Origin of the sequence: Terrimonas alba (assembly GCF_042434975.1) — a bacterium.
In the GTDB taxonomy this organism is placed as follows: Bacteria; Bacteroidota; Bacteroidia; order Chitinophagales; family Chitinophagaceae; genus Terrimonas_B; species Terrimonas_B alba.
Map to the genome: position 1 here is coordinate 490,982 of NZ_JBHMQM010000001.1, position 57,671 is coordinate 548,652.

Annotated in this window: 49 protein-coding genes (2 of these 49 running past the window's edge); 19 read left to right on the forward strand and 30 right to left on the reverse strand. The window is 41.2% G+C overall.

Annotation, left to right across the window (positions count from 1 at the left end; translation table 11 throughout):
- The 6 genes from rfbD to ACFEL9_RS02090 form a co-directional block, all read right to left on the reverse strand.
- Positions 1-438 carry the start of a dTDP-4-dehydrorhamnose reductase gene (gene rfbD, locus ACFEL9_RS02065; RefSeq protein ID WP_385885689.1) on the reverse strand. Its footprint begins 450 nt before the window's first position, so only the first 438 of its 888 coding nucleotides appear in the window; its start codon is at positions 436-438; its stop codon lies off the left edge, out of view.
- Positions 439-442: 4 nt separating this feature from the next.
- Entirely contained in the window at positions 443-1,003 is a 561-nt protein-coding gene (rfbC, locus tag ACFEL9_RS02070; RefSeq protein WP_385885691.1) for a dTDP-4-dehydrorhamnose 3,5-epimerase, read from the reverse strand.
- A gap of 1 nt (position 1,004) precedes the next feature.
- Positions 1,005-2,294: a nucleotide sugar dehydrogenase gene (locus ACFEL9_RS02075; RefSeq protein WP_385885693.1), complete on the reverse strand. Its 1,290-nt coding sequence runs from the start codon at positions 2,292-2,294 to the stop codon at positions 1,005-1,007.
- A gap of 67 nt (positions 2,295-2,361) precedes the next feature.
- Positions 2,362-3,375, reverse strand: a complete 1,014-nt coding sequence (locus ACFEL9_RS02080) for a UDP-glucuronic acid decarboxylase family protein (RefSeq protein ID WP_385885695.1) — start codon at positions 3,373-3,375, stop codon at positions 2,362-2,364.
- 57 nt (positions 3,376-3,432) lie between these two features.
- Positions 3,433-4,764, reverse strand: a complete 1,332-nt coding sequence (locus ACFEL9_RS02085; RefSeq protein WP_385885697.1) for a UDP-glucose dehydrogenase family protein — start codon at positions 4,762-4,764, stop codon at positions 3,433-3,435.
- Between the two features lie 31 nt (positions 4,765-4,795).
- Positions 4,796-5,938: a DegT/DnrJ/EryC1/StrS family aminotransferase gene (locus ACFEL9_RS02090; RefSeq protein ID WP_385885699.1), complete on the reverse strand. Its 1,143-nt coding sequence runs from the start codon at positions 5,936-5,938 to the stop codon at positions 4,796-4,798.
- Positions 5,939-6,130: 192 nt separating this feature from the next.
- Here ACFEL9_RS02090 and ACFEL9_RS02095 point away from each other — a divergent pair, with 192 nt between their 5' ends.
- Positions 6,131-7,408, forward strand: coding sequence for a 3-deoxy-D-manno-octulosonic acid transferase (locus tag ACFEL9_RS02095; RefSeq protein WP_385885701.1), 1,278 nt, complete (start codon positions 6,131-6,133; stop codon positions 7,406-7,408).
- Here ACFEL9_RS02095 and ACFEL9_RS02100 read toward each other — a convergent pair.
- A complete protein-coding gene (locus tag ACFEL9_RS02100) occupies positions 7,381-8,049 on the reverse strand; it encodes a DUF8457 domain-containing protein (protein ID WP_385885703.1) in 669 nt (222 codons plus the stop codon). The two genes, ACFEL9_RS02095 and ACFEL9_RS02100, sit on opposite strands and share 28 nt — an antisense overlap.
- Before the next feature lie 171 nt (positions 8,050-8,220).
- On the opposite strand from ACFEL9_RS02100, the gene ACFEL9_RS02105 reads away from it, so the two are divergent.
- Positions 8,221-8,793, forward strand: coding sequence for a thymidine kinase (locus ACFEL9_RS02105; RefSeq protein ID WP_385885705.1), 573 nt, complete (start codon positions 8,221-8,223; stop codon positions 8,791-8,793).
- Between the two features lie 55 nt (positions 8,794-8,848).
- Here the strand turns inward: ACFEL9_RS02105 and ACFEL9_RS02110 are convergent, their stop codons facing one another.
- The gene (locus ACFEL9_RS02110; RefSeq protein WP_385885706.1) at positions 8,849-9,946 is read right to left on the reverse strand and encodes a hypothetical protein; all 1,098 of its coding nucleotides are present in this window, start codon (positions 9,944-9,946) and stop codon (positions 8,849-8,851) included.
- A 170-nt stretch (positions 9,947-10,116) separates the two neighbouring features.
- Entirely contained in the window at positions 10,117-12,744 is a 2,628-nt protein-coding gene (gene clpB, locus ACFEL9_RS02115; RefSeq protein ID WP_385885708.1) for an ATP-dependent chaperone ClpB, read from the reverse strand.
- Positions 12,745-12,869: 125 nt separating this feature from the next.
- On the opposite strand from clpB, the gene ACFEL9_RS02120 reads away from it, so the two are divergent.
- On the forward strand, positions 12,870-13,922 hold the full coding sequence (locus ACFEL9_RS02120; protein WP_385885709.1) for a serine hydrolase domain-containing protein: 1,053 nt from the start codon (positions 12,870-12,872) through the stop codon (positions 13,920-13,922).
- A 40-nt stretch (positions 13,923-13,962) separates the two neighbouring features.
- Positions 13,963-14,307: a hypothetical protein gene (locus ACFEL9_RS02125; protein WP_385885711.1), complete on the forward strand. Its 345-nt coding sequence runs from the start codon at positions 13,963-13,965 to the stop codon at positions 14,305-14,307.
- On the opposite strand, the gene ACFEL9_RS02130 is transcribed toward ACFEL9_RS02125, so the two are convergent.
- Positions 14,308-16,233: a DUF3858 domain-containing protein gene (locus ACFEL9_RS02130; protein ID WP_385885713.1), complete on the reverse strand. Its 1,926-nt coding sequence runs from the start codon at positions 16,231-16,233 to the stop codon at positions 14,308-14,310.
- 2 nt (positions 16,234-16,235) lie between these two features.
- Entirely contained in the window at positions 16,236-18,242 is a 2,007-nt protein-coding gene (locus tag ACFEL9_RS02135; RefSeq protein WP_385885715.1) for a DUF3858 domain-containing protein, read from the reverse strand.
- Positions 18,243-18,361: 119 nt separating this feature from the next.
- Here ACFEL9_RS02135 and queG point away from each other — a divergent pair, with 119 nt between their 5' ends.
- Positions 18,362-19,300, forward strand: coding sequence for a tRNA epoxyqueuosine(34) reductase QueG (queG, locus tag ACFEL9_RS02140; protein WP_385885717.1), 939 nt, complete (start codon positions 18,362-18,364; stop codon positions 19,298-19,300).
- Between the two features lie 67 nt (positions 19,301-19,367).
- On the opposite strand, the gene ACFEL9_RS02145 is transcribed toward queG, so the two are convergent.
- From ACFEL9_RS02145 to sppA, 11 genes are all read right to left on the reverse strand, one after another.
- On the reverse strand, positions 19,368-20,675 hold the full coding sequence (locus ACFEL9_RS02145; protein WP_385885719.1) for a RagB/SusD family nutrient uptake outer membrane protein: 1,308 nt from the start codon (positions 20,673-20,675) through the stop codon (positions 19,368-19,370).
- A 19-nt stretch (positions 20,676-20,694) separates the two neighbouring features.
- On the reverse strand, positions 20,695-23,805 hold the full coding sequence (locus ACFEL9_RS02150) for a SusC/RagA family TonB-linked outer membrane protein (protein WP_385885721.1): 3,111 nt from the start codon (positions 23,803-23,805) through the stop codon (positions 20,695-20,697).
- Positions 23,806-23,897: 92 nt separating this feature from the next.
- Entirely contained in the window at positions 23,898-24,647 is a 750-nt protein-coding gene (locus ACFEL9_RS02155; protein ID WP_385885722.1) for a DeoR/GlpR family DNA-binding transcription regulator, read from the reverse strand.
- A gap of 387 nt (positions 24,648-25,034) precedes the next feature.
- On the reverse strand, positions 25,035-25,607 hold the full coding sequence (locus tag ACFEL9_RS02160) for a hypothetical protein (protein WP_385885724.1): 573 nt from the start codon (positions 25,605-25,607) through the stop codon (positions 25,035-25,037).
- 1 nt (position 25,608) lies between these two features.
- Positions 25,609-26,871, reverse strand: coding sequence for an LVIVD repeat-containing protein (locus ACFEL9_RS02165; RefSeq protein ID WP_385885726.1), 1,263 nt, complete (start codon positions 26,869-26,871; stop codon positions 25,609-25,611).
- A 53-nt stretch (positions 26,872-26,924) separates the two neighbouring features.
- Positions 26,925-28,448 (reverse strand): outer membrane beta-barrel protein, encoded by a 1,524-nt coding sequence (locus ACFEL9_RS02170; RefSeq protein ID WP_385885728.1) that lies wholly within the window; start codon positions 28,446-28,448, stop codon positions 26,925-26,927.
- Positions 28,435-28,995 (reverse strand): RNA polymerase sigma factor, encoded by a 561-nt coding sequence (locus tag ACFEL9_RS02175; protein ID WP_385885730.1) that lies wholly within the window; start codon positions 28,993-28,995, stop codon positions 28,435-28,437. Before ACFEL9_RS02175 ends, ACFEL9_RS02170 begins: the two co-directional genes overlap by 14 nt.
- A gap of 122 nt (positions 28,996-29,117) precedes the next feature.
- Positions 29,118-29,633 (reverse strand): DUF2911 domain-containing protein, encoded by a 516-nt coding sequence (locus tag ACFEL9_RS02180; RefSeq protein WP_385885731.1) that lies wholly within the window; start codon positions 29,631-29,633, stop codon positions 29,118-29,120.
- Between the two features lie 62 nt (positions 29,634-29,695).
- Positions 29,696-30,226, reverse strand: a complete 531-nt coding sequence (locus tag ACFEL9_RS02185) for an SRPBCC family protein (RefSeq protein ID WP_385885733.1) — start codon at positions 30,224-30,226, stop codon at positions 29,696-29,698.
- A gap of 113 nt (positions 30,227-30,339) precedes the next feature.
- Positions 30,340-31,443 carry an ABC transporter permease gene (locus ACFEL9_RS02190; RefSeq protein ID WP_385885734.1) on the reverse strand — a complete coding sequence of 368 codons (1,104 nt, stop codon included), beginning with the start codon at positions 31,441-31,443 and terminating at the stop codon, positions 30,340-30,342.
- A gap of 75 nt (positions 31,444-31,518) precedes the next feature.
- Entirely contained in the window at positions 31,519-33,267 is a 1,749-nt protein-coding gene (sppA, locus tag ACFEL9_RS02195) for a signal peptide peptidase SppA (RefSeq protein ID WP_385885736.1), read from the reverse strand.
- Between the two features lie 62 nt (positions 33,268-33,329).
- On the opposite strand from sppA, the gene folK reads away from it, so the two are divergent.
- From folK to ACFEL9_RS02210, 3 genes are all read left to right on the forward strand, one after another.
- On the forward strand, positions 33,330-33,815 hold the full coding sequence (gene folK / locus ACFEL9_RS02200) for a 2-amino-4-hydroxy-6-hydroxymethyldihydropteridine diphosphokinase (protein ID WP_385885738.1): 486 nt from the start codon (positions 33,330-33,332) through the stop codon (positions 33,813-33,815).
- A gap of 100 nt (positions 33,816-33,915) precedes the next feature.
- Positions 33,916-34,548: a deoxynucleoside kinase gene (locus tag ACFEL9_RS02205; RefSeq protein WP_385885739.1), complete on the forward strand. Its 633-nt coding sequence runs from the start codon at positions 33,916-33,918 to the stop codon at positions 34,546-34,548.
- Positions 34,549-34,602: 54 nt separating this feature from the next.
- The gene (locus ACFEL9_RS02210; protein ID WP_385885741.1) at positions 34,603-35,862 is read left to right on the forward strand and encodes an MFS transporter; all 1,260 of its coding nucleotides are present in this window, start codon (positions 34,603-34,605) and stop codon (positions 35,860-35,862) included.
- 9 nt (positions 35,863-35,871) lie between these two features.
- On the opposite strand, the gene ACFEL9_RS02215 is transcribed toward ACFEL9_RS02210, so the two are convergent.
- Complete coding sequence (locus ACFEL9_RS02215; protein WP_385885743.1) at positions 35,872-36,384, reverse strand: YkgJ family cysteine cluster protein; 513 nt, start codon at positions 36,382-36,384, stop codon at positions 35,872-35,874.
- A gap of 161 nt (positions 36,385-36,545) precedes the next feature.
- Here ACFEL9_RS02215 and gcvP point away from each other — a divergent pair, with 161 nt between their 5' ends.
- Entirely contained in the window at positions 36,546-39,431 is a 2,886-nt protein-coding gene (gene gcvP / locus ACFEL9_RS02220) for an aminomethyl-transferring glycine dehydrogenase (protein WP_385885744.1), read from the forward strand.
- A 67-nt stretch (positions 39,432-39,498) separates the two neighbouring features.
- Here the strand turns inward: gcvP and ACFEL9_RS02225 are convergent, their stop codons facing one another.
- From ACFEL9_RS02225 to ACFEL9_RS02240, 4 genes are all read right to left on the reverse strand, one after another.
- Positions 39,499-40,485, reverse strand: a complete 987-nt coding sequence (locus tag ACFEL9_RS02225) for a phosphatase PAP2 family protein (RefSeq protein ID WP_385885746.1) — start codon at positions 40,483-40,485, stop codon at positions 39,499-39,501.
- A gap of 68 nt (positions 40,486-40,553) precedes the next feature.
- Positions 40,554-41,057 carry a sigma-70 family RNA polymerase sigma factor gene (locus ACFEL9_RS02230; protein WP_385885748.1) on the reverse strand — a complete coding sequence of 168 codons (504 nt, stop codon included), beginning with the start codon at positions 41,055-41,057 and terminating at the stop codon, positions 40,554-40,556.
- Positions 41,058-41,118: 61 nt separating this feature from the next.
- The gene (locus ACFEL9_RS02235) at positions 41,119-42,138 is read right to left on the reverse strand and encodes a hypothetical protein (protein WP_385885750.1); all 1,020 of its coding nucleotides are present in this window, start codon (positions 42,136-42,138) and stop codon (positions 41,119-41,121) included.
- Between the two features lie 191 nt (positions 42,139-42,329).
- Positions 42,330-43,748 (reverse strand): sensor histidine kinase, encoded by a 1,419-nt coding sequence (locus tag ACFEL9_RS02240; RefSeq protein WP_385885752.1) that lies wholly within the window; start codon positions 43,746-43,748, stop codon positions 42,330-42,332.
- Between the two features lie 165 nt (positions 43,749-43,913).
- On the opposite strand from ACFEL9_RS02240, the gene ACFEL9_RS02245 reads away from it, so the two are divergent.
- From ACFEL9_RS02245 to ACFEL9_RS02260, 4 genes are all read left to right on the forward strand, one after another.
- A complete protein-coding gene (locus ACFEL9_RS02245; protein ID WP_385885754.1) occupies positions 43,914-44,867 on the forward strand; it encodes a CvpA family protein in 954 nt (317 codons plus the stop codon).
- Between the two features lie 794 nt (positions 44,868-45,661).
- The gene (locus ACFEL9_RS02250) at positions 45,662-46,174 is read left to right on the forward strand and encodes a hypothetical protein (RefSeq protein WP_385885756.1); all 513 of its coding nucleotides are present in this window, start codon (positions 45,662-45,664) and stop codon (positions 46,172-46,174) included.
- 241 nt (positions 46,175-46,415) lie between these two features.
- Positions 46,416-47,660 (forward strand): MFS transporter, encoded by a 1,245-nt coding sequence (locus ACFEL9_RS02255; RefSeq protein ID WP_385885758.1) that lies wholly within the window; start codon positions 46,416-46,418, stop codon positions 47,658-47,660.
- Between the two features lie 74 nt (positions 47,661-47,734).
- Positions 47,735-49,711, forward strand: coding sequence for a glycoside hydrolase family 97 protein (locus tag ACFEL9_RS02260; RefSeq protein ID WP_385885760.1), 1,977 nt, complete (start codon positions 47,735-47,737; stop codon positions 49,709-49,711).
- 5 nt (positions 49,712-49,716) lie between these two features.
- On the opposite strand, the gene ACFEL9_RS02265 is transcribed toward ACFEL9_RS02260, so the two are convergent.
- Both ACFEL9_RS02265 and ACFEL9_RS02270 read right to left on the reverse strand, forming a co-directional pair.
- Positions 49,717-50,211 carry a hypothetical protein gene (locus tag ACFEL9_RS02265; protein ID WP_385885761.1) on the reverse strand — a complete coding sequence of 165 codons (495 nt, stop codon included), beginning with the start codon at positions 50,209-50,211 and terminating at the stop codon, positions 49,717-49,719.
- A gap of 155 nt (positions 50,212-50,366) precedes the next feature.
- Entirely contained in the window at positions 50,367-51,815 is a 1,449-nt protein-coding gene (locus tag ACFEL9_RS02270; protein ID WP_385885763.1) for a DUF6600 domain-containing protein, read from the reverse strand.
- 187 nt (positions 51,816-52,002) lie between these two features.
- Here ACFEL9_RS02270 and ACFEL9_RS02275 point away from each other — a divergent pair, with 187 nt between their 5' ends.
- Positions 52,003-52,854 carry a dienelactone hydrolase family protein gene (locus ACFEL9_RS02275; protein WP_385885765.1) on the forward strand — a complete coding sequence of 284 codons (852 nt, stop codon included), beginning with the start codon at positions 52,003-52,005 and terminating at the stop codon, positions 52,852-52,854.
- A 26-nt stretch (positions 52,855-52,880) separates the two neighbouring features.
- Complete coding sequence (locus tag ACFEL9_RS02280) at positions 52,881-53,567, forward strand: J domain-containing protein (protein ID WP_385885767.1); 687 nt, start codon at positions 52,881-52,883, stop codon at positions 53,565-53,567.
- A gap of 4 nt (positions 53,568-53,571) precedes the next feature.
- On the opposite strand, the gene ACFEL9_RS02285 is transcribed toward ACFEL9_RS02280, so the two are convergent.
- Positions 53,572-54,132 (reverse strand): hypothetical protein, encoded by a 561-nt coding sequence (locus tag ACFEL9_RS02285; protein WP_385885769.1) that lies wholly within the window; start codon positions 54,130-54,132, stop codon positions 53,572-53,574.
- A gap of 120 nt (positions 54,133-54,252) precedes the next feature.
- Here ACFEL9_RS02285 and ACFEL9_RS02290 point away from each other — a divergent pair, with 120 nt between their 5' ends.
- The 4 genes from ACFEL9_RS02290 to ACFEL9_RS02305 form a co-directional block, all read left to right on the forward strand.
- Positions 54,253-56,148, forward strand: coding sequence for an ABC-F family ATP-binding cassette domain-containing protein (locus ACFEL9_RS02290; protein WP_385885770.1), 1,896 nt, complete (start codon positions 54,253-54,255; stop codon positions 56,146-56,148).
- A gap of 355 nt (positions 56,149-56,503) precedes the next feature.
- The gene (locus ACFEL9_RS02295; RefSeq protein ID WP_385885772.1) at positions 56,504-57,016 is read left to right on the forward strand and encodes an RNA polymerase sigma factor; all 513 of its coding nucleotides are present in this window, start codon (positions 56,504-56,506) and stop codon (positions 57,014-57,016) included.
- A 29-nt stretch (positions 57,017-57,045) separates the two neighbouring features.
- Complete coding sequence (locus tag ACFEL9_RS02300; protein WP_276500576.1) at positions 57,046-57,288, forward strand: hypothetical protein; 243 nt, start codon at positions 57,046-57,048, stop codon at positions 57,286-57,288.
- A 126-nt stretch (positions 57,289-57,414) separates the two neighbouring features.
- A protein-coding gene (locus tag ACFEL9_RS02305; protein ID WP_385885774.1) for a DUF4254 domain-containing protein crosses the window boundary here: on the forward strand, positions 57,415-57,671 show its 5' end (the start). 358 nt of this gene lie beyond the right edge of the window; only the first 257 of its 615 coding nucleotides appear in the window; the start codon lies at positions 57,415-57,417; its stop codon lies beyond the right edge, outside the window.

Genomic DNA, 57,671 nt, shown 5'->3' on the forward strand with positions numbered 1-57,671 from the left:
TGCGGAAGGATTATGCTGCCTTATATTTTTTTCTCCTTCAAGCTTTGAATCGCCATACAGGTTTACCGGGTCAGTAATATCATCTTCTTTATAGGGAGAGTTACCTTTGCCATCAAATACATAATCGGTGGATACGTGCACCAATTGTATGTTGTTTGCCTCACAGGCAATAGCCATCTCTTTGGGAGCTTCCGCATTTATTGTATAAGCCAATTCTTCCTCCGATTCCGCTTTGTCAACCGCCGTATAAGCCGCACAGTTAATAAGATAATCGGGTTTATTATTGTAGATATACTCCCCGATTTTTGCAGGATTATCTAACGCTAACCGTTTCCTTGTGGCAAAAATAAATTCAAAGCTGGTGTATGACTTTGCCAATTTGTGCAGTTCTTCTCCTACCTGGCCATTAGCTCCTGTCACTAGTATTTTTTTACGCATACTGTTACTGCTCAAATGTAAAATTGGATTGACTTTCTGCCAGGAATGGTAACACCAGGTCTTTATCCGATACAATAGCTTTATCGGCAGGTATCTGCCAATTAATATTTAATGCAGGATCATCAAAACGGATACCACCTTCGCTTTCCTTGTGATAAAATGCATCGCACTTATAGAGCACCTCTGCCTTCTCACTCAGCACAGAAAATCCATGTGCAAATCCCTGGGGTATTAATAATTGCTTTTTATTCTCCGCAGATAGCTCTATATCGAAATGCTTTCCGTAGGTGGGAGAACCCTTTCTTATATCTACCGCCACATCCAGGATTCTGCCCTGCAGCACACGAATCAACTTGGCTTGTGCATGTGGATTTAGCTGGTAATGCAAGCCACGTATCACGCCATAGGAAGATGATGATTGATTGTCCTGGATAAACCGGATATTGACTCCCTGCTGTTGAAACGTTTTTTCATTATAGGATTCGAAAAAATAACCCCGGCTGTCTTCAAAAATTTTTGGTTCAAACACAAGCAACCCGGTGATGTCGGTTGTTATAAATGGCATACTATAAACTCCAGTATTTTCTATTGTTGATTTTATTACGATAAATTCCTTTCAGGTCTGCGACCAGTGCATGAGGCTTAGTAATGCCGGAGAAATAATCGTCGTCCAGGTTTACGTAATGATTGTGCGGGACGGCAACGATTACGGCGTCATATTCTTTGCCTATCTCTTCAGTAAGGCCAAAACCATATTCATGCTCCAGTTCTTCCGAATCAGCGTGTGGATCTTCTACATCCACATTTACATAAAATGCCTTCAATGCTTTTACCACATCGGCCACTTTAGAATTACGGATATCGCTTACGTTTTCTTTGAAGGTAGCCCCTTTAACCAAAACCTTAGCTGACTTTACATCGCCTACCGTTTTAATGATATGTTGCACTGTTTTGCGGGCTACATAGTTAGCCATATCATCATTGATAGTGCGGCCGGCAAGAATTACCTGTGATTTATATCCCAGTTCATTTGCTTTATGCGTGAGATAATAAGGATCAACTCCAATACAGTGTCCACCTACCAGACCGGGCTGGAATTTTAAGAAATTCCATTTTGTTCCCGCAGCTTCCAATACTTCAAAGGTGTTGATATCCATTCTGTCGAAAATGATTGACAATTCATTCATCAGAGCTATGTTCAAATCCCGCTGGGTATTTTCGATAATTTTAGCCGCCTCTGCCACCTTGATACAAGAAGCTCTGTGGACCCCTGCTTTTACTACCAACTCATAGGTCTTCGCAATCTCTTCCAATGATTCGTCATCACATCCTGAAACCACTTTCACAATGCTTGCCAATGTGTGTTGTTTATCACCGGGATTGATTCTTTCAGGAGAGTATCCTAATTTGAAATCCACGATATTTTTTAACCCGGATAATTCTTCAATGATTGGTAAACAATCTTCTTCTGTACATCCCGGATATACTGTTGATTCGAAGACTACATAATCCCCTTTCTTAACTACCTTACCTATTGTTTCAGAAGCTCTTTGCACCGGAACAAGATCGGGCACATGGTGTTCATCAACGGGTGTAGGTACGGCTACAATAAAAAACTTCGCTTCTCTCAAAACATCCAACGAGTTTGTGAAAACAATATCACAGCCATCAAAGGCTTCTTTTTCCAACTCGTTGCTCGGATCAATACCCTGTTTCATCATTTCCACACGTTTGGCATTGATGTCAAAACCGATCACTGATATTTTTTTTGCAAACTCTAATGCTATCGGTAACCCTACGTATCCCAAACCTATTACAGCCAATTTTGCCTTTTTTTCAATTAGTTCCTGATACATGAAAATGTTTTAAATTATAAAGTTTAAGGTTTAAAAATACGCATCGCGGTTCATTGTCAGATTGATTTTATTTAATGCTCACAAATTCTTTCGGCTGTTTGCTCCACTCCTCTTTTGGTAAAGATTTAAAATAATCATAGGTCATCTTTAATCCTTCCTTCCTGTTCACCTTTGGCTCCCAACCAAGAATCTTTCGGGCCTTGGTAATATCGGGCTGTCTTTGTTTCGGATCATCCACGGGTAGCGGTTTGTAAGTGATCTTTACTGAATTTCCGGTCAATGCGAGCACCTCCTCGGCAAAGTCTTTTAGTGATATTTCATTGGGATTTCCAATATTTACCGGCAAATGATAATCGCTTAACAACAAACGATAGATCCCATCGACAAGGTCATCTACATAACAGAAGCTTCTTGTTTGCGAACCATCACCAAAAACTGTTAAGGATTCCCCCCTTAATGCTTGTCCAATAAATGCCGGTAAAGCCCGTCCATCATTCAGCCGCATCCGCGGGCCATAGGTATTGAAGATGCGGATTATCCTGGTATCAACATTATGAAAAGTATGATAAGCCATGGTAATAGATTCCATGTAACGCTTGGCCTCATCATAAACTCCCCGCGGACCCACCGGATTTACATTGCCCCAATATTCTTCGGTTTGTGGATGCACAAGAGGATCACCATATACCTCGCTTGTGCTAGCTACTAATATTCTTGCCTTTTTTGCTTTCGCCAATCCCAGGCAATTATGCGTACCCATTGCTCCTACTTTCAGGGTCTGAATGGGAATTTTTAAATAATCGATAGGACTGGCCGGAGAAGCAAAGTGCAGGATATAGTCAAGGTCACCCGGAATATGAATAAATTTGGTCACATCATGATGATAAAATTCAAAATGTTCAAGCTTAAAAAGGTGTTCAATATTTTTTAAATCACCGGTTATCAGGTTATCCATCCCGATCACTTTGTATCCTTCTTTTATGAAGCGGTCGCATAAATGCGACCCTAAAAAACCGGCTGCGCCGGTGATCAAAACTCTTCCGGAAGATTTTTGCTGACTCATTTCACCTTGAATTACCATGATTAAAGCAGTTTTTTTTGGAATAAGGAAAACAAATATGTTGAACCATTTTAAATACTATCGATTCACATATGCCCGGCCAACACTTTCATAATGGAAGCCTAAATCACGAACGGCAGCCACATCAAAAAGATTACGTCCATCGAATATGGCTTTGTTTTTAAGACTGGAAACAATTTTTAGAAAATCAGGAGTGCGAAATTCATTCCACTCTGTAGCAATGATCAATGCATCGGCTTTTTTCAAGGCTGCATATTGATTTTCGGCATACTCAATTTTATCTCCCAATACCTGTTTTACATTTTTCATTGCCTCAGGATCAAAGGCGCAAACAGTTGCACCTTCTGCTATTAATGCATTGATCATATACAAAGCCGGTGCCTCCCGAATGTCATCAGTATTTGGTTTGAAAGCCAGCCCCCACAACGCAAAATGCTTGCCCTTTAGGTCATCATTAAAGTATTTTTTAATCTTTGGAATTAAATGAAGCTTCTGTGCTTCATTTACATCCATTACCGCATTCAGTATTTTAAAATCGTATTTCACTTCATTTGCGGATTTCACCAGGGCCTGCACATCCTTTGGAAAGCAACTTCCACCATAGCCAATCCCGGGGAATAAAAAACGCTTACCGATTCTTTCATCACTTCCAATCCCCCGGCGAACCATGTCTACATCTGCCCCCAGCAACTCACATAATTTCGCTATTTCATTCATGAAAGATATTTTGGCAGCAAGAAAGGAATTGGCGGCATATTTTGTTAGCTCAGCGGAACGCTCATCCATAAAAATAACCGGGTTACCCTGACGCACAAAAGGAGCATACAGATCTCCCATTAATTTTTTGGCTCTCTCAGAATGCGTACCTATCACCACCCGGTCTGGCTTCATAAAATCGTCAACGGCTACACCCTCCCGTAAAAACTCAGGATTTGATACTACATCAAAAGCATCGGCTATACTCTCTGATCCGGTTTTAATTACAGCGGCTCTTACCTTTTCCGCGGTACCCACCGGTACGGTGCTTTTATCAACAATAACCTTGTAATCATCTGGCCTTAATATTTTGCCCAATTCAGCGGCTACACCTAAAACATATCTTAGATCGGCAGAACCATCTTCACCCGGGGGTGTTGGTAAGGCAAGGAAAATAATAGATGCATCTTTTACCCCTTCCTCAAGATTAGTGGTAAACAAAAGTCTTTCTTCTTTAAGATTGCGAAGAAAGATCTTTTCCAACCCCGGCTCATAAATAGTTATTTCTCCATTCCGGAGTTTGTTAACTTTTGCCTCATCTATATCCACACATGTTACGGTATTACCTGTCTCGGAAAAACAGGTTCCCGTTACTAATCCTACATAACCTGTTCCTATTACTGCAATTTTCATGGATGTTATTGTTTAAAATTTTAATTGAAAATTATTCTAAATACTCCAATACTTTTGAAACGATAAACGCTAACTGTTCATCATCAAGTTCCGTGTGAATTGGCAAGGAAAATACCCGTTCGGTAAGCCAGTCAGTGACCGGCATCGATTGTGATCCGGTTTTAAAATGATCAAACATTTTTTGCCGGTGACCCGGAACCGGGTAGTAAATCATGGAGGGAATTTTATGTGTTGCCAGGAATTCGACCAGCCCTGCTCTTATTTCAGCAGTACGGCTTCCATCCTCAAGCAATAAAGTATACTGGTGAAATACATGATCGGAATAGCCAGCCCGATATGGAGTCGTAATTTTTGCGTTTCCCGCAAAAGCCTTATCATAAAAATCAGCAGCTTTTCTGCGTGCTGTATTATACACATCCAAATGCTTTAGCTTAATGTCCAATATGGCCGCTTGTATAGTATCCAATCGACTATTACATCCAACCACATCGTGATAGTATCGCCTGCTCTGACCATGATTTGCAATCATTCTCAGCTTTTCGGCCAGGGTATCATCATCAGTGAAAATAGCGCCGCCATCTCCAAAAGCCCCAAGATTTTTAGAAGGATAAAAAGAGGTGGCCCCGATGTGACCGATAGTTCCCGTCTTTCTCTTTGTTCCATCCGAGAAAGTATAGTCACAACCTATGGCCTGGGCATTGTCCTCAATTACGTAGAGGTTATGTCTTTTTGCAATGGCCATTATTTCTTCCATAGGAGCCGACTGGCCATATAAATGAACGGGAACTATAGCCTTGGTTCTGGGTGTAATGACCTTTTCCAATTCAACCGGATCGATGCAAAAAGTTTTAGGATCAACCTCTGCAAAAACAGGTGTTAACCGTAGTAAGGCAATTACCTCTGTGGTGGCTATATAAGTAAAAGAGGGAGTGATCACTTCATCCCCCGGCTGCAGATCCAAAGCCATCATCGCTATTTGCAATGCGTCCGTTCCGTTGGCACAGGGAATTGAATGTTTGACCCCCAGGTAAGCTGAAAGATTAGTCGCAAAATCATGAACCGGTTTCCCGTTGATGAACGCCGAACTTTCCATCACCTGCAATACGGCTTCATCAACTGCTGTCTTAATTTTATGATACTGCGTTTTAGTATCCACCATTTGTATTGGACGCATAGGCGGGTATATTATATCCTGCTGTTTTTTTAGAAAAGCCATCGGGTATGAAAACCATGGAACTTAATGACACACATATCTTTGCCCAATCTGACCTTTCAATTTGTAGCGGCGCAAAAATAGTAAAATACAGATAGTTTCCTAGTTTGACTTTACATTTGCGACCAACTCATAATCAATAAAATCAGGGATTTGGGATTAGTTTTTTACAATATTTTTTTATTTCTCTATGGTACAGGGATCAGGCTGGCCGCTATTTTCAGCTCCAAGGCCAGAAAATGGGTCACAGGCAGGCAAAACATATGGGAAAAATTGACAACCGAAATGGCTGACCAGCAATCAAAAGTCATTTGGGTACATTGCGCTTCATTAGGGGAATTTGAACAAGGTAGGCCAATTATCGAACGACTTAAAGTCGATTATCCAAATTACAAATTAGTTTTAACATTTTTCTCTCCTTCGGGGTATGAAATCAGAAAAAATTATGAAAAGGCAGATTGGGTGTTTTATTTACCGATGGATTCCGCTTATAATGCAAAAATTTTCCTTGAAATAGTAAGGCCATCACTTGTCATATTCGTGAAATATGAGTTTTGGTATTATTATTTGAAACAAATTAATCATCAAAAAATTCCACTCCTACTTATCTCCGCATTGTTCCGTGAAAGCTCTATATTCTTTAAATGGTATGGGGGCCTGCACCGAAAAATGCTATCATTCTTCGATCAGTTGTTTGTACAAAATGAGTCATCTCATAAAATGCTGGCTTCTATAAAGCTTGACGGGAAAAGCACAATAGCAGGTGACACCCGTTTTGACCGGGTAATACAAATTGCCGAAAACTTCCTGTCAATCCCTGCTATCGAAAAATTTGTTGAACACGGTAAAAAAACAATTGTTGCCGGAAGCACCTGGCCGGCCGATGAGGAGCTGTTACAAAGATCATTGCTGGCCCTGCACGACTCCGCTTCGCTACAATTGATAATCGCACCACATGAAATAAATAAAGAGCATCTTTCCCAGCTTCAACAATTATTTCCCGGGTCGCTTTTATTTTCACAACTGGTGGCGGGTAACCAACCTGATTCTTTACCATCAACCGGCAATATTCTTATAATAGATAATATCGGGATGCTATCCCGGCTGTATAAATATGCGACCATCAGTTATATCGGGGGTGGCTTTGGAAAAGGAATACACAACACCCTCGAAGCAGCTGTATATGGCAGCCCCGTTTTATTTGGACCAAATTATAAAAAATTCAATGAAGCAATTGACTTAATAACGGCAGGCGGTGCAATAAGCATTAACGACCCAAAAGAAGGTGTTAGGGCAATTGAAGCATTTATGCACGACGAAATAACGTATAATAAAGCTTGTGAAAAATCAAAGGAGTATGTGTACGCCAACAGGGGAGCTGCAGAAAGAATTCTGAACTACATTCAGGAAAAACGCCTTTTAACCAATTGATCGAACTGTGCTACAATGGGCAGATCGATATCCCAGCCCAACTTCGTTTTTAATTCCCGGCTTATCCAATATTCAGCTTCCGGATAAATATTAAAACTATTAATTGTTTTTATACTGCGTTCGTACATCACTTCATCACCACGGAAGAGATCATTAATGAATACAAACCTGTCGTTAATGCCAATTGCCTTGCGGAGATCTTTGATAGGAGTTTCCTTTAATACTTCTACCAGTTCAGTTTTTGACTGCTTTAGTTTATCATTCAGCGATTCTGCCTGCTTTTCTTTTAATTGATGACTAAGAGTGGGAATTTCGATCATTGGATCAAATACCATATCCAACTGGCCATTTTCCTGTACGATTGAAACAGATTCCTTTTCAATTAACACCTTTTCTTTTTCTTTTACTTCCTTTGGTTGCTCCACAGGTTTGGGAGCATATTTTTCATATTGAGAAGCATCGATATTCATAACTGATGGTAAAACGACAGAAACTTTCGAAGTGCCCAATGTTTTTCCCGCCTGGTTTTGAGCCATCAGCTCGTTTTGTAAAAGTTGAACAGTAAAAAGCATGTGTTCCGGGGCGGCTTTTTGCTTTAATTGATCGTTCAATTTGGATATCAAAATTTCTATTCGTTCCATTTTGCTACTTTTGATCGCTGGAATAAAGGATTAAAAATTGATTTCGCAGATACTCCTAACAAATTCCCAAAACGGTACGTGCAGTCTGTTCTGATCCACCAAACCAATGTTTTAAAATTACAAACAGTTTGCCAATAAATTGATTACGAATCCAGAAAATTAATCTTAACAATGTTTATTGAACCCAATATACGTGGTGAACGCCGCGGTTGGATAGAAGTGATATGCGGATCTATGTTTAGCGGAAAAACGGAAGAATTGATCCGTAGACTCAAAAGAGTAAAGATCGCTAATCTTAAAGTTGAGATATTTAAACCTGCCTTAGATACCCGGTATGATGAGGTAAGGATCATATCACATGACACCAATGAAATCCAGTCTACACCCATCGATAACTCACAAAAGATATTATTATTGGCGCAGGATGTGGATGTTATAGGAATTGATGAGGCCCAGTTTTTTGACAATGAACTACCCAACGTATGTGATCAGCTGGCATACAGGGGCATGCGGGTGATTGTTGCGGGGCTGGATATGGACTATACCGGTAAGCCTTTTGGCCAAATGCCATTTATCATGGCCAAAGCTGATTATGTGACCAAGCTACATGCGATATGTGTAAAATGCGGGCATATCGCTAATTATTCTTACCGTAAAATTCCTAACGAAGACCAGGTGATGCTGGGCGCTAAAGACGTGTATGAGCCCAGGTGCAGAAAATGTTATATGGATAAAGTAGAATAGCTTGTCACAACAATTGCAACGAGCTATTCCAAAAAGTTTGAATCTTACTTCGTTTTTACTGGTATTGTATATAAACCGGCTGCGGTTTTAAAGCAAGTACTTCGCGGGGAGTCAACAAGCGGCCATTATTTTTTAAATCATTCTTATAAAATAATTTGAAGCCGGTATATTCAACGGGTTCTTTGTGTATAAAGTTTTTATAGGTACCAATTTTCAAGGGCGGATGTCCCCAACCATCCATATCCATTACCACTTGTACTTCGGGTCTGAGTTTTATTTGTTTGTAGTTGGTAACACCGTTTTGAGTGAACCGATGAATCACAAAAACTTTTGGAGTGAGATTATTTTCTTTTACCAGCTTAGCCAAATATTCGGTGGCATAATTAATATCTGCAGCGTCGAATGTACCTACAATCTTACCAGGAGCATGACCGGCTTTCATTGAAAACTCGGGATCGATACCCAGGTGTACATTCGGCATTCTCAGGTATTTCTCCAATTCGGGAAGTTCTTGTTGTAAAGTGCTGTGCCCTACCTGTACATCAATAAATACAAGTGCATTAATTTCTTTTGCCATGCTCAACACGGAATCTATCTGGTGAAATGGCATTCTCAGGCGATACTTATTACCTTTTCCGGGAGCCTGCTGCGCTGTTACAGCTATATAGTGAAGAGCAGGCACTACTTCCAAAGCCGTGTCTGCTTTTTGCCAGGCAGCTACCTCTTCTTTCAACTTGGCAAGCATTTGCTGACGTGGAAGTTCTCCCAAAATTCCCATTTGTTTTGAATACAGGTTGCCATAAAAAGCAATGATCCTTTTAAAAGGAAAAATTGATCCTTCGAGCGGATAATCTTTTTTTACGGGCCATTTGCCGGAAGAGTCTCCGTTAACGATGTGCTGAATTTTACGATCATACTCTTCAGGAGAGGCAATGACAGGTTTTGCAACTTCCTCCTTTTTCTCAAGAGGCGTAGCTGCAGCAGTGGCCGAATTATTAGTTGGGTTTCCGCCCGGCGTCGCCGAAGAGTTGAAAACAATTCTGTATCCGCCAAAAGCCAAGGCAACAACCAATACTAATGATAAGCTAAGGATTACATAACGGGTGTAGGGACGACCGTTTTCCGTAGAGGGTGTGGATACTGGATAACTCATAATGCTTGTTTTGATAAGGTATTAAATCTATCGCAAGTGTGTAACGTAAAAATAATAAAAAAAGTATGCCGCATCGGTTTCATAACATTTAATATGAGCAATGAGTACAAAAACCAAACCATTCCACATAACGGAGAAATGAAAACCCCGACTTTCGCCGGGGTTTTTCCTTATTTTTTTCTGCCTTGTTTTTCTAATTGTGGCGATTCATTCCGGAAAACCACGTTGTTGTCAAATACATCTACCAGAACTGGCTGATCTTTTTGAATGTCTCCTGCCAAAATTCGTTTACTCAGCTTATTCACAATTTCTTTTTGAATCAATCTTTTCAATGGCCTGGCGCCAAACTGCGGATCGAAGCCCTGTTCTGCGAGGAAATCCAATGCATAATCGGTAAACTCCAGCCTGATCCCACTTTCCGCCACTAGTTTCCTGAGATTGTTCAATTGAATATTGACGATTGATCGTATTTCCTTTTTCAACAACGGTTGGAACATAATGATCTCATCTACCCTGTTTAGAAACTCGGGTCTGATGGTTTGTCTTAACAGATTCATCACTTCCACTTTTGCCTTTTCAGCCGCTTCCTCAATCGCATTTTCTTTTATATTCTCAAATGCTTCCTGGATGATATGACTACCGATATTGCTTGTCATAATGATGATAGTGTTTTTAAAATTCACTACCCTGCCTTTATTGTCTGTCAGGCGACCATCATCCAATACCTGTAGTAACACATTCCACACATCGGGATGGGCTTTCTCAATTTCGTCGAGCAACACTACACTGTAAGGTTTGCGGCGGACTGCTTCAGTTAACTGACCACCTTCATCGTAACCTACATATCCGGGAGGTGCACCCACCAGCCTTGACACAGTATGTTTTTCCTGGTACTCACTCATATCGATACGGGTCATCATGCTTTCATCATCAAACAGGTATTCTGCCAATGCCTTGGCCAATTCTGTTTTACCCACGCCGGTTGTACCCAGGAAAATGAATGAACCGATCGGCTTCTTCGGATCATGCAAGCCTGCCCGGCTGCGCCTGATAGCATCGGCTACTGCTGTAATGGCTTCATCCTGGCCCACCACTCTTTCGTGCAAATGATCCTCCAGGTTCAGTAATTTCTCCTTGTCACTCTGCAACATTTTTGTAACCGGAATGCCGGTTGCCTTTGCAATATTTTCCGCTATATCTTCGGCATCGACCTCCTCTTTCATGATCCTCGAATTTTCGCTCATCGCGGCCAGCTTAGCCGAATAATCACTAATCAGTTTTTCCTGCTCTTTTATTTTGCCATAACGAATCTCTGCCACCTTTCCGTAGTCACCGTTGCGTTCCGCCTGCTCAGCTTCAATTTTTAATTTTTCGACCTGCGCCTTGGCATCCTGCACTTTTTCCACAATTTCTTTTTCTTCCTTCCATTTAGCTTTGAATGTATCTCTCTCAACCGCCAGGTTTGCAATGTTGGTGTTGAGCTCCTTTAACTTCGTTTCATCATTCTCCCTTTTGATCGCTTCTCTTTCAATCTCCAACTGGCGTATTTGTCTTTCCAGTCTATCCAATTCTTCCGGCATGGAATTCATTTCCAGGCGAAGTTTGGCCGCACTTTCATCAATCAGGTCGATAGCTTTATCGGGTAAAAAGCGATCTGTAATATAGCGGTTCGATAACTCGACGGCCGCTATAATAGCTTCATCTTTGATGCGGACATGGTGATGCGTTTCATAGCGATCTTTGAGACCCCGAAGAATAGAGATTGCATCTTCTACGCTTGGCTCATCTATCGTTATTTTCTGAAAACGTCTCTCAAGAGCTTTATCCTTTTCAAAAAATTTCTGGTACTCGTTTAATGTTGTTGCACCCACCGCTCTCAATTCTCCTCTTGCCAGTGCCGGCTTCAAAATATTAGCAGCATCCATAGCTCCTTCACCACCACCGGCACCAACCAGGGTATGTATCTCGTCGATAAAAAGAATGATCTCCCCATCGCTGCCGGCTACTTCTTTTACTACCGCCTTCAACCGCTCTTCAAACTCACCTTTATACTTCGCACCGGCGATCAATAGGCCCATATCCAACGCATAAATGATCTTTGATTTCAAGTTCTCCGGCACATCACCGTTAACGATACGGTGGGCTATACCTTCGGCAATAGCTGTTTTACCAACGCCCGGCTCACCCACCAATATGGGATTATTTTTGGTACGGCGTGAAAGTATATGTAGCGTCCTTCTTATTTCTTCATCACGCCCAATAACAGGATCGAGCTTTCCTTCGCGGGCCATTTCATTCAGGTTCTTGGCATATTTATTCAGCGCATTGAACTCCTGCGATTGGGTTTGCGAAGTAACAGTGCCACCCTTACGCAATTCTTTGATCGCCGAAATCAGTCCTTTCTCAGTAAGCCCTGCGTTCTTCAACAATTTGGCTGTGGAATCATTTCCCTGAACAATGGATAAAACCAGGTGCTCGGGGGTAATAAATTCATCATTGAATTGCTTCAATGACGCACCTGCTCTTAAAACAACACTGTTGGCTTCACGGCTTATTTGTTGTGCCGGCTCGCCTGATGTCTTCGGCAGTTTATTGATTAACTCTTCCAGTTTTGCATCCACCAAATTGAGCGTAACATTATTCTTTTTCAAAAGGTATTCGACAGGAGAATCTTCCTGATCGAGCAATGCTTTCAGAATATGTTCTGTCTCGATATTGGGGTTTTGTGAATTAAAAGCTAATTGCTGTGCCTGTTGAAAGGCTTCAGCGGCTTTTATGGTAAAATTTCCTAAGTTCATATTATTAATGTGCTGACCTGCCAGCCGGCAGGCGGTTTGAAAATATGCTAATGTGCGAACGCAATTAGTTCAAATACATTAAACCTATTTCTCAAAACATAATCCAAGCCAAAAATTGCGTAATAATGTCATACAAATTCCATTCAATCTGCCTGAAAAGCAGTCTCCTAGCTGGTTTTCTGCTACTATTACAGACCAGTTATTCCCAGTATAATTTTTCGGACCTCGAACAAGATATTTTAGCCAACCAGAAAACATTAGGAAAAGACTTTGTGGTGATGCTTTGGAAAAAGGATGACACCCTTATTTATAAAAAGGAGATTGGTGAATTTAACAGTAAAACGGCTGCACCGATTGCCAGTTGCAGTAAATGGCTGACAGCCGCATTGGTAATGCAGTTTGTTGATGAAGGAAAGCTAACCCTTGATGATAAGATCAGCCGGTGGATACCTGAGTTTGAACGATATGGCAAAAATTATATCACCATTCGCCATTGCCTGTCGCATTTTACCGGCATAGAAGACGAAGGTGGTTTTTTGAAAAAAATGTTTCAGCGTAAAAAATTTGCATCGCTGGAAGAAGAAGTGAACAGCTTTGCAGCCCGTGAGATCCGCACCAATCCCGGCACTGATTTTTGGTATGGCAATATTGGCTTAAATATCGCTGGCCGGGTGCTGGAAGTGATTAGCAAGAAAAAATTTGACGTGCTGATCAAGCAAAAACTATTCAACCCGATGACGATGCGAAGGACAAGTTTTACCACGGCAGATGCCAGTGCAATCAACCCTTCGGGTGGTGCTACTTCCACACCTGAAGATTATATGAAGTTTTTGGTGATGCTGATGAATAAAGGGAAATACGCCGGTAAACAAATATTAAGCGAAGACGCCGTAAACCAGCTTATGCAGGTGCAAACAAAACCGGAGCAAATAAAATATGCACCGAAATCCGCCACGGGCTACAACTATGCTTTAGGCAGTTGGGTAATCGAAGAGAAAAATGGCAACGCTGAAGCCTTATCAAGCCCTGGCTTGTTTGGTACCTGGCCGATGATCGATTTTTGCAGGGGCTATGCCTATCTTGTGTTTGTCAAAAATTTATTGGGTGAAGAACGGGCCGGCCTCCATCTCAACTTCAAAACGATTATTGACAAACAATTCCCCTCTGCTTGTAAGTAGGTTTGGGGAACTATTTGCAATAAATAAAACGCTGCTGAACATGTATGAGCACCGTAAACAAAAGTTGGCTCCTATTGGAGTCTTCTACAAGCGGGTATTAAAAAATATACTGTTGGCTGTTCTTGTCCTTCTTGTTTGCCTTATGATCGGTATACTGGGTTATCATTTTACTGCGAATATATCGTGGCTGAATTCTTTGCACAATGCATCCATGATACTTAGTGGCATGGGACCAGTAGTGGAAATAACGACCGTTGGCGGCAAGTGGTTCTCTTCTTTTTATGCCTTATTCAGCGGCATTGTATTTATAACGAATATCGGCATCATACTGGCACCGGTTATGCACCGGATGTTTCACCGCTTACATATTGCCGATAATGAATGATTAAAATGCCTTGGGATTTTCATTCTTGACCAATACCACTTTGCTCCTATCAGCTTTGTAAATGGCCAGGTAAAAATTGACAAGATCAGCGTACTGTTTGGCAGGATAGCGGCCACTATTGTGTTCAATAGTCCTGTAATAATAAAGTTTATTGTCTTTTAATTTTACGGAAGAATTATATTTCCCGAATTGACTTGCTACGGCAACATCTTTCGGCATCGATTCGATCGTATACCCTTTTGGCAGTTCAATTTCTACCGAATCGACGTCGGTATATTCAAAACCTAATTGTATATCGTATTTACGGGTGGAATCGGGACTTAATTTACGACCCGACCGGGTCATTACATTGGGCTGTATAAATAATCGTTTACCCGTTATCGTGGCATAATTGCTGACGGTTATATCCAGCGTTTCATTGATAAAAGGAAGTGAGCTTTTTTGCTCTTTATAGTCAAACTGGTTGATATCATAAGTAGAAAAATCCAGTTGCTCATGAAGATGTTCTTTTACTTTCTCTTTAGATAGCGCATTGATCATTCCGTGAATATCATCCTGCTGCAAACCACTATATTTTGAATCAGCTTTTATGTTCAATGTTCCGTTGTCTTCTAATACTGCTTTGATATTTCTTACTTGCCGGTTTTCTTTGATGCCATATTTGGGTGTCCTTATCAGCTTACCCCCGTTTTCATCTATAAGCAAGGCTGGTCTGTCTGCCGTAAAATCACCCAAATAACCGGCAGGCATAGTTTGGCTGGTACATTCCAGCCACACAGTATCTTTTTGCAACGGCACACAAAGAATGACATGATTAAACTGCTGTGAAGGAAAATCATCCGTGATATAGTTGGCATATTTTCCCGCTCTGACCAGGGAATAGTAAGAAGGAATATTTACCTCTTTCAAAATGCTGTACATATAATTGGTCAGCGCTTTACAATCGCCATACGCTTTTGCAGCGACATCTTTTGCATCGAACGGTTGCCAGCCTCCTATACCTAACTGGATACTAATATAACGGGTGTTCTTTTGCATATACTCATACAGTTTCGCAATTTTTTCCCTGGGGTTGCGAATGCCATCTGCAATGCCATGTACTGCTTGCTTGACGTTATCAGGTAGTTGATCCCGGCCTTGTTTTAAGGAATACACAAACTTTCCAAAATCCTGCCAGTTCTTCATATTGCCCTTGTAGTCCTCCATTTGGAAATCGGTTGGGCCAAACACTACCACTGTTGTCATTTCATGCCATAAGGGAGAATAAGGTTCGTTGATCACGGCAGCCATATTTTTTGCAGACCAGGTCATTACCTTATTATTTTTTTCCTGGGTAACCGCTGGTGCTCCAGTATAATTAAATGACTTGAAGCGAATATTGTAATCAGCCGGAGAAATCATACTGACCGAACTGTTTTCCACAGAAAGTCCTTCGCCTCCCTGTGGTGACCACATCGGAAAAAACAAGGTGCTTTTGTTTTCGATCTCTATGTCATACTCTATGGTATAAGGATATGCTTTATAGTAAAAATTGTGTTGTTTTACACGATTATCATCTATTAGCGTACCATCAGATACTCCACTCAGATCCATCAGATCTTTTTTCTTAATCCGCTTAAGCTGCTTGCCGCTTGCATCGTACAATATTCCTTCTACAGACGAGACTTCCCGGTGTTTATCATAATACTCGGAAAACCCGGCCCAACGATCTCCCTTTTCATTTAAAATAGTAATAACATAGTGATTGCGAAACTTCGTCTGTTTGGTACTGATGACCTCGAAACGGATCTCTTCGAAACGCAGAACCGCATTTGCATTTTTTAGCAACGCAGGCGCTATTTTCGACACGGCATAATCTCCATCACCTGCGTACAGCACATTATTCAGCAAAACCATCAACACGGATAAAATCGACAACTTTCTCATGACTAGCTTTTCTTTTTAAAAACAATTTGCTCACTATGTTTTTTTACCACCAGGTTAAAAAACTCACGCAGCATTTCATATTCATCCGGCATGAAGAAAGCTCTCTTAATTTTAATCCTTGACCGAAGGGATATAGCACCGTTTGATTCTGATAGCCTGTATTCAAACAGGCCATCATCGTATTCATTCAACTTCACCATTATCTGTTTGGGCAGCTCATCAATAACATATCCCTTTGGTATATCCACCCGAAGCAAATAAGTCTCATCAATGGTATAGGGCATTTCGACCGGGTACCTGCGTTCGGCCGACTTGAACGGGTTTTCTTTCCAGCCTTCGCCAAACATGGGATTGAAATAAATAATGTCCTCTTCACTAGCCTTCATATCAAACTTATAGCGAATTCCCAGGGGATAATCATACTTATCCAAAGAATCCACTTCAGGATCAGTTATTTCCACTTCAGCATTGAATGCTTTTTTAATATCGGCAAACATTTGCTCCTTTCCTTTTTCTTTGATCTTATTCCGCAGGCTATAAGACTCATAGTAACCGGGGGCCTGTTGCATACTGCCAGCCAAATTTCCTTTTTCGTCGTTGATGATGAAAACGGACGTTATTTTTCCTTCCAGTAAAGAATCTGAAACGAAATCAACCGGGGTTGCTGTTTCATTGATCACACGGGCATGACCATTATAAGCATCATAACTTAATCTTCCGAATCCCATCCTGGGTTGGCTGGCATCAAGATAATAGGGCTTGCCATCTACCTCCACACGGCTGATGACATAATTGAACCTGTCCAATAATGGGTATAATGCATAGGTGTACCCATGTGAACGGGTACTGAGCATAACAGGGTCAGCGGTATATCCGGCCTTTAATAGCATGGCCGTTAATAAAAGATTTATTTCAGCCTCATTACCATTCCGTGTCTTTAATACGGTTTTTAGTGGTTTTTCCAAATACTTCCTGTTGTAGTTTGTACAAGTCATATTATCCCGGACATAGGCAAAAATATTTTTTGCTTTTTCCAGGTCAGTTTTAGCATTCCCAATAGCTTCCTTCATTACATCATTCAGCCAACCATTATCCCTGTTCAATGTATACCCAAAGTCTTCATCTTTTAATAAGTCTGCACTTGCCTGCTGCCAGGTTCCCATAATGTTTTTTGGCACAAAAGGATGTCGTAATTCGGCCAACTGAAATTGAATCCGTGCAAGGTGATTGTTGATGGTGGATGTATAACTCTCTTCTTTTAATGCCGGCACGTCCTTCATCACCCACCTAAAGTCGGTAACACCAGCTGAAAAACTAGATCTGGTGGAGGCTGCTGCTCCATTGTCATCAATAACAGAAAAAGAGCCTGTACGATCCTTTCTTGTTTGAATGTGATAAGGTTGAAATCCCTGGGACAAGGTCACATAATAATAAAACTCGGGTAATGTAACATTGTACTCACTCCATAAACAAGGATACTGACCTTGAAAATCCCACGGCTGCAGGTTAAAGGTAAAGTCCGACTCCAGTTTATATTCGTATTCTATGATTGACCCTTCTTTAATATTGGGAAACGTAAACTTTTTTACAACAAGGTTTTTACTGATTTTATCTTTAAACACTGCTGCTTTCTCCAACTTTGTTTCCACAACCTTTCCGTTTTCAAGATTATAGGTCACTGCTTTCAGGCTTTCCAGTTCCTCTTCCAATGAACCATTGGTATAAATACCGATTTCGACATTGGCAATATCGTAGCCATTCTTATTTAAAATATGAACCCGCCTGTATCGTTTAAATTCCAGCGAAAAACCGCCTTTGGTATTTCCAACCATTTCCGTAGAACCGATATCCCCGATAACAACTGCATCGGCGCTGCTGTCAATGGCATAAACGGTTTGTTTGAAATCTTCGGGAATTACTTTTCCAAATTTGATCTTTGCTTTTTCCTGTGAGAAGGTTTTGAATACAATTAAACAAAGGAGGGACGTAAGTACGAACCTGAAATTCATAGTGGTGGTTTTAGTTTTGGTGTGCTTGTTAGTGGAACACAATTTTAATCAAAATATCGGAAATCTTCTATACTACCTTTGTTTTTAATTAATCGAATTTAACTGGAATTAATAGCAAAGTGAATAACCGGGGTAATCATACCAAACTTGTCAAACAATTTGCATATGAGCTGGGCTTCGACTACTGCGGTATTGCGAAAGCAGAACGGTTGAATGAAGATGCGGAACGGCTGGAAAGCTGGCTGAATAAGGGTTTTCACGGATCAATGCAATACATGGAAAACCATTTTGAATTAAGAGTGAATCCTGCTCAATTGGTACCGGGTGCTAAGTCGGTGATCACCTTACTACAAAATTATTTTCCGTCAGAACAACAAAATGAAGGTGCTATTAAGATTTCCAAATATGCATTTGGCAAAGATTATCATGAAGTAATAAGGGCAAAGCTTCGGTCTTTTTTACAAATGATCCATGATGAAATTGGTGACGTGCATGGAAGGGGTTTTGTTGACTCTGCTCCTGTGCTGGAAAGAAGCTGGGCCCAACGCAGCGGCATTGGCTGGGTAGGTAAAAACGGGAACCTGCTTACCAAAGACAGCGGCTCCTTCTTTTTTATTGCCACCCTGATCACTGATCTTGAACTTGCGTATGATGATCCCTATGCAAAAGACTATTGCGGCAGTTGTACCCGCTGTATCGATGCCTGCCCAACGGAAGCTATTTTACCGGGTAAAGTAATCAATGGAAGTAAATGCATTTCTTATTTCACCATTGAATTAAAAGAAATGCTAATACCCAGAGAAATGAAAGGCCGTTTCGATGGCTGGGCCTTTGGATGCGATACCTGCCAGGATGTTTGCCCCTGGAATCGCTTTAGCCGTCCCCATCATGAGCCTGCCTTTACACCTATACCAGAAGTATTAAACCTGTCTACCCAGGAATGGGAAGCCCTGACGGAAGAATCGTTTAAAAAAATTTTCAAAGACTCCCCTATCCGCCGCACAAAATGGAAAGGCATCCAGCGAAACATACAATTCATTCAACCCGATAATGAATAAAAAAGGTTGCCCCGTGGCAACCTTTACTTAACAACTGCAATGTATCATGTGAACTGCTTGCGGAAAATTAGAATGCCGGATCTGTTGGCGGTATATTCGGGTTGTTATCCCTTTCCCTGAAAGGGTAGGGCAAGAGGTTTCGTGTCCTCTCGACGTTCGCCCTGCCAAACCTTCTCATATCTTCCAATTTTAATCCAGACATATACAACTCAATGCACCTGTTGCGATAAATTTGTTCAAGTATCTCTGCCTGTGTAAAGAGTCCTACCAAGGGAGGAAGTTCCGCACCAACTCCAAATGGATCGCTTGACGGTTGTTTTGTAACAATCTTATTTAATTCGATAAGTGCATTAACCAGATCGGGCGTTGATTGCCTTGCGTATGCTTCTGCTTTTATCAGTGTCATTTCCCCGGGCAAATAAATTGGAAAGCCGGTAGTGGTTGATGATGCAAATCCTTTCATTAAAAAACGAGAAGCAGTTGATCCACTTAGCACCATGTAAAACGGAATCCGTTTATCTGCAAGATCGGGCTGTAAATTGCCCAATAATCCCATTGTAGAATCAATAGGTTGATAAACATTGAAGTTAGAACCAGCCACATCATAGATTGGGTTGGGTGAGGCGGCTTCATAATTCATTACAGACTTTTTTGCAAGATCCACAAGATTGGCGGCTGCCAAAGCCTGCTCATAGTCACCTGAAAATAAATAGTACCGGGCATTCAGTGCCTGCAATGTGCTTACTATGTCAATACCTGCGGGAACTGAAGTGGCGAATGACGAACTTATAGGATTTGCATTAATAGCAGACAGGGCATCGTCAATTACTGTAATCGCCTTTTTATACCCATCCATGCGGTCAATAAAAGTTACATTAGTGCCAATGCCGGCGGGAATTTTTTCCCAAAACATTGCCATATTGCCAATGGATAGGGCCTTAAAAATAGATGCATATCCAATCAGTCCGCTGGCAATGCCTTTATCAGCCAGGGTTGCTGCATTTGTGATCACCTGGTCAGCATCATAAATGATTTTATTACTACTGGTCCATAGACCCGAAAGCATTGTATTGGTGCCGTCAACTACGGCTCCGCCCTGGCTCAATTGGTATTCAGGCAGATTTCCCTGGTTCAAAAGCTTCAGCTCCCTGGTGATAAATCCATTCATCGTAACCACATTGTATAAAGAGCTGGCCCTGCTTAAAGAATAAACACGTTGCAACCCAACACTCACCCCGGTCAAACCATTTGCCGAATTCAAAACATTATCGCTGGTTGCCCTGTTAGGATCTGAGTAATTCTTTTTACACGAAGCAGTGAGGAGTGCAATCATGGCAACCATCACCCACCGATTATATTTTATTTTTGATAACATAACTTCAGATTTAAGATTTTTAGAATTTCGCCTGAACACCGATGCTGAATGTTCTTGGAATTGGAACAGCGCCAAAATCAATTCCCCGTAAAATGGTGCTTTGACCGCCGGCATTAACTTCAGGATCGTATCCTTTATAATCATCCCATGAAAAAAGATTTCTGCCGCTTAACGAAACAGAAAGATTATTAAAAACATTTTTGATCCTTCCAAAATCATAGCTTAAAGAAATTTCCCTGAGTTTCACAAACGAGCCATCATCAATACGCCATTCTTCAATTCCATAAACACCCAAAACATACCCTCTTGGCAATTGACCCCGATGTTCCTGCTCAGCTACTTTACCATTACCCACTCCTTGCCGGGTTCTCCAATCGGCATTAAACACATCCACACCCTGAACTGCATCCAACTGCAACCGAAGGCCTAGTTTTTTATAATTTATCTCATTCACCAAAGATGCTGTATAATCCGGATTGGGATCACCGATCACTCTTCTTAGAACTGTTCCGGCAGGTAAATTATCAGCGCCTCTTTGTGTTGTGTATTTTAAGGCGCTGTTTTGGGTACCTCTTTCTGTAACAGGGATACCACTGGCATTTTTTAGCTGATTTCCGCCTGCGTCCACGGCAAAGAATGTCCCATAAAAAACACCGATGGGCTGGCCTTCCAATATAGCCACAGGTGCGCCCCCGTTTGTGCTTAACAACGTCAGGGCTTGTCCGATTTTAACCGCCTTATTTCTATTGCGGTTAAATACACCGGTTAAATCCCAGCGCCAATCCGTTTTTTTAACAACGCCAAGATTTAAGACAAGTTCGAATCCCTTATTTTCCAGCGATCCGAAATTATCGAGAAGACTTGAAAACCCTGTTGTAGGAGCTATTACACGATCAATGAGTAGGTCTTCCACCTTTTTGATATAATAGTTAAACTGGATCCCAATCCGGTTATTCATAAAACCAAGATCGGTACCAAATTCAAGCTCGGTTTGTCTTTCAGGTTTCACTTTGGTATTCGCTAAAGTAGAACTTGAAAAGAATGATGTTTTTCCCAAAAAAGCGACGCTAGAGTAGGAGTTAAACCGATCATAGGGGCCAATGCCTGTCAGGTTTCCCGATTCACCATAAGCCATTCTAAGTTTAAATAAGTTCCACCATTTGGACACAGGCATATCACTCCAGTAATCAGCGTCTGAAAGAACATAGCTTCCACTTGCCTTTACATATATTTGATTGCGCTCATCTTCACCAAATACAGAAGACCCGTCCACTCTTACTGCGCCTGTTAGAAACAAATGATTCCGGAATTTAAAGTTTTGTTGCAGGTAAGCTCCCGATATGGATAATTCACCGCGACTATCTGTCCCTGGCAATGCGGTAGCAGCACCTGTGGCCACTTCTACAAACGGAGCAAGTCCCCTGCCCTGTAACAAACTATAACTCGATTTTTCATACTGCAGCGAGTATCCTAACTGTGTCGTAGAGTTAAGATTGTTTGTGATCCTCGCCTGGTACGTTGCATTTATTTCATTGTTGATCTGGAAATAGTTGCTGCTAGCAGTACTTGCATAGCCATTTTGTGATGGGTCAAGTGAAAGACCACCGCCATAAAACGCCGTATTAACGGGGTAAGCAAAAGGCGGGATGAATGTCTTGCCATTTTGGGTATAATTATCAATACCCATTGTATAATCCAATGACAAATTTTTAATAGGCTTCCACTTTAATGCTGTATTAGCTAAAATGCGGCTGGTTTCCTGTCTTTGCTTAATATCTTCAATAACCGAAACGGGGTTTACTCTCTGTCTTTCACCTACAGCTTTAATATTTCCTACAGCATCTCTTGTCCAGATATCATGAAAATTACCGATGATATTAATTGAGTTCAGTGGAGAAAAGAAAGAATTACCATCCGGTTTTTCATCAGAAGCACTGTTAACATAATTTAACCCGAGGGAAAAGCTCAGTTTATCGGTAAGCACCTGGTCTATATTACTGCGGAAACTGTATCTTCTGAAATCCGTATTTTTTACAATACCCTGGTTAAAAAAATAAGATCCTGAAACATAATATTTGGTCTTGTCTTTCCCTCCGCTTACTGATACGGTATTGTCGGTGCCCAACGCAGTGCGGAAGATATAGTCATTGTAATCATATCTTGTAACTGGCGAAGTGTTGGTCCATGCAGGTGTAAGTATATCCTGCGTCTGCGTATCTGGCGAATCGCCAAATTTCGTGGAAGCCTGGTTAACGTCTACCGACTTTCGCAACTGGCTAACCAACATGCTGGTAGAAAAATTCACAGTTGGCGCACCTGAACTTCCCTTTTTTGTAAATATTTGCACCACTCCTGCATTTGCTCTTGACCCATAAATAGCAGCCGCGGCAGCGCCATTCAACACTTCTATCCGCTCAATATCTGCTGGATTTATATCAGCCAACCGATTTTGTCCTATAGTACCAACAAAGCGTTGGCCGTCATAGTTGCCAGAGGTATTGGTTACACGGGTTGTTGCGTTATTGACTATAATTCCATCAACAATATACAATGGTTCAGATGAGCTATTAATAGAACTGATCCCTCTGAGCCGAACCGATATTCCTCCTGCAGGATCACCCGAATTTTGAATAATCTGGGCGCCTGCCGTTTTGCCTTGCAGGGCCGCCAAAACGTTTCCGGTCGCACCCTTTGTTAATTGATCCGCTTTTACAGTACTAACATAACTTCCAAGTTGCCTTTTTGTAGTACCCGCTGATGTACCGGTCACCACTACTTCGTCCATACTCAATGCGTCTATTTCCATCGGGGCATCGCTTGTATAGCTTGAGCTGCTTCCAATTTCAATGGATTGCTCTTTGCTTTTGTAACCAACCCCGGTAAAGACAAGGGTATGCGTGCCGGGAGTAAGATTTCCGCTGATACTATAATTACCATCCACATCGGTTGAGGTGCCGAGGGTTGTATTGCGTATCGATACTGAGATCGAGGACAAACCGTTCCCTTCCGGCCCCGTTACCTTTCCTGTGATGCGAACTTGCGCCAATGCCAATGCAGACACAAATTGAAGTAACAAGACAAAAGAAAATGTTTTCCATTTGTCTTGCCTTAACCATAGCAGATTTTTCATTTGTTTATTTTTTATTGTTTTTGGCCAAAACTTGTCCCGAACTTGCTTCGGGATGAAACCGCAGAAAAAAGATTATAAATTTTGATCGTCGTTTACAAAATTTCCAGGCCCGTATTTACATAAGCTTTCAACTGATCATCGCTGGGGTCCAGTTCGGTGATCAATGTATGGGTACGCTTGAGGTCACATATTTTAATGCGCTGAAAGGTGTTCAGCTTTTCAGAAATAGACAATGACACAACTTTTTGAGATGATTCGATCATTGCCTTCTTTACTTCCACCACATCCCAGTCATTATCGGTTAAACCATTTTCAATATCAATGGCATTCGTTCCTAGAAAACAGAGATCGGCATGGATGTTTTTTATTTTGGAAATCGTTTCACCCCCGATAGCGATTTGTGAACTCTTTGAAATCTTATCACCAATAAATATCACTTCAATGTTTGGGTGATGAATATATTCGTAGGCGGCGGGCAAACTGACTGTAATAAAAGTCGCCTTTAATTCTGCCGGCAAACTTTTGGCTAATTCAATAATGGTTGTACCACCACTTGTCAATACAAACATTCCATCTTTGATGAGTTGCGAAGCTTTATGCGCAATGGATTGTTTGCCGCTTAAGGCATACACATGAGTACTGGATTCAATGGAAAGATGGAAAGATTTGGAAAGGGCCCCGCCATGAACTTTTATCAGTTTATCCGTTTGGGCCATCTCATTCAGGTCACGCCGGATAGTATCCTCAGATACCTTCATTTCCTGGCTAAGATCAACGGATAAGACTTTATTATGCAGGTTTACTTGTCGTAGTATAAAAGCTTGTCTCTCTTTTTTAAGCATGTTGCTCTGGTTTGCAATCAGATACAATTTAGGGCATTTTCGAGAAACAGCAAAAAAATGCACACATTGATAATTAGTCAGGCATATACCTGCAAAAATAACGCCTCAAACATGAATTTTTGATCCCATGAATAACAACATTCAAAGGCCGTGGACAATAGCCAATAAGGATAAAAGATGCATCATCGGGCTGAAGTCCGTTACTTCCGTAGCTGATCCCGACATTCTGCCCTCGCCATTTTTTTGGTAGCAATACCACTCATATTTGAATTAAAGGAGACTAATGAATTAAACATAAACCCGGATGCCCTCAATTCTGGCAGAGGGAGAAATGGAATACCCAATGTGTCAATGGGCAAAATAAGTTTCCCTGGCTGATACTTTAACTTACCTGGATCCTATTTCCCAACTCAGTTTAGCAACAATGCGGTTGAAACTGTACTTATATTCCCTAATATCGTCCGGGCAGTCACCCGTCAGGCAGGGAAATACAAAAACTTTTCGCTGAGTGATATTTTTTTGACTAAAGCCTGCGCTTAGTGCAAGCCGGTGTAAACTGCCAAGCGGTACGCGGTAACCAATACCAATGTCTGTATATAAACCGCCTTTTATTCGGTCCGCTGTTTTTGAGAAATCATTGTCGATTTTGTATTTACCCGGAAAATTGTATCCGCCATTAGCGTACACAAAGGCTGCCTGTTTTTTAAAAACCTTCATTCTCCAATCAGCAAATACCGGTACAGAATTGAATTCATACGGATCGTATCCGACTCCGATACCTGTAAAGAAACGATTGTAATTAACTCCTCCTGATAATTGAAAGACAGGTTTGGTGTTAGATTCACCGGTTGCAAGTCCCACAGATGCAATCGTATTCCATTTCAGTTGTTGTTTTTGCTTTACCTGCGCCAACAACATCACCGGCCAAAGCAAGAACATTAACACAATTTTCTTTTTCATATCATTTCTTTTCTATTACAATTTTACTGAGCAACTTTATGTCCGACACGTTGGAATAATCATATTGATATAATCCATCTTTTGCTACCACCAGGGCAATCTTATTCATTGCAATAACGTCATAGGTGTCTATACCACTGATTGTTTTTTTCAATTGCAGGTTTTGCACATCCGCCGCATTGTACGCTTTTAGTCCCGCTGTTCCATCGCAAATAAAAAGCAGGTCTTCATCTTTTGCTAAACCATAAGGACCACTTAAGGGATACGACTTAACAAGAGAAGGTGATGCAAGATCTTTGATATCGATCACCTGTAATTCATTGGCAGATGGTCCGCAGGTAGTGCCAGCACGTAGGGTCACATAGGCATATTTATCATCCGCGATAACAGGGTCGCAGGCACGGCTATGTACAAAAGTACTTTTAGCAACAGGCGATTCCGGGTTGGTAATATCAAATATGTACATCCCGCCCATTGATCCTACAAACAATGTATTCTTAAATGGAAAAATGGTTTCAATATCAAAACCTGCATTTACATTGTTTTTGAGTACAGGATCTGCCGCATTGCTGATAGAAATACATTTTAAATTATGCATATCGACTGTGTACATATAATCGTTCACAATCGTAAATCTCGCCATTGAACCGCCGACACCAACCGGCGATGCAGATACCGCTGCATTTGCTTTTGAAGCGGAGAAGAAAACGTCTCCCCGCCCTTCAAATAACCAATTTTGTCGTTCGCAACTTTCTGTTACAGTTGTATCTTTTCTTATCCAGTCAACAACTATATCCCCGCTGCCCCTAAAACCATTTCCCCACATTCGCTCCGGGAAAATGCCTTCAATTGCTTTGGTAAGTTTTACACTTCTTGGATCAGTAATATCAATAGTAACCAGGTCGCCATACATGTCAGCATACAGCATATTTCCTTTCACGGCCAGATCCATATTGCCGGGGATATCAATGAAAGAAATATTAACCGGGTTGGAAGGATTGCTATTATCAATGACATGTATGCCCCTATCTACTTCATTGAGAAAAATATAATTGCCGAGCGTATATATCTTTCCCGGCTTTTCTATTTCTTTTGAAGCATTGCTTTTGATGTTAGCCTTTACTTCTTCCTTTGCTTTATATACCGGTTCAAAGTACGTGTACGTGTGTGTTTCTTTACAACTATCCTTTACGCAGGCTGTAAACAATAATGTAAACCCCATGAGCAGGAAGCTGGCAATTTCAACAGTTAGTCGCTTGTTCATAACGTGTGATTTGAAAATGCTGACAACTGTACAAGAAATAACGTTGCGCTGTTTTATTTCTTTCGCGGAAAAATAATCCGGCCGCTTAACCCGCCATATAAAAGATATTGCTTATTGCTATAAGCATCTTTCATCAGCTTGTTCATGCCAAGTGAAATTTCGGGTCCGACGGACCATTGTATTTTTTGAGACTTTCCAAAAACAAATGAAAAACCAGTATTCAGGTTTACCTGCCACTTATTGAAAATAGCATTGTCCCGATAATAAATACCGCCGGCAGTAGTATCATATACCAGTGCGTTGGTATTTACCAGGTAACCAAGTGATGCACCGACATTCCACAACAGCGGAAGTTTTTTTCCTTTGTTTAATTGCAGGTGATATTGAACTGGTAATTGTATAAAATGATAGTGATTGGTATAATCTTTTTGCGGCGCTGCCCGGTAGACCGCATCTAGCCGCAGCGATTGCGTAGCTGCATTGCTGACTACCACAGAAGTATTCCAATAAGAACCGACCTTCATTCTTGTATTCATATAGGCATATTGCACGCCTGTTGAAATACTGCTTCTTTTCGTAATTTCTTTTTGAGCTACTATCCCCAATTTAAAAGCAGCCCCGGCCCTGGTAGAAGAAGGAGAAACGGGCGGCGTATAAACATTACCGGAATTACCGGGTGAAGAATAAGCCCTGTCCATCATACTTTTCTGGCCATTTGAAAAAAGAAAAGCATTATCTCTCATTCCTGATAAACCAACTGCTAAATCAAAACCCCACCTGATCTTTGAACTCATTTTAGTTTTTGTAATAGCAGTTTCCTGCTTTGTTTCTTTGGCCTCCAATTTAGCCAGGGCACTATCTTTCCGTAATGAGTCAGTAGTTAACTGATCTTTAATTATTGGTTTGATACTTCCCGGATCGGCAGGTGTTATAGCAATTTCTTCATTCTTCTTTTTTTCATCGCTACCGGCAACATCGCTATTGATGCCGGCTGTTTCATTTTCACTGTTTGCTACAATTTCGTCCCGCCGTTTATTCACCTGAATCTGTTTGCGGCTCCTGGTATTTTTTCGGGTGGCAGTGTTCACTGCAACACTATTCGATTTTTTAACAACAGCATCCCGAAGAGTTTTGCCAGCTGCATGTCTATCTTTCAGCTGGCTTTCTTCTTCGATTTTCTCACTGTGATTGCTTTTCAATTCTTCGGGATTCCCGGAGTTTTCATTTGGATTCGGTTTAATGGTTAATTGGTCTTGCTTAATAGATCCGTTTTCATTGGAAGTAGTTGAACTGGTAGCAGGTGAAGTGACAGCGTTATTTTTCTCTGCAGAATCGTTATTAGTTTTTTGTGTAAAACTTTGATCGGCTATAGTATGTTTTGAATAATTATTAAATAAAAAATATCCTGTATAGCCAAGCAGGCTAAGACCGGCCAGTAAAAAGATAAAGAAGACAACACGCCGTTTCTTTTTCTTTCTTAGCTCCACTTCTACCTTTTCCCACACAGCATCGGATGGATGGAGTTTGAATTCCCCCATCTGCTGTTGTACTCTTTTTTCAAATTCATTTTCCCGCATACTTTTCATTTTTCTTTTCGAGAGTATATCTTTCAATCCAGGTAATGAGCAGGTTCCTGGCCCTGGAATATTGCGAACGGGACGTACCATCACTGATGCCCAGCATCTCCCCTATTTCAACATGGGTATAGCCTTCTATTGCATGCAGGTTGAAGATAACCTGGTAGCCTTGCGGCAATTGCCGGATCAAATCAGCTATTTCTTTCGCCTGCAATCGCACAGCCGGATCTTCATCCGCCACAGGGTGCATATATTCCTCGGTAAAAAACATTTCTTCCTGGTACTTTCGATGACGTTTTAGATAGTTGAGGGCTGTGTTGACCATAATACGACGGATCCAGGCTCCCAATTCGCCCTGCTGTTTGTACTGGTGCAAGTAGCGAAAGACCTTTACAAAACCTTCCTGCAAAACATCTTCGGCGTCACGCATGGACCGGGTATAGCGATAACATACCCCGAGCATTATTTCTGCAAATTGCTCGTATAGTTCCCGCTGTGCCTGCGGCTTGCCCTTCAGGCAGTCTTTAACCAGTCTTTGGTGATCCATATAGTTCAGGTAACCGGGTGACAATAAAAGAAAGCCAATCGTTGCACCAGCTTTAACGCTTTATTATAAAATAAAAAGCCGTCTCCTTCGAAACGGCCTGCAAAAATAGTCTTATGATTTATTTATACCACTTTAAAATCCACTTTGCGGTCACCCCATAGCAATGAAACAGTTCCATTTTTGTCTACCACAAAAGTCATCTTTTCGGCAAAGGTTTCCGCTTTAGCCGGCTTTACTTTTACCCGCAGGGCGTCTTCTGATTCTTTATAGTCATAAGCACCCCATTGCTTGGGGTTTTTATTGAAAATGATAGTCCACTCGTCTTCATTAGCAATGGTAAACAAAGCATACTTTCCAGCCGGCAGGTCTTTTCCCTCTACTTTTACGTCTTTACTTACTTCAAAAACAGTCGCTTCATTGGCACCAGTACGCCAAACTTTTCCAGCCATAGGTTCCAAATCTTTACCAATAGTTCTGCCTTTTACAGAGGGCTGGCTATAATCGATTGTAATAACAGCGCCGCTGGCCAACGTTTCCCTGGCCTGTGCAGGCGGGCTGGGTCTTTTCGATTTATCATCTTGCCCACAGGCAACAAGCATGGTTACGGAGGCAATTGTCAAAAGCAATGCTGATTTCATAAATGTTTTTTTTTGAAAATTTGAAGATGCTTTAAAGCTACAAATAACCTGCCAGACGAATTTTAGTTTATTGATGTGCGGTCGGTCCCGACTATTTTTTTAATATTATTTAATCCCTGCTCCATTTTTGTACCATAGGATTTGTCAAATACCAGGCTTGAGAATTTTTCCCAGGGATACCAGCGAAGCTTGAAATCCATGTACCACTGCAGCGTAGTGGAATCAGACCCGGGATGTTTGATGCATTTCCAACCGTTAATCATTGGCTTACCGTTCCTCCTTTGCATCACTGCTATACGTTCATCGTTTTTTTTCTCCTTCCACTGTACCAATGTACCAGCTACTTCCATGGAAGCGTTCTTTCCTGCACCGGTATCTGAAACGTGAATAGTACCCGCGGGTAGATTGGAGAAAAACGGGTTCCATTCCTTCCATTTGTTCATGTCATCCACCAGTTGCCATATGTTTTCAGCCGGGGCATGAATATTTGTAGCACGGGAAATGCGAACATTAAAAGGGATAAACAATGAAATAGCTGTGATCAAACCAAACAACAAAAGTCCACTGATGATCAATAATTTTATAAAACGCATTCTTTGTAAGGTTTAAAAAGTTTATTGGCTTACAAGTTTACCAGGATTAAAAAATCAGGAAATGCACAAACTTGTCAACTTATGAACTTATAGCTATTGAACCAGGAACCTGGTTATTCCCATTTAATAACCCTCGCCACGACTACATAAATAATCAATATCCATACAGCCAAAATGCCTAATTCCCTCCAGGTATCGTATAAATGAAGCCCTTCAAAAGAAATTTTCCGCATCGCATTATTGAACTGTGTCAGCGGCAAAAAGTAACAAATATCCTGCAACCATTTAGGAAACACTGAAACGGGAAAAAATGTTCCTGACAGCAGCATTTGCGGAAAGCCAAACAAGTTTATAAATAAAGGAATGGTGGCATCGGATTTGGAAACACTGCTGAATATAAGTCCTACCCCCATCAGCAGGAAAAGCATAACCATTGTCAAAATGATCATTTCTACAAACGTGATAAAACCATGCTGCAACGTAAAATGCAAAAAGAAATAACCAAACAGTATCAGCACTATCACGTTTACCAATTGAAAAAACAAACGGCTGGTACCGATGCCTATCAAAATATTAATTCGTTTTATGGGAGATGCATAGAATCGTTTCAGCACCAGTTGTTCCCGCAGGCTGAAAAATGTAAACGAAATACCAAACAAGGTGGAAAACAGGATTGAAAATCCTAACTGACCTGGTAAGATAAAATCTATCTGCCGGTATTTCTGTCCTTCTACAATTTCTGGCTGCACAATAAACTGCTTTTGTACTTCGGTTATATTGCCGGTTTGAATTTTCAGCGTAAGATTTTCCAGCGTTTGTAAAAAGAGATATAGGGCATTACCACTGGCAGAACTTGACTGCACATGAACTAAATATTTTTTATCAGCACTTGTTGGTATTGTTTGTATCGATAGAATCGCCGTCAGGTTTCCTTTGAGCAGATCATTCTTCATGGTCAACGTATCGGCATAATGGGTGATGCGGACGAATTTATCAGCCCTCAAACTATCCATGATGGCATTTGTGGTATCACTGCCGGGACGAATGGCTATCTTTTGCATCGGCACTCCATTATTGCCAAAGGCGCCGAAGATCAAAATAAATATGATCGGGAACAGTAAGCTGAAAACGATGGACGTTGGCTGGGCAAAGATGGCCTTAAAGCTCGCCCTGATAATGGCCCACAGAGCCCTGGATTGACTATAGGATTTCGACATTCACAAAAATTGGTGAGCAAACCTACGGGAAATGGGTTGAAGTTGGCGGGCATAAATAATCAACTTAACCGGTTATTAGTGTATAAAAAACTGGAACGGCAATCTTGCCTGCACCGTATTGCTCATTTCTTTTACCCGCTTCATTTCCTGGTAAATTTTATAATTCTCCTCGCCGAGTTCCGATTTCATTTTGTCGGCATAGTTCATCGGGTCTGCTTTGCCAAAAAGCTGGTCGAGGATATTTTTTGGTTCAGGATATTCCCTGATCCTGTATTCTTTCAGTTTTGCCATAGATGCCGCTGATTGTATCGCATCTTCAATGCCACCAAAGCGGTCGATCAAACCAATGTCTTTAGCTCTTAACCCCGTCCATACCCGGCCCTGCGCTATGCTGTCAATATAAGCTGTATCTTTTTTTCGTCCATCAGCTACCCGTTGTTTGAATTGCGCATAGATCATATTGACATTGGCCTGCAGCAGTTGTTTTTCTTTTTCGTTCAACGGGCGGTACACATTGCCTGCATCGGCATACGGCGCCGTCTTCACTCCATCAAAGGTGACTCCTAATTTATTTTTAAAAAATGCCTGCATATTAGGAATGATACCGAATACGCCGATAGAACCTGTGATAGTCGTTGGCAATGCGAAGATGCTGTCGGCGGCACAGGAAATATAATAACCGCCGGAAGCAGCAACATCACCAAAACTCACGACGACAGGTTTTTCCTGTTTGGCTAATGACAACTCCCGCCAAATAGTTTCACTGGCCATGGAACTACCGCCGCCCGAATTGACACGAAATACAATGGCTTTGATCGCCCGGTCCAGCCTTGCCTTGCGGATAAGGTTGCGGTAATGCTCCGCACTGATACCTTCATCACTTTTTCCATCCACGATGTCACCTTCAGCATAAATCAGTGCAATCTTTTCACCACTGCCGCTGCTGATATCCCTGGCAGCGAAATAGCTGTTGATGGTAATAAAATTTAATCGTTCATATTTATCAACTCCCAGTTTGCTTTTGATTTCGTCTTTTACCTGGTCGTCATATCTTACACCATCTACTAATTTGTAGTTGGCTGCATCGGTGGCATTTTGAATTTTAGCTTCATTCGCCAGCTGATGTAAAGTAGCGGTATCAATTTTTCGCACCTCGGCTGCCTTCAATAAGAAATCATTGTACAGGTCGTTTAACCAAACGGAGGTCTGCAATTCATTTTCAGGTGTCATGTGATCCGCCCGAAATGGTTCCGTAGCACTTTTGAATTTACCAGCATAAAAAATTTGTGGTTCGATCTCCAGTTTTTGCAGCGTTCCTTTTACAAATGCATAGTCAACATTGTAACCACTCCACTCAAGATAACCCTGCGGACTTATATAGATCTTGTCGGCAATACTGGCGACACCATATGCTTTTTGGGTAATCACATTACCATGTGCGAGGATGAATTTATTGCTGCTCTTAAAGTCCTTCAATGCATTTCTCAACTCTTCGCTGGCGGCAAAGCCATTGGGATTGTTATTGGCAATAATATAGATACCAGAAATATTCTTGTCGGTTTTTGCCCGATTAATCAACCGTAACACATCATATAAACCCGGTACATTCCGCTGCCCGCTGCTAATTACAGACAAAAGATTTTGTTTTTCCTGCTCGGCGTAATGCTGGCTGAGATCCAGCACCAAAACAGATTTTGCTTCAACCCTTGGTCTGTCTTTAGCGGTTAAACTTCCCGCAAGAGTTATCAAAAAGAAAACAACTAATAAACTGAATATGATCAGCGCCAATAGCGAGGCAAAAAATATCTTAAAAAAACTCCGCATCCGTTAATACATTGTTGAATGCCAAAAATAAAGATATTTGACCCGATGATAAAGGCAGCATTATGAACCAGGCTTATTTACTGACGGGCGGCAATATGGGTAATCGCAGGGAAAATCTTGCAAAAGCCTTTGACCATATTAACGAGGAATGCGGATCAGTGACCAACGCATCATCGGTTTATGAAACGGCCGCGTGGGGTAAAAACGATCAGCCTTCATTCCTGAACCAGGTTTTAGAAATCGAAACGGTGTTATCACCCCCCCAGCTTTTAGAAACCATCTTGACCATTGAAGAAAAGATCGGTCGTGTAAGACTGGAAAAATATGGTCCGCGAGTTATTGATATCGACATTTTGCTATTCAACGACGAGGTTCATCAATTACCGATGTTGAAAATACCACATCCCCAACTGCAAAACCGCCGGTTTGTTTTGGTTCCTTTGGCGGAGATAGCCGCTGACTTCATGCATCCTGTGTTAAAAAAAACAATTGCCGAATTGCTGGCCATCTGCCCGGATAGATTGGAAGTATCGGCTTTCCCATTGTAGATAATGATGGACTTATCCACAAATACATTTCCCGAAAAACCCTATCACTCATTTCATTTACTTTGCTGTTTTTCTCCATGGCCCCCTGTGGCCTCTAATTATGAAGTATCACTTTATTACCATAGAAGGAAATATCGGCGCCGGTAAAACCACGCTGGCTCACTTACTATCGAAACATTATGATGCCAGGCTGATCCTGGAAGAATTTGCTGACAATCCCTTCTTGCCAAAATTTTATGAAAACCCGGAACAATACGCCTTTCCGCTGGAGTTATTTTTTATGGCGGAACGCTTTAAGCAATTAAAGGAATTATTGCAGCAAAAGGATATGTTTCAGCAATTGACCATCTCCGATTACCTTTTCACCAAATGTCTCTTGTTTGCCAAGGTGACCTTGCCGGATGACGAGTTCCGTCTCTACCAGCGATTGTTCGATATCATTCACCAGCAATTGATACAACCCGACCTGTTGATCTACTTACATGCACCCGTCAAAAAATTGCAGGCGAATATTAAAAAAAGAAACCGCTCCTACGAACAAAATATCCCGGATCAATACCTGTTCAACATACAGGAAACCTATACTAATTATATCAAACAACATAATATCAAAACCTTGTTTGTGGATGCGTCCAATGCAAATTTTTTGGGAAACGAAGCTCACCTGAAAGTGATCACCGATGCGTTGGAAAAAGACTATGAACAGGGGCAACACTATATCACGTTACCATAGCTAATATTTTCAATTATTGCAAATCATCTCCGCTTACCTTTGCATCCTTAGAATATGGATGACAACCAGACGACCACGCAGGTAACCAACGATCCTTTTGCAGCTGTTCGCATTCCTGAATATAAAAATCTTGTACTGGGAAGGTTTTGTTTCATCATGGCCTTACGCATGATGAGCACACTTGTAGGTTGGTGGATCTATGAATTGACTAACGATCCTTTTGCGATTGGTTTGATTGGCCTGTCCGAAGTAATTCCCGCCCTTAGCATGGCGCTTTACTCCGGCCATGTTATCGACATAAGTGAAAAAAGAAGATTGTTGCTGAAAAGTGTTTTTGGTTATATCTGCGCAGCAGCTGTGTTACTCTTCTTATCAACTCCCTTTATTCATAACAGGGTTGATAAAGTAAAAATCAGTTATTGCATTTATGCGGTTATTTTTTGCACGGGCATTATCCGATCATTCGCCGGCCCTAGTTTCAGTGCTTTAATCGCCACCATAGTACCACGACAATTTCTCCAGAATGCAACGACCTGGAGCCAGGGAAGCTGGCTATCTGCTTCGGTAACCGGTCATGCCATGGGCGGTTTTTTAATAGCATTTATAGGAACCATGGGCACGCAAATCGTTATTTGTTGTTTATTGATCATCGCTTTTTTTATTCTGACACAGCTAAAACCAAAACCGGCCCTGCAGCAATCGGGAGAAAAAAGAACCTGGGAAAGTGTAAAGGAAGGGGTGAAATTTGTTTTCAGGACGAAAGAACTTTTGGCTGCTTTATCGCTTGATATGTTTGCCGTATTATTTGGCGGCGCTGTTGCTATGGTTCCCGTGTATGCCAGGGATATTTTGAAAATTGGACCTATCGGATTCGGCTGGCTCAATGCTGCTATTGATATAGGAGCTATTGTCGTAGTTGTATTGCTTACTATCGCCCCGATGAAGAGAGCACAGGGTAGAAAACTGCTATTTGCGGTTGGTGGTTTTGGCATCTGCATTATTCTTTTTGCTTTATCCAAATGGTTTTTACTTTCCTTCCTTGCCCTGATGATCGCCGGTATGCTTGACGGTATCAGCGTGGTGGTAAGAGGAACAGTGATGCAATTGAAGACGCCCGATCATATGCGTGGAAGGGTAAGCAGTGTCAGCTCCATGTTCATCAATTCGAGCAACGAACTGGGACAATTTGAGAGCGGGTTAGCCGCCAGGATTCTCGGCGTAGTTCCATCTGTAGTTTTTGGCGGATGTATGACCCTGGCCGTTGTTGTGACCACCTGGATAAAAGCACCCACCTTACGCAAATTTGAATATTAATTTGGAAAACTATTTTCCTGCCTGCATCAATTTTTCCAATACATAGTAAGTAATCGGGCAAAAAGTAGAATTTTTTAACGTCAACGCCTGGCGGTTGTAAATAACATCCTCATCTGTGTAGGGAAAGCGTTGGCAGTCTGAAGGGCGGTTTTCATAGATGCTGCAATAGTTGTCAGCGCCCAAAAAAGGGCAGGGTTTCGTCTTCACGACAAAATCTCCGTCTTCATCCACTCTTAAGTAAGTTTCAATAAAAACACTTTCTTTCATTTGCAGATGCTTTGCTATCCGTTTAATGTCCGTTGTTTTAAATCGTGGAGAATAATTTTTGCAGCAATTGGCACATTGCAGGCAGTCAACCTTTGAAAACGCTTCCTCATGAAGCGTTGGCAGTTGTTTCAGCAATTTATTTTTTTCTACCCTTTGCAGGTATTGTTTGTATAATTTCTGCCTTTCAACCGATTTTTTTTCCCAATTTTTCAATAGGTCGCTGCTCATTTTGCAAAGTAACAACCTGTTTTCCACAGTTTGGCCCCGTTCTTTTTTTATCCCTTTCCTCCCGTAACTTTGCCCGCATTTCCCAGAAGAGCGAGCCATAAAAAAAATGAACCGGTCAAAAAAGGTTCTTTTTAGCCTGTACTCCAGATCTCAACCTTTTTGACATGATGACTAAAATGAATACTACAATGAGCATTTTCGAACAACAGTCCAACGAATTTATTTCCCGCCATATCGGGCCCAATGAAACTGATGCAAAAGCGATGTTGAAAAAAATTGGGGTCAGCAGCCTCAATGAGCTGATTGATAAAACAGTGCCTCCTGCCATCCGGATGGGTCATGAGCTCAATATCCCGGCTGCGATGAGTGAAAACGAATACCTCAAGCACATCAAGGAAATATCATTAAAAAACAAAATATTTTCCACTTACATTGGCCAGGGATACTATGACACCATTACTCCGTCTGTCATCCTGCGAAATATTTTTGAAAATCCGGGTTGGTATACCCAATACACACCTTACCAGGCCGAGATCTCTCAGGGCAGGCTCGAAAGCCTGTTGAACTTTCAAACCATGGTAAGCGATTTAACCGGCTTGCCAATTGCCAATGCCTCCCTTCTCGATGAGGCCACAGCCGCGGCAGAGGCTATGACCATGTTTTTTAACTCCCTGAACAAACAGGACCATATTGAAAGGCCCAGGTTTTTTGTTGACACAGAAATATTCCCCCAAACAAAAGATGTGCTGGTAACCAGGGCTATCCCGGTGGGAATCGAAATTGTTGAGGGCAATTATAAAACGGCAGCTATCGACAGCACTTATTTTGGCGCCATTGTTCAATACCCGAATGACAAAGGCTCGATAGAAGATTATCGTGAATTCATTTCAAAAGTTCATTCAGCTGGTGGTTTTGCTGTTATGGCCACTGACCTTCTTGCTCTCACGTTGTTAACACCACCCGGTGAGCTGGGTGCTGATGTAGCAGTAGGATCGGCGCAACGGTTTGGCGTGCCGCTTGGATATGGTGGACCGCATGCTGCTTTCTTTGCGGCAAAAGATGATTTCAAAAGAAGCATACCCGGCCGTATCATCGGGGTTAGTATTGATGCGCAGGGCAACCGTGCTTTGCGGATGGCTCTCCAGACAAGGGAGCAACATATCAAAAGAGAGAAAGCGACTTCCAATATCTGCACAGCCCAGGCCCTGCTGGCCAATATGGCTGCCATGTATGCAGTTTACCATGGTGCAGAAGGATTGAAAAATATTGCAAAACGGGTGGCGCTGCTTACGCAAACAGTTGCTGAAGCTATTGAGCAAAGAGGTTTTGACCTGGTATCGCAAAATTTCTTCGACACCATTGTAGTTAAAACAGACGAGTTGCCTGCCATAAAAGCAAAAGCGGAAAGACAGTTTATCAATCTTCGCTATATCGATAACAACCATATCGGCATTTCACTGGATGAAACAACAACGACAGAAGACCTTTACGACCTGATCAATTGTTTTGAAAATGATAAAGACCCGGTTGCTTTTGACATTTATTTAGATGACGACCTGCAACATATCCCCACATCGCTGGTTCGTCATTCGGCATTTTTAACACACCCGGTTTTCAATACGCATCGCAGCGAAAGCCAGATGATGCGCTATATTAAACTGCTGGAAAATAAAGATCTCTCGTTGAATACATCGATGATCTCATTGGGAAGCTGTACCATGAAGTTGAATGCAGCTTCTGAAATGATGCCATTGAGCTGGGCCCATTGGAGTAAGATCCACCCGTTTGCCCCAGCCGATCAAACAAAAGGCTATCAATACATCATTGATGAGTTAAGCAAATACTTATGCGAGATCACCGCTTTCGATGCCTGCAGTTTGCAACCCAATAGCGGTGCACAGGGCGAATACGCCGGATTGTTAACCATCCGTTCTTATCACGAAAGTCGTGGTGATCATCACCGTAATGTGATGCTGATTCCTATTTCAGCACACGGCACTAATCCTGCATCTGCTGTTATGGCGGGAATGAAAGTGGTAGTGATTAAAGCCCTGGAAAATGGTTATATCGATGTGGAAGACCTGAAAGCAAAAGCACAACAGCATAGCGCTAACCTTTCAGGTATTATGATCACCTACCCCAGTACTTACGGCGTTTACGAAGAAACAGTAAAAGAAATTACAGCTATAGTTCACCAGCATGGCGGACAGGTTTATATGGATGGCGCAAATATGAATGCACAGGTTGGATTAACAGCTCCCGGTTTAATCGGCGCCGATGTTTGTCACCTGAACCTGCACAAGACATTCGCTATTCCACATGGCGGCGGCGGCCCGGGCATGGGACCGATTTGTGTGAAGAAGCATTTAGCTGATTTTTTACCGGGACACGTAGAAGTCAAAAGTGAAAAGTTAAAAGTCAAAAGTAATGCAGTAAGTGCTGCGCCTTATGGTTCGGCGAGCATCCTTTTGATCAGCTATGGTTATATAAGAATGTTGGGCAATGAGGGAGTGAAAGCGGCTACCGAAAATGCGATTCTCAATGCAAACTATATGCGGGCAAGACTTGAAGGTGCTTATGATATTTTATATACCAATCACAATGGTCAATGTGCCCACGAATTTATTGTTGATCTCCGTCCTTTCAAAAAGAGTGCAGAGATTGAAGCAGAAGATATCGCAAAACGTTTGATCGATTATGGCTTCCATGCACCAACAATGAGTTTCCCTGTTCCCGGCACAATCATGATCGAACCTACAGAAAGTGAAGATAAAGCTGAGTTGGACCGTTTTTGTAATGCACTACTTTCCATACGGGAGGAAATAAAAGCAATCGAAGAAGGCAAAGCCGATAAGAAAGACAATGCCTTAAAAAATGCACCGCATACACAATTCGTTGTCACTGCTGATGAATGGAAGCATGCCTATTCAAGACAATCAGCCGCCTTCCCGCTATATTATGTTACACTCAATAAGTTTTGGCCTTCTGTAGCGAGGGTTAACAATACCTACGGTGACAGAAACCTGATCTGCACCTGTGAGCCTGTCGAGAGCTATATGGAAGCGGAGGCGTAAGATTTATCCGTAATAAAAATTAAAGAAGCCCGGAAATTCCGGGTTTTCTTTTTTATCTAAATGTTAATTATTGATTGCAACAGGAGGATGGCGCATTACATGATTCACTGCAAACCGGGTCGCAGGATGATGAACACTGTTTTTCCTGCTCAGTCGCAGTGCTTTTATTTTTCGATTGCCATTCCAATATTTCTGCTTTTGCCTTGTTGAAGTCCTGGCGAAATTTTTCGGTTTTAAAAAGTTCCTCCACAAATTGTAATGCCCATACTTTCCCGGCTTCCGAATCACTTGGATAATGAACACCTATTACCTCCCGTGAATAAGCCATTTCAGCCGCCATCTTTAAAAACTCATTGCTGAGTGTTGGATCAATTCGTATCATTATATAAGCGTTCACATACGATGCAGCCGAGTGCCCATTGGGGTAAGATGGATGTGGCGGTCGTTCCAGGTATTTTATTTTTGATTCCAGCATATAGGGACGGGCCCGGTTGAATAAGAATTTCAATTTGAAAAAATAATAGGTCGCATCCCGGTACACATCAGAAAGAAAACCGGCAGTAACGGGAAGATTTTTATAAGTGTACCATTCACCCATTGGGCTTCCGATATGAAACAGGCTGGAAAAATTTCTGTCATAGTCCGGATCGAATGGATTAAAATTATTGGGACTATGAAATATGCCTGCCAGGTTTTTATACCTTCGGACATCTTCATCTGTTCTTTTAGTTTGTAGTTCGAGCAAGTATTTCAATTCTGCTGCAGTTTGCACTGAACTGTTGGCCGGAGGAGCGGGAATTTGTAATAAAGAAGGTACATCCTCAACCAGGTAAACGGTTCTCATTTTGGTGGCAGCTAACACACTTGTGGTTATTTCTCTTGCAGGGAATGTTAGCGTATCCAGCCAGTGCCGGGAAAGATCGGGGCGAGAATCGAGAGCCTGCAGTTTTTTGTAATGATCCGGGATAATTGGAGTTCCGTTTGTGGAGTTACCCTGCGCAAAAGCGGATGCCAGGTTAAATAAAAGCAGAGAGTTTAAAATACATCTTTTCATAGTAGCAATTTTATCTGTCTTATAAGACTGGCAAATCGCTAAAAAGACGCAAGCAGGAAAATAAATTTTTATAACTGCTGTTCGTAGATGGCCCGAAGCATTTTCTTACCCCGCTGCACCCGGGATTTAGTCGCGGAGATGCTTAGTCCCAATTTATCGGCGATGGCAGATTGGTTTAATTGTACAACTGAATCGTACCAAACAGCTTCCGCATATTTTGCAGGGATCTTTTTCAGTAGTTCGTCCAGGGATAAGGGAGCATCAAATACCTGGCGCTCACCTTCTAACTCTGTTACCAGATTCGTCTCAAACCCGTAAGAAAACTTTGCCCGTTGCTTGTGATAGTCCACGATTGTATTATGACAAACCCTGAATACCCATGCCCGCAAATTTTTCACCCGTGCCTTATCACAACAAAAATCGAATCGCTGGCAGTATGTAAATATTTTTAAGTACACTTCGTGCAAAATATCATTCACCGCATTTTTATCAGCCACGTTCTTTTCAATATAGGTTTTAAGCAATTCACCATAGCTGATCCAGAAACGGGGCGTTTCATGATCTTTATACATGACTAAAAAATAAGAAAACAAACGGAGCTCTTTCCTGACTATGTGATAAATGGTAAAAAAACTAGGGGGTCAACATAATATAAAATACATGCAGAGCAATGTGGTTTTCGATAGCCGCCGTTGCGCTAACTTTTGCTTTTCTTAAAATGCCAGGACTGCCATCCAGGCTGGTAAGCATTATACCCGTTTTTTTGAAATCAATATTGCCGGTGTTCTCTGGTTCAATCATCATGGAAAACTCAGAATCTTCGCCATAAAAGCTAAAATCTCTTCCGTTCAGATCCAACAAATCCCGGATGCTCATACCCGAATAAATCCCACTTTTAAACGTCCACTTATTCCGGCTGATATTATCGTTGAAAGGCAGTCCGTTTTCTGTTGGCAACACGCCGCTGATCAAGATATAAGAAAGCTTGCAGAGATTATCTTCATCTTCCCACACAAATACTACCTGCCGGTTACTATTGCCAAACAATACCGAACACTTTTTCAGTTTCTTTTCAGAGAAATAGTAAACATCTTTTTTCACATTTTGCTCGCCAAAAAAAGCGGCGAGTAACTCATGGGAATCAAAGTTCAAAAGGTCTTCAGCAAAATTTACATTCCCGGGTAATTCTTTTCTTTTAAGCAAAAAACTATAAGTTGTTATGCTATCCTCCACCGACTGTGACGTTTCGACCGTCATATTTTTACGCTGGTAGAGTGGCGATTGACTGGAATCGTGGTTACGACCATAAAAAAAATTGGCCCGCAGATAATTCAACCCTGAATGATATTCTTTTAATGACGTGGTGTAAAAGGCAAAACAATAATCCTTCTCTTGTTTAAAAAGGCTCACCCGCCGATGTTCGACAATAGAATCCACCTCATCTTTCTTCTTTTTTTCGAAAAAAGTAAAGGCCATTGCATCATCCTGCATCGTTTTGACACCAGACGAATAACCTTTTTCGTGCATATAATTATCAAACTTCTTGGGGGAAAGAGAAGAAAGTGTAACCAGGTCTTCAAGCTGAAATGACTGAGCCCGGACTAAAGAAATAAGAAACCCCTGTAAAATGAATATAAGTAAAAGTCTTGCCATAACATTTCCTTTTATTCATAAAATATTGCATAGGGTCTTTTAAAGGAATCCCTTAGGGGAGTGTTATAGCACGGATGCTTGCAGGCAACGAAATTATTAATTTTTATCAAAACTCCAAATAGACGTTCATGGAAGTTGAAATAAAAAAGTAACAAGAAGATTAATTATAAATATTTACAAGCCAATGCGGCTTAAAGTTCCTGTCTCGGCAAGGTGAAAGAAAAAATACTCCCCTTACCTATCTCACTTTGAATACGGAGGTGACCATTGTTTTTTGCGAGAAACTCCTTGCATAGCATGAGGCCCAGCCCCGTGCCTTGCTCCTGTGCCGTACCATTGCTGGTGTAAAAGTCCTGGCTGGCAATTTTCTTCATTTCTTCCTGGCTTATCCCTTTACCCGCATCTTTTACATACACTTCGGTGACAGACGCCTGCTCAAATGTGCCGATATAAATATGTCCGCCTGAAGGAGAAAACTTAATAGCATTGGAAATAAGGTTGCGCAAAACGAGGCTGATCATGTCCCTGTCGGCCCAGGCACTGAAACCATCAGTGGCCCTGTTTTCAATATGAATTTTTTTGGCCTCTGCCTGCAGGTAAAGTATATGCAGTACGTCGTCAATCATTTGTTTTACATTAATGGGTCCTGCATTGACCGTATCAGCCTGCATTTGACTCTTGGCCCATTGCAACAGGTTATCCATCAAACTGACGGTATAGTTCAAATCATTTTTGACATCGGGGATTAATTCCTTAATCTCATCCGCAGGCATATCTTGTTTTTGCATGTCATCAAAGAGATTACGCAATGCATACATTGGTGCCTTGAGATCATGAGAGATAACAGAAAACAATTTATTTTTTAACGAATTCAGCTGGTCCAGTTCCTCCGCTTGCTTTTGAATCTCCTGGTTATTTTGCTGCAAGATTGAATTATTGATCATCATGCTGGCCTGGTAATCCGCATTTTCCTTTTTGATCAGGTATAAACCATAGAATATATAAATAAGAGCCAAAGCCTGGTTAAAAAGATACCCGATGAAATTTATATCCTCCAGTTGGTAACGATATCTGGTCAATACTACCGACAATATAAAATAGCTGATCATCGAAAAACTGATCGAAAAGAACATATAGCCGATATCCCTGATAAAAAAAACAGCTAGTATTCCGTAGAGAATGAAAGAGAGCTCGATACCAAAATTGATCCCGTTGATATAACTAAAACAGGTAAATACAGGATATAAAGAGAAGTAAACTACCAGGGCTTCATTGTACCTATTCTTGCTGTTCAAAAATAAAACGAGGCTACTTACTAAAGGAGGTATGCAGGCAACCAACCATCCGGTTAAAGGAATTTTGCCAGCGCTAAAAATACCAAACATGGGAACAACAAAACCAGATACAAGCTGAAAAAAATTCAGGGAATTAAATATCCCTAAGCGGCTTTTTTCATATTGGCTCATTTCGGCGGTAACACCGATGTTTTTAATAGTATGTAGGATTGATTGCAATATTTCAGCTGCTAAATTGAAAAATTCAGCCAGTCGCAAAAGGCTGGTCTTGAAATAATCATGACTTGGTTGCAAAAGCTGCAAAAAGTATCTCATAGGGAATCCGGCCGATTTGATCGCCTGACAAAATAGTAATTATTTGGTTAATTAGTTAGCCATTCATGAAAAAATAACTCCTGTTCTTCCCGCAGGTTAAATTATACTGGTACAGTTTTTCCACAGGCATATTATTTGATTTATTTCAATTTCAAAACTTTAGGCATGAATTGGGTTGACCTGGCTCTTATCGCTGTTTTTCTTATTATGCTTTTTGCCGGCTATAGCCGTGGCTTCATCCTTGGCTCACTGGATCTCGTCAGTTGGGCTGGCAGTTTTATACTGGCTTATATGTTTTATGGCCAGGTGGCCGATCTTATAAAAAAAGTGATTGACCTTAAAATATGGATACTGCCGGTTTCTTTCCTGTTGATTTTAATCATCAGCCGATTGATCATTGCCTGGATCGCTGGTCTTATTATTCGCTCTTTACCGGAACAAAGCAATAACAATTCCATCAATAAATTCCTGGGTGTGGTGCCGGGTGCCATCAATGGATGGATTGCAGCCATCATTGTCTCGGCATTATTATTAGCACTGCCTATAAACAATAATATTACTACCGAGACACGCAATAGCCGGTGGGCTACTCAATTGGCATCGCAATCAGAATGGGCCAACAAAAAATTGGCTCCCGTTTTTGATGAAGCTATCCGCCATACGATGAATAGCCTGACGGTTAATCCCAATTCAAATGAAAAAGTACCGCTCGGTTTTACTTATAACAAAGCAGAGATAAGGCCAATGTTTGAGTCGAGAATGCTGGAAATGGTAAATAAAGAAAGGGTAAAACATGGCTTAAAACCCTTACGGGCTGATCCCGAATTAACGGCGGTTGCCCGTGCGCACAGCAACGATATGTTTTCAAGAGGCTATTTTGCTCATAACACGCCGGAAGGAAAAAATCCCTTTGACCGGATGAGAGCTGCTGGCGTCAAATTCAGTGCAGCAGGAGAAAATCTTGCCTTAGCCCAAACGTTGGAAATTGCACATACAAACCTGATGAACTCCCCGGGGCATCGGGCAAACATCTTACAACCATCTTTCGGAAGATTAGGTATTGGCATACTTGATGGCGGATTTTATGGTTTAATGATCAGCCAGGAGTTTAGGGATTAATATCCATCCATATCGTCAAAATTTTCTGTTGATTCAAAAAGATCATTTTTGTTCCCGATTCAACGATGCAAATTTTCCCCACCGATTCAGAAATGTAAAATGGTATAATAGTTGAATTTTTTATTTTATTAAAGAATTTGACTATGAAATTATCACCGTATTTGTTTCTTTTTTTCTTTACCCTATTTGTCTTGAGCAGTTGCGGCGCAGTTGAAGCAATATTCAAGGCAGGTATGTGGTGGGCTTTTTTCCTGGTTGGCTTAGTTGTCGTAATTATTTTGATCATTGTGTCCAAAGTGAGGAAATAACAAATCGTTTCCCCCATAATCGAACTATGAAATGGCTCCTACACCTAATGAGCATTTCCGGAGCTGGCGAAAGGCATCTTATAACACCTACCTGTTACATAATCCTACAGATTTATTGCCGCAGGATGTTTTCGTTGGAAATATTATCCTTTGCAAATTTAGCATTCGATAGGGCGGACTTCGATATTCCTTCCAGTAAAGAAAAACCGGAAAGTATTGTTTTGTTTCGTGATAAATTTGCTTCAGCAGATGAGCTTGCGATTGTATCACCGGAATGCAACTCCCAACCCCGGGCGGATTAAAAGTGCGATCAAACGGGCTTCACGGGGAGAAGATTCCCCATTGTTGGAATTGCCGGTAGCTATAAAACAGAATTTGACAAAAAGGAAAACCTTCCGCCGAGCAAACAAAAAATCTAATTAAAACCCTGGAAAATCTAAAGAAAAGGATTTTGAGTAAATGATTTTTTTAAACAAAAAAACGATTATGAAAAATAAAAAATCAATCGATTTGCCGGATTCTGATGCAGACAAAAAACAGCTGGAATCGGAAACCTTTGAAATAAGCCTGCCTGATGTTAGCGATATTCCCGGGCAGGAAAAGATAAAAGTGGCTCCTTTAGGAGAGTTAGCCGATACAACCATTTCCTCTTCCGACGAAGAAGGCGCTGGCATACTGGACGATCCGCAGGACCAGGAGCTGAATATGAATATGGATCACCTGGACGCCAACGTCACGAAGGATGAAAGAAAAATCCTGGATGATGCTGCCAATAAAATACAAACAACCGATCAACAAGCTTTGGAACAAGCCACCCTTGACCAGGTGGATGACGAGGGAGAACCATTGAGCGAAAAAACAAGTCTAAGTGGTGACGACCTGGATATTCCCGGCAGTGAATTGGATGACGCCAACGAAGAAATTGGAGAAGAAGATGAAGAAAATAACTCATTCAGCCTGGATGATGAAACGGAAGATGAAAGCAATTCCCGGGGATAGAACTGTTCATTTATCAGCATCACTGGAATTAAATGGCATTCTTTTAAAAAGGATGCCATTCATTTTATAAATATTTTCTAATCCAATGAATTTAAAAGAGAAAAATTGGAAAAGGAAAGATTTTAAGGGATTATAAAACAGCGTTAACATATCGCTTAATTATAATTCGTATTTTTGCGGCGTTCTAAACAGAACAGTCCCTCAGGGAGTTGCTCGCCATAGTTACTAAAATAGCAACTCGATGAAATTAAGTTTAGTAAGTGTATTTAGAAATTCACAACGATTAATCACCCCATTAACAGGTTCGTTCACAAAGACAAAGAACGATATGGATATAACTGCGCCTACGTATTCAAAACAACAAATACGCATTGCAGTATCCGCATTCTTTTTTTGCCAGGGACTTTGCTTTGCATCCTGGGCAAGCCGCATCCCGGACATCAAAACCTCGTTGCAATTGAGTGACGCAGGTTTGGGCAGCATTTTACTAATGCTTCCTGCTGGCCAGTTAACAGCGATGCCATTCTCTGGCAGATTGATCACTCATTACGGAAGTAAAAAAATTCTTCGTATTTGCCTGCTGTTGTATGCTATTTGTTTGACCAACCTCGCATTGGCCACGCAACCCTGGCACCTGGCTTTAGGTCTTTTCCTGTTTGGTATTTGTGGAAATATGTGCAATATCTCTGTCAATACGCAAGCCATCAGGGCGGAAAAATTATATGGCCGGCCAATCATGACCTCATTTCATGGAGTATGGAGCACCGCAGGTTTTGCCGGCGCGGCTATTGGTCTTTTGATGATGTCACAACACATCACACCCTATATTCATTTTTGGATTGTTGCTGCGTTGGTTTTTTTCACCATTGTTATTTCACAGAGATTCCTTCAATGGGGTAAGGCGGCTAATCCACCAGAAAAAAAATCTTTCTTCTCCAAACCTGATGGTATGCTGATGCAATTGGGCATCATCGGTTTTTTCAGTATGGCAAGTGAAGGAGCGATGTTTGATTGGAGTGGTGTGTACTTCCAGGATGTAGTACATGCGCCAAAATCATTAATTGCCCTGGGCTATATGTGTTTCATGATTGCTATGGCATCCGGCCGATTTATCGGGGACCGATTAATTAGCAAATATGGCCGCCAGACAATGTTAAAGATAAGCGGCGTACTCATTTCTTCCGGGTTGTTTTTGTCAGTAATCGTTCCGCATATCATCACGGCCACACTTGGATTTTTGATTGTTGGGTTTGGTGTCTCTTCTATTGTACCAATGGTATATAGTGCAGCCGGAAAGCAATCAAAAATTCCTCCCGGCATGGCATTAGCAGCTGTTTCCAGTATCAGCTTTCTTGGCTTTTTGATGGGACCGCCATTGATCGGTTATATTGCGCAACTCTTTAGTCTTCGCTATTCTTTTGCCGTAATTGGTTTGTTGGGTATCAGCATTAGCCTCATGGTTTCAAAAATTAAGGCGCTGAACTAGTTCGACCTGTTCATAATGAGCCGAATTTCCAAAAGCTAAACATTCGCTATTTTCATTCATTAAATATTCATTTGATGAATAAGAATTGCGTTGCCATATCTTTTTTGCTACTATTCAATGTTTGCTATGGTGCCGACAAAAAGGAGATCAATTCGCCTGGTGGCAAAATAAAATTGACCGTAGAAGCAAAGGAGAAACTATTCTATTCGATACGATACAATAACGAACTTATATTGTTGCCTTCCGAAATAAATCTGCAACTGCAGGATGGTACTGATCTGTCGGGCAACCCAAGTTTTAAAAAAACCAGTACCCGTCACAACAATTCAATTATCATTTCACCTGTTCCGGAAAAAAGAAAAATCATTCCGGATGTTTTTAATGAGCTGACCATTCGGTTCAAGCAACCTTTTAGTGTTGTATTCAGGGTGTATGATGATGGTGTAGCTTACCGTTTTCTGTCACATAGTAAAGACAGTATTATTATCAGGGAGGAAATTGCAAGCTTTAATTTTCCGGCAAGCCATCCGATGTATTATCCCGAAGTTGTTAAACGAGAGCATACAGATATCTATCACACCAGTTTCGAGGAACCTTATCAATTTAAACCGCTTGACAGTTTATCTAAAAACAATTTGTGTTTTACCCCGGTGCTTATTGCCCCATCCAATGGCCCAAAGATCATCATCACCGAATCTGACCTGGAAGATTACCCCGGTATGTTTATAAATGGTAACAACAACAATTCACTAAGTGGACACTTTGCACCCTATCCCTTAGAAGAAAAAACCGCCGAAGGCGAATTTCCCCAGGCCATCGTAACAAAACGGGCCGATTATATTGCCAGGTCAAAAGGCACAAGAAATTTTCCATGGAGAGTGTTGCTTATTGCGGAGAATGACAAAGACTTACCGGCTAATGATTTGGTTTACCGGTTGGCGTCTCCCTCCCGGGTGAAAGATGTGTCGTGGATAAATCCCGGCAAAGGCACGGATGAATGGATCATTGGTATTAATCTTTTTAATGTACCGTTTAAATCCGGTGTTAATACGGCTACTTATAAATACTATATCGATTTCGCCAGCCGATTTGGTTTTGATCGCATCATGATGGATGCAGGCTGGAGTGACTATCAAGACCTGTTCAAAATAAATCCAGCAATCAACATGGATGAGATTGCGGCCTATGCAAAAGAGAAGAATATAAAGCTCAGCATGTGGACACTGGCCATGACATTATCGAAACAACTGGAACCTGCGTTGGAACAATTTAGTAAATGGGGAGTGGATTTTATCATGACCGATTTTATGGATCGTGATGATCAGCCAATGGTTAATTTTTATTATAAAATATCGGAAGCTTGCGCCAGGCACAAGATCATGATCATGTATCATGGCGCCTTTAAGCCAGCTGGCTTTAACCGGACCTTCCCGAATGCAATAACCCGTGAAGCTGTGCTTGGATCGGAATATAATATCTGGAGTGAAAAAGCTACTCCTGAACACGACTTGTTATTACCCTTTATCCGAATGGTATCAGGCCCCATGGATTATGAGCCTGGCATTTTGGATAATGCAACGGCCAAAACATTTCGGCCGATTGCTGATAAAGTAATGTCAATGGGCACACGTTGCCACCAGGCCGCCATGTTTATTATCTATGAAAGTCCCGTTCATATCTTTTCAGGCAATCCTTCGCAGGGATTACTGGAACCCTCATTTATGGAGTTGCTCGGCAGCATTCCAACCACATGGGATACAACTATTGTACTGGATGCAAAAGTTGGAGACTATATTGTTACAGCCCGGAAAAAAGGAAGCGATTGGTTCGTGGGCGCCATGACTGACTGGACCGCAAGAGAATTGACTATTGATCTTTCCTTTTTAGAAGAAGGCAGTTATGAAGCCAGCATTTGTGAGGACGGTGTAAATGCCGACCGCTATCCTTCTGATTATAAATTATCAACCATGCAGGTTTCTGGAATAAATACGATTAAAGTAAAAATGGCTCCCGGAGGCGGATATATTATGCGACTAAGAAAGAAAAACTAAGATCATTATTCAACTTTTACTTTCAATATAAAATCTGTGCTAAATGGATCACCGGCCATCTTATTGGGCCCAATATAAAGTTTGTAAGTACCTTTTTGTTTGAGTGAATATTTCAACGTGTTTCCAAATGGACCATCGCTTTTTCCGTTTGGAAGGTAAATATGACTAAAACGTATCGTCGCTTTCACATTATCCGGAACAACAGAAGCAGTCAACTTACCTCCTTTCGTAACGGGTAAATAACAAATGACCGGATTCCCTTTCTTATCCAGATGTCCCTTTACTGTTGTTGAAACACTATCAGGCGCAAACGACAAATGAATAACACTGTCAATCTGTATATTTTGAGGGATACTATCTATTCTTGTTGTCATGCTATCTTTTTGTTCAATAGGCACTATGCTGTCTGCATCCGGAAGCGTTGACTCCTCTTTTGTATTGGAGGCATTGTTGCAGGATAAAAGGATTAAACTAAAGACAAGGGCAAAACAAGCGTTCATAAAATGATTTACTAAATGCCACAGCAAATTAACGGCCGCTTTTTTGTCAGGCAGGTATATCCAGGATTTTCAAAACCTACAATTTGATTGACCTTTAAGTAAGATAACAAAAAAGACCCCGAAGGGTCTTCTCAGAATCTCATTAAAGTCTTTATTTATCCATCACGGCGGTCAGATCTTCCGCGGCCGTTACCATTTCCCCTGTTATCACCACCCCGACTTTCAAACTGTCGTTGTTGCTGTTGTTGTGGTTGACGTTCTATTTGCCGTTGTGAAGGCTCGCTCCTTACTTCACGACGGGGTTGTTCAAAACGATTGCCCCTGTCAATTTCACGTCTTTCAAACTGTCGCTGCTGTTGCTGTGGCTGCTGACGTTCTACTTGTCTTTGCACGGGTTCATTTCTTATTTCACGTCTTTCAAATTGTCTTTGTTGTTGCTGACGTTCTATTTGTCGTTGTGCAGGCTCATTTGGTATTTCCCGTCTTTCAAATCGACGGTTATTACGCGGCATCTCATCAACTCTTCTTTCAAGACGACGATTGTTTCTTTCATTGCCAATTTCTGGACGATCAGCACTCCTGTTGATTACATCTGGCCTTTGTCTTTCAAACCGCCTGTTTTCGGCGGGTGATTGCACATCATCATTTATCCTTCTGTTATTCTGATTTCTTTCGACCTGCTGGCGGTTTCTTATCCGGTCAAAATCATTTCCACGACGATCAGCAATATCATTTCTCCTGTTGCTGTTTGCATTTACTTCTCTTCGGTCAGGCAGGTTATTACCATTTCTTCTTATTCTATTATCATTGTTCCGGGCATTTCTTTCGTAACGATCAAAATTTCTTGGCGCAAAACTGCGGTTATTGTCACGTTGTATCTGCGGACGATACAAACTCACCTGGTTATTTCTAAATTCTCTTCTACCTGGCCTGTCTGAATCCCTGAAGCTAACAGGGCGTATTCTTCCTGCATATCTTTCAGCATCACCTCTTCTTGGTCCGTTTACAAAAACATTATTTCTGTTTCCGTAATTGTTAATGATGGTTGTATTGTTAATGATAGTGGTATTGCGGCTCCTGTCGACATAATAATTATTGATATGACGTGAGCCAATGTATTGACGCGGCGCAAAACACCAGTAGTTAGATGGTGGATTATAATTTCCAAAGCCAATACTGATATTAATACCCGGGCTTATAGGCGCCCAACCGTAATAATCGCCGCCTGTTCTCCATGATACCCAGGCAGGTGACCAGTCATAACCCGGCATCCACATCCAGCCATAAAACGGATCATAGAACCAGCGTCCATAGTGGAAAGGAGCCCAACCCCATGAATAATCAGATACCCACATCCAATCATATTCATCTGTCCAAACCCAGTGACCACCTGTGCTATAGGGCTGAAAATCGGGACCCATATCAGGCGCCCAAACATAGCCATAGTCGGGATATTCGATCCAGCGACCGTAAGGACTTAATTCATCATAAAAAGTCTGATATGAAATGCTAATACCTACTCGCTGAGCTGATACGGAATTTTTTAGTGAGCCCAAAGCCAGGATGGATATTACCATGCCGGCCATAAATAAAAGGCGTTTCATGTAAAGATGTTTAATTGTTTTCAATAGCAAGAAAATATTGAAGTATAGAAAGATCTGATACCACAAATATGAGCTATTAACATGCCATGAAGTTGCACGCCTTCTTTCCGATAGCCATTGTTGTGAAAACTTTTGGTAAATTTTTTTAACAACTCAATTCGTAACTTCAGACACCTAAAACTTTTTTATGGACCAGCGCATTATTAACCTCTACGACGAGTATACTCATAACCCACTTTCAAGAACTGAGTTTCTCCGCAGGCTTGCCTTATTAACCGGCAGCACTGCTGCTGCCATGGCCATATTGCCAATGATTGAAGTAAATGCTAAAGGTGCTGCCATTACTCCTGCACAGGATCTTTTCACTGAACGCATCAGTTATCAGGGTGTGAATGGCGAAATGCTGGCTTATGTGGCCCGGCCTAAAGAAGAAAAAAAATATCCGGCTGTTGTCGTCATTCACGAAAACCGGGGTTTAAATGGACACATAGAAGATGTAGCGAGACGTGCCGCCAATGCAGGTTATTTAACGATTGCACCGAATGCATTGTCACCATTGGGAGGTACGCCGGCGAATGAAGACGAGGCAAGGACAAAATTCCAGCAATTAAAAGCCGAAGACAGTTTGCAAAATTTTAAAAAAGTTTTTGATTATTTAAAAACCCGGAAAGATGCCAATGGCAATTTTGGCTGCGTTGGTTTTTGCTGGGGCGGCGCTATGGCCAACAGCCTGGCAGTAAACGTGTCTTCATTGAAAGCAGCGGTTGCATTTTATGGCCGTCCGCCTGAACTTGCTGAAGTTCCTAAGATAAAAGCAGCTGTTCAACTACATTATGCCGGTCTCGACGAGCGGATAAATGCAGGTATGGCAGGCTATGAAGAAGCGTTGAAAAAAGCCGGTATTAAATATGAACAATATTTGTATGATGGCGTCAATCATGCATTTCACAACGATACGGCGCCAACCCGCTACAATGAACAAGCCGCTAAACTTGCCTGGCAGAGAACGATAGACTTTTTTAACAAATACCTCAAATAATTTTCCAATTACGGGAAATCCGGATTATGCGACATTTTTTTCTCTCCTATCTTCGCATCGTTTTGCAAGTGAAGGATTATTATAACATACTCGAACTGGAGCCATCAGCAACAGGCGAAGAAATAAAAAAGGCTTACCGGAGGCTCGCCCATACCTATCACCCTGATAAAAAACAGGATGATCTTTATGCCACTGCAAAATTTGGAGAAATAAAGGAAGCGTATGAAGTATTGAGCAACCCTTTAAAAAAAGACTACTACCTGCAACAACGCTGGTACGCCCAAAGCATAGGTAAAAAAATAAAACAGGAGCTAATTACTCCTGTTTCTATTTTGAAACAAATGTTGGAACTGGATCGATATGTCTCAAAGTTAGACGCTCACCGAATGTATCATCGGGGCTTATACGATCACATTATTACAATCTTGTCAGATGAAAACATTGCTACGATAAATTCTTTCAACGAACCAGCTATTAACAAAGAAATTATTTTAAGCATTTTTAAAAGTAGCCGCCCACTTCCCTATCAATATATCCAAATGCTATCAGAACGATTAACGAAACTTACTACCAACGATACACAAATAACAGCGAAGATTGAACAGTTTAAACGTCAGCATAAACAGACTGATGCCTGGGAAAAAAGAAAAGTATGGTTCATGTTGTTTATTGTCCTTTGCCTGTGCCTGATCATCTTTTTGTCATCAAGATAATTTCTTAGGATCTGCCACCCGCAAGTTTGTCTTCAATACTATGCATAAAACTGGAAACGGGTCCTTCCATTTTATTGGTCCGGTCATCAATCGCATTATCATCTAATAAATATCCTGCCTGCAATGCAGCGGGGAGATAAACCAAAATATTATGCCGATGATTACTCATAAATGTCTTCACTTTTTCAGCCGGGTGTTTATCCCCTCCCGCATCTTTTATCAGTTGCGAAACCTCTCTCGAAATTTGTTCCATATCTGCAACGGCTTCATCCACAGAAACTCCCGCATAGTGGGCAACTTTCTCTACAGCTTTTTGCTTTTGATCACCAAATATTTCATCCAGCCACTTCACTTCCCTTCCTGTATTAAGTAAAGCATTCGCTCCCTCATCTGAGCTGGTATATTTATAAAACCCTGCCAATACCACGGGTATTGCAGACTGTGCTAATTTCTCTTCTGTTGTTCTAAGCGATTTATCCTTAGTCTCCTGAATATTGGGATCTATTTTTTCCAAGGCTGGATACCCCAGCTTTTTCTGAATGGCTTCGATTATATTAGTTGTCATGATATTGATTTTCTATACTTAATAGAAAAACTATGCCACAAATCATTCTTTTTAATTCTTTCATAATCAACAAATCGTAGTTTAAGCCAGCTTATACAGGCAGCACATTATCTTTGCCGCATGCATTATGTTTCTGTAGAAAATCTGAACAAGAGTTATGGCATCCAACCTCTTTTTGAAAACATCTCTTTTCATATAGAAGAAGGTGACAAGATCTCCTTAGTGGCCAGGAATGGTTCAGGAAAATCTACCCTTCTAAAAATTTTGTCCGGCAAAGAAATAGCTGATAGTGGCACCGTTTGGATCAATAAAGATGTGGATGTAGCACTCTTTGAACAGGAGCCGGTATTTGATGAATCTAAATCAATACTCGACAATATTTTTTTTCACAACCATCCTGTCATCAATGCTATCCGGCAATTTGAATCGCTGGACGAAAACAGTGACCCTGAACTATTAAATGCTGCCATTCAGAAGATGGATGACCTGGGCGCCTGGGATTTTGATACAAAAGTGAAACAGGTATTAGGTAAACTAAATATTCATCACCTGAGCCAGCCGGTTAATTTATTAAGTGGTGGCCAGCGTAAGAGAGTGGCACTGGCAAAAACATTGATCGATATCGGATTTGAACATAAACATGTGTTGCTGATAATGGATGAGCCTACCAACCACCTGGATGTAGAAATGGTAGAGTGGCTGGAAAATTACCTGAACAAAGAAAATGTAACACTGTTGATGGTAACCCACGACCGGTATTTCCTGGATGCCGTCTGTGATGAGATATGGGAAATGGATGGCAGTAACTTATATGTTTATAAGGGTGATTATGAAAATTACCTGGAAAAGAAAACTGCCCGCATTGAGAGTGAAATTGCCAGCATCGATAAAGCAAGAAATACTTATCGGAAAGAACTGGAATGGATGCGTAAGCAACCCAAAGCAAGAACAACCAAAAGCAAAAGCAGGCAGGATAATTTTTATGAAGTAGAGAAAAAAGCAAAAAAGAGAATAGAAGACCAGCAGGTGGAATTGCAGATGAAAATGAACCGCCTTGGAGGTAAGATTATTGAATTAAAAAAAGTATATAAAAGCTTTGGCGGGAAAATTATTTTAAAAGGTTTTGATTATACATTCAAAAAAGGCGATCGCATTGGTATTGTAGGGAAAAATGGGGTCGGTAAATCAACCTTTATCAACATCCTGCAAGGAATTGAAAAACCGGATAGTGGAAAAGTGAACACCGGTGACACTGTCATCTTTGGCAACTTTGCGCAGCAGGGATTAATAGTAAAAGAAGACTTACGGGTCATCGAATTTGTAAAAAACATAGCGGAACACTTTCCCCTGGCCAGCGGCGGCTCGTTGAGTGCAGCCCAGTTTCTTCAACTTTTTTTGTTTGACCCGGACAAGCAATACACTTATATCAGCAAACTAAGCGGTGGTGAAAAAAGAAGATTACACCTGCTTTCAATTCTTTTCAGCAATCCAAATTTTCTTGTATTGGATGAACCGACCAATGACCTGGATCTGCCAACACTCGGAGTATTAGAAAATTTCTTAAGTGAATTTCCTGGTTGCCTGATCATCGTGAGCCACGACCGTTATTTTATGGACCGGCTGGTTGATCACCTGTTTGTATTTGAAGGCAACGGCGTAATAACTGATTACCCCGGCAATTATTCGCAATACCGTGATTGGCTGAAAGACAAAGAAGAGTTGCCTGTTGCCAGTTCCCTGCTACCTGTAAAAAATGAGACAGAACTGGAAACCGGTAACATGAAACCGGTAACTGGTAACAAAAGAAAACTTTCCTTTAAAGAAAAACGTGAGTTCGAAGTATTGGAAAAAGAGATTGCTGACCTGGCCGATGAAAAAAAATCAATCACAGAAAAGTTGAATAATGGCAGCACTTCTTTTGAAGAACTGCAAAGGCTTTCCGTACGAATAGGTGAGGTTACACAACTATTGGATGAAAAAGAAATGCGGTGGCTCGAGTTAAGTGAATATATCTGATGACCGTTCCACTTTTTTTATAATTGTTTGGTTAACTAATTATTTACCATTAGCTGCAGGTTATTCACATCCGCACTTTTGTGCAATTAGCTTATTTACAGGCATTTTAAAAGAAGTTCGTAAACTTACCATGTTAATAAATTAGCTTATCAAATACTTGCACTAATAGATTACGTTGTTTAGTTTAGCACTCAATTCATTTCAATTTTTTCATCCCGGTTACGGGATCTATCCTGCGAGAGCCACCACATTTTAATTTCCATTCCTGCGAGAAACGCTTCGTTTTATTTTTCAATCTCCTCCGAAAAAAGTATTTCCAATGTCCTGCATTGTCTAACTTTTAAATGTACCCTTTATGAGCAGGATTCCTTCCGCCGATCAACACCTGATCGACCGCCTCATTCTCAACGACACAGCTGCCTTTGAAGAATTGTATCGTCATTACTGGTTTGGACTTTACATGTATTGCCTCAAAAAATTACAATCACCGGAAGACGCAAGGATCATCGTTCGCACATTATTTGTTGCTATCTGGGAACAGCGTCATTCATTACCAGAATCTTTTTCTATCTCCACTTACTTATACAAAGAAGTGAGAAAATCAGTTGTAAAATGTCTTTCAGAAAAATTGACGAATACCAGTGATTCGCCGGCGTATGATAAACGTTTTTCAAAAGAGTTCAGTATAGAAGCTTTACAAGAAGCCCGGAAACCGGCAAGAAGAGAATTCGCTTTTATCAACAAACCTTCAGAATTATTACGCCAGCAAACGGGACAAATCGGAACGGCGAATTTCCATGCCGCAGCAACATTTAAATGGATGTTACACTCACTAACCAATAAATTTTCACTCAACAACCTTTTATAACCTTTTATCTTATCCAAAAAAAATTTACCATGAAATCGGAAATTCTACAACGTAAACTTCAAAGATATCTTAACGGCCAATCTTTGCCAGCCGAAGCAAGGCAAATACAAACCTGGCTGTCCTGCACCTCTGAGGAAAGAGAATTGACAGCAGAGGAAAAATCACTGCTGGAAATGGAAATACTACAGGAAATACAAGCCTATACGGCCTACCCTTTGTTTTTTCCCAAAAAAGAAAAGCCCTGGTGGCAAAAGATTACGGCATTATTCTAAAGCTTTTTAGTAAGCACAGTATAAAAGTTCAAAAGGTTTACGAAGTTCATCCAACCGGTGTAACTTTGAAACTTCTTGAACCTGCCCGCCGGTAGGCGGGCTTTTTAAATTTTTGACACCCTGGTTATGATCAGTTCATTATGCAATTCAATTTTTGAAGAAAGTATTATCCGCTACCATGAAAAAGATGATGTCGACACACCTGTCAGCAACCCGTATCCAAAAGACAAGATTGAACATCTTCTTTACTTAAAGAACTGGATTGACACAGTTCAATGGCATTTGGAAGATATTATACGTAATCCGGCTATCGACCCGGTGGAAGCTTTAAAAATTAAACGCAGAATTGACACATCGAACCAGGAAAGAACGGATGTGGTAGA

Bases quoted from the DNA above. Each gene is read 5' to 3' on its own strand.
- rfbC (WP_385885691.1), bottom strand. From the start codon at position 1,003: ATGCCATTTATAACAACCGACATCACCGGGTTGCTTGTGTTTGAACCA.
- ACFEL9_RS02075 (WP_385885693.1), bottom strand. From the start codon at position 2,294: ATGTATCAGGAACTAATTGAAAAAAAGGCAAAATTGGCTGTAATAGGT.
- ACFEL9_RS02080 (WP_385885695.1), bottom strand. From the start codon at position 3,375: ATGGTAATTCAAGGTGAAATGAGTCAGCAAAAATCTTCCGGAAGAGTT.
- ACFEL9_RS02085 (WP_385885697.1), bottom strand. From the start codon at position 4,764: ATGAAAATTGCAGTAATAGGAACAGGTTATGTAGGATTAGTAACGGGA.
- ACFEL9_RS02090 (WP_385885699.1), bottom strand. From the start codon at position 5,938: ATGCGTCCAATACAAATGGTGGATACTAAAACGCAGTATCATAAAATT.
- ACFEL9_RS02100 (WP_385885703.1), bottom strand. From the start codon at position 8,049: ATGGAACGAATAGAAATTTTGATATCCAAATTGAACGATCAATTAAAG.
- ACFEL9_RS02105 (WP_385885705.1), top strand. From the start codon at position 8,221: ATGTTTATTGAACCCAATATACGTGGTGAACGCCGCGGTTGGATAGAA.
- ACFEL9_RS02110 (WP_385885706.1), bottom strand. From the start codon at position 9,946: ATGAGTTATCCAGTATCCACACCCTCTACGGAAAACGGTCGTCCCTAC.
- clpB (WP_385885708.1), bottom strand. From the start codon at position 12,744: ATGAACTTAGGAAATTTTACCATAAAAGCCGCTGAAGCCTTTCAACAG.
- ACFEL9_RS02120 (WP_385885709.1), top strand. From the start codon at position 12,870: ATGTCATACAAATTCCATTCAATCTGCCTGAAAAGCAGTCTCCTAGCT.
- ACFEL9_RS02125 (WP_385885711.1), top strand. From the start codon at position 13,963: ATGTATGAGCACCGTAAACAAAAGTTGGCTCCTATTGGAGTCTTCTAC.
- ACFEL9_RS02130 (WP_385885713.1), bottom strand. From the start codon at position 16,233: ATGAGAAAGTTGTCGATTTTATCCGTGTTGATGGTTTTGCTGAATAAT.
- ACFEL9_RS02135 (WP_385885715.1), bottom strand. From the start codon at position 18,242: ATGAATTTCAGGTTCGTACTTACGTCCCTCCTTTGTTTAATTGTATTC.
- ACFEL9_RS02145 (WP_385885719.1), bottom strand. From the start codon at position 20,675: ATGTTATCAAAAATAAAATATAATCGGTGGGTGATGGTTGCCATGATT.
- ACFEL9_RS02150 (WP_385885721.1), bottom strand. From the start codon at position 23,805: ATGAAAAATCTGCTATGGTTAAGGCAAGACAAATGGAAAACATTTTCT.
- ACFEL9_RS02155 (WP_385885722.1), bottom strand. From the start codon at position 24,647: ATGCTTAAAAAAGAGAGACAAGCTTTTATACTACGACAAGTAAACCTG.
- ACFEL9_RS02160 (WP_385885724.1), bottom strand. From the start codon at position 25,607: ATGAAAAAGAAAATTGTGTTAATGTTCTTGCTTTGGCCGGTGATGTTG.
- ACFEL9_RS02165 (WP_385885726.1), bottom strand. From the start codon at position 26,871: ATGAACAAGCGACTAACTGTTGAAATTGCCAGCTTCCTGCTCATGGGG.
- ACFEL9_RS02170 (WP_385885728.1), bottom strand. From the start codon at position 28,448: ATGCGGGAAAATGAATTTGAAAAAAGAGTACAACAGCAGATGGGGGAA.
- ACFEL9_RS02175 (WP_385885730.1), bottom strand. From the start codon at position 28,995: ATGGATCACCAAAGACTGGTTAAAGACTGCCTGAAGGGCAAGCCGCAG.
- ACFEL9_RS02180 (WP_385885731.1), bottom strand. From the start codon at position 29,633: ATGAAATCAGCATTGCTTTTGACAATTGCCTCCGTAACCATGCTTGTT.
- ACFEL9_RS02185 (WP_385885733.1), bottom strand. From the start codon at position 30,226: ATGCGTTTTATAAAATTATTGATCATCAGTGGACTTTTGTTGTTTGGT.
- ACFEL9_RS02190 (WP_385885734.1), bottom strand. From the start codon at position 31,443: ATGTCGAAATCCTATAGTCAATCCAGGGCTCTGTGGGCCATTATCAGG.
- sppA (WP_385885736.1), bottom strand. From the start codon at position 33,267: ATGCGGAGTTTTTTTAAGATATTTTTTGCCTCGCTATTGGCGCTGATC.
- folK (WP_385885738.1), top strand. From the start codon at position 33,330: ATGAACCAGGCTTATTTACTGACGGGCGGCAATATGGGTAATCGCAGG.
- ACFEL9_RS02205 (WP_385885739.1), top strand. From the start codon at position 33,916: ATGAAGTATCACTTTATTACCATAGAAGGAAATATCGGCGCCGGTAAA.
- ACFEL9_RS02210 (WP_385885741.1), top strand. From the start codon at position 34,603: ATGGATGACAACCAGACGACCACGCAGGTAACCAACGATCCTTTTGCA.
- gcvP (WP_385885744.1), top strand. From the start codon at position 36,546: ATGAGCATTTTCGAACAACAGTCCAACGAATTTATTTCCCGCCATATC.
- ACFEL9_RS02225 (WP_385885746.1), bottom strand. From the start codon at position 40,485: ATGAAAAGATGTATTTTAAACTCTCTGCTTTTATTTAACCTGGCATCC.
- ACFEL9_RS02230 (WP_385885748.1), bottom strand. From the start codon at position 41,057: ATGTATAAAGATCATGAAACGCCCCGTTTCTGGATCAGCTATGGTGAA.
- ACFEL9_RS02235 (WP_385885750.1), bottom strand. From the start codon at position 42,138: ATGGCAAGACTTTTACTTATATTCATTTTACAGGGGTTTCTTATTTCT.
- ACFEL9_RS02240 (WP_385885752.1), bottom strand. From the start codon at position 43,748: ATGAGATACTTTTTGCAGCTTTTGCAACCAAGTCATGATTATTTCAAG.
- ACFEL9_RS02245 (WP_385885754.1), top strand. From the start codon at position 43,914: ATGAATTGGGTTGACCTGGCTCTTATCGCTGTTTTTCTTATTATGCTT.
- ACFEL9_RS02250 (WP_385885756.1), top strand. From the start codon at position 45,662: ATGAAAAATAAAAAATCAATCGATTTGCCGGATTCTGATGCAGACAAA.
- ACFEL9_RS02255 (WP_385885758.1), top strand. From the start codon at position 46,416: ATGAAATTAAGTTTAGTAAGTGTATTTAGAAATTCACAACGATTAATC.
- ACFEL9_RS02260 (WP_385885760.1), top strand. From the start codon at position 47,735: ATGAATAAGAATTGCGTTGCCATATCTTTTTTGCTACTATTCAATGTT.
- ACFEL9_RS02265 (WP_385885761.1), bottom strand. From the start codon at position 50,211: ATGAACGCTTGTTTTGCCCTTGTCTTTAGTTTAATCCTTTTATCCTGC.
- ACFEL9_RS02270 (WP_385885763.1), bottom strand. From the start codon at position 51,815: ATGAAACGCCTTTTATTTATGGCCGGCATGGTAATATCCATCCTGGCT.
- ACFEL9_RS02275 (WP_385885765.1), top strand. From the start codon at position 52,003: ATGGACCAGCGCATTATTAACCTCTACGACGAGTATACTCATAACCCA.
- ACFEL9_RS02280 (WP_385885767.1), top strand. From the start codon at position 52,881: ATGCGACATTTTTTTCTCTCCTATCTTCGCATCGTTTTGCAAGTGAAG.
- ACFEL9_RS02285 (WP_385885769.1), bottom strand. From the start codon at position 54,132: ATGACAACTAATATAATCGAAGCCATTCAGAAAAAGCTGGGGTATCCA.
- ACFEL9_RS02290 (WP_385885770.1), top strand. From the start codon at position 54,253: ATGCATTATGTTTCTGTAGAAAATCTGAACAAGAGTTATGGCATCCAA.
- ACFEL9_RS02295 (WP_385885772.1), top strand. From the start codon at position 56,504: ATGAGCAGGATTCCTTCCGCCGATCAACACCTGATCGACCGCCTCATT.
- ACFEL9_RS02300 (WP_276500576.1), top strand. From the start codon at position 57,046: ATGAAATCGGAAATTCTACAACGTAAACTTCAAAGATATCTTAACGGC.